Here is a 57,671-nt window from a genome sequence, read left to right on the forward strand (position 1 = left end):
CCGCCTTTTCGGGTCCATGGCCTGGACCGCCGAAGAGGTCCTCCCGGGCGAGGTCCTGGGGGCCGTTATGCAGGCGATGGACCGCGTCCCGAAGATGCACGAGGGCAACATGTCCCACGATGTGCTCGGCGGGGCGTACGAGTACCTGCTCAAGCGGTTCTCCGACGGGTCCGGCACGCGCGCCGGCCAGTTCTTCACCCCGCGCGAGGTCGTCGAACTGATCGTCGAACTCCTCGACCCCAAGGCCTACGAGTCGGTGTACGACCCGACGTGCGGGTCTGGCGGCATGCTCATCGCCTCCGCGAACCTACTGAAGGCTCACGGCGGCCGCGGATACACGCTCAGTCTGCACGGCCAGGAAGCTGTCGCGGACACCGCGGGCGTTGCCCGCATGAACCTGTTCATGCACAACCTCACCCAGTTCCAGGTCGAGGTGGGGGACACCCTCAAGGACCCACGCTTCAGAAAGCCTGATGGATCGGTTGCGCAGTTCGACGTGCTCCTCGCGAACCCGCCCTACAGCCTGAAATGGAAGCCCTGGGCCCAGGACCCGCGCGCCATCGGAGGAGTCGCCCCGCAGTCGACAGCGGATTGGGCGTTCGTACAGCACATGATCGCCAGCATGGGGCCGAAGAAGGGGCGCGCTGGCGTCGTCCTCCCGCACGGCGTCCTCTTCCGCGGCGGCCAGGAAGCAGCCATCCGTCAGCGTGTTCTGGACGACGACCTGCTGGAGGCGGTCATCGGCCTGCCAGTGAACCTCTTCTACAACACCAGCATTCCCACAGCCATCCTCGTGTTCCGTGCCCCTGGTACCAAAGCGCCGGAACGGCAGAATGGCGTGCTGTTCATCGACGCCTCCAGGCGATTCACTAAGGCCAAGAATCGCAACGTTCTCACCACATCCGACATCGCAAACGTCGTGGCCGCCTACAACGCCAAATACGACGCTGACGGCAACCCGCTGGACCCCGGAGAGTCGAGTGGACTCGGGGCACGGTTCGTCCACACTGCGGAGATCGCGGCGAACAAGTACGACCTCAACCTCGGCCGTTACATCAAGCAAATCGCCGCCGAGGAGGAGGACCTCGGTCCCCTCATCGACGCCTACAACCTTGCCCGGGCCGAGCGCCAAATGACGGAGCAGCGCATGCTTGCGGTCCTCTCCGCCGCGGGCATCGAGGGCTTCGATGAGTGACTGGCAGCAGGTCAGCATCGGTGACCTGGAGGCCCCTGTGCACCGCCAGGCAGCCGTTCCGCCGCAGGGATCGAGGACTTCGATGAGTGACGGTTATCCGCTTCGCTCGCTCGGCGAGGTAATGCGCATCGACATCCAACGCACACCCATGAAGCCTGCAACTACCTACCGCCTGGCCGGGGTTCTCAATGCAGGGAAGGGGGTTGTCGCTAAGGGGGAAATCGACGGTGAAGATACCGAGTACGCAGCAATGAACGTGCTGCGCGCCGACCAGGTCGTAATGCGAAAACTGACTGCATGGGAAGGCCCGATCACCGTAGTTCCGGCTGAGTTTGATGGATTCGTCGTCAGCAACGAGTTCCCGACGTTCACGCTTGGCCCAGACCTGACGCCCGACTGGATGAGACACCTCTGCCGCTCGCCGCGACTCTGGGCAGAAATGAAGAGCCGCGTGAGCGGGACGGTTCAACGGCGCAAGCGCCTCAATCCAGAGCAACTATTGCAGATCCAACTCCCGATCCCACCCCGCGAGGTGCAAGCGCGAATCGTCGAGGTGCTGGATGCGGTCGATGACCAGGTCGCCGCGCTCGACACCGAAGCGGATGCGTTGCAAAACGTTCTACGCCGCCGCCGCGCTGACTCGCTGACCGAAATCCCAGCCGTTGAAGTCCGTGCGGACGAGGCATTTAGCATCATGATGGGACGCCAGCGCTCACCCCAACGTGCCACCGGCCCGCATATGACTCCCTACCTACGTTCTGCCAACGTCGGTTATGGAACCCTGGATCTCTCCGACGTACTTGAGATGGACTTCAACCCCGGCGAGCGTGAGACCTTCGGGCTCCGCTATGGGGATGTCCTGGTCTCCGAGGGGAGCGCAAGCGAGACCGCAGTGGGAATGCCCGCCATGTGGCGGGACGAAATCCCCGCTCCGGTCTGCTTCCAGAACACCCTGCTTCGCTATCGCGCCATCCAAGGCGTCAGCATTTCGGCGTTCGTCAATCACTGGTGCCTGTGGGCGTACGAGTCCGGAAAGTTTCGTGACGTCGCTGGCGGAACCAACATCAAGCACATCGGTTCTAGGCGAGCCGTACAGATGCGAGTGCGTCTCCCGAACGTCACCGACCAGGCTCGCATCGTGACAGAGCTCGACTCGATGAGCGAGGTCATCGCGACGACCCGCGCAGAGGCCGCCTGCCTTCGTGAAGTCCGGGCCGCGCTGCTGGCGGGGCTCCTGGACCGCACCATCGACATCGGGTCTGTTGAGTCGGAGGTCTGAGCCGTGGCAAAGGGCGTTCGGGAGCGCGAATTCCAGAACTTGATGATCCAGTGGTCTCTGCCGATGGGGTGGGGCTTCACAGCAGGCAGGTCGCTGCCGCGTGGGACTACGCAGACGGTGGCCGCCGGACAGCTGCGGGACGCCGTCGTCCGGCTCAACTCCGCGGTGATCGACGGGTTCGACGTGGACACCGTGGTGGAGGAGATCATCGCCACGGTCAATGCCGTCGACGGCGGGCTGGTGCGGGCCAACGAGCAGGTGTTGCATCTGCTCCGTGGGCACAAGGAGTTCCGGGCCAACGACGGCTCGTGGCACGCTTTGAAGGTCATCGACTTCGAGAACCCGACCTCCAACACGCTGGTCGTGTCCGACGAGGTGACCATCACCGTACCCGGCAAGACTTCCCGCCGCTTCGACCTCGTCTACTGGGTCAACGGCCTGCCTCTTGTCGTGGTCGAGGTGAAGTCCCCGACGGCGAAGTCCGGTTGGGCCGACGCCGCCCGCGAGATCAACGACGTGTATGCCACCGACTATCCCTGGTTCTTTACGCCCAACGTGTTCTCGGTTGCTTCAGATGGGCTGAAGTTGCGGTTCGGTGCTGCCGGAGCGCCGACGAACCTGTGGCAGACGTTCCGGTCCACGGCCGACGACGAAGCGCTGTCGGGGCGGGCGGACGTGCAGCGTTCCGTCGAGCTGCTGCTGAACCCGGCCACAGTCTTGGACATCCTCGCGAACTTCGCTCTCTTCGGCACCTCGGGCGGCGGGGTGGACCAGAAGTACCTCCCCCGCTATCCGCAGATGGAGGCCGCACACCACATCCATCAGCGGGTCCTAGCGGGCGGTTCGAAGGGCCTGGTCTGGCACCACCAGGGGTCCGGCAAGACATGGGTGATGGTTTTTGCAGCCTCGCTGTTACTGGCTGACCCTCGCACCGAGTCACCGACGATCATCCTGCTGTCGGACCGCACCGACCTCGTCCGGCAGACATCCGGGGTGTTCACCTCCGCGATGGGGCACGCCTATTTCCACCGACCCGCCAGCAGCCAGGCGTTGCGTTCCCTGCTGGCGGATGATGTGCGCGGCGTTATTTCCACGACCGTGCACAAATTCGCCGACGCCGGCAAGAACCTGTCGACCCGCGACAACATCATCGTGCTGGTCGACGAGGCTCACCGCACCCAGTCGTCGAAGAAGACGTCCTTGGCCGGTCAGATGCGGGCGGCGTTGCCGAACGCGAAGTTCTTCGGCATGACTGGCACGCCCGTGCGGAACCTCTCCACGGACACGTTCGCACTCTTCGGCGAGGAGGCCGACCCGGGCAGGGTTCTGCACCGGTATTCAGTGACGCGGTCGCTGCGCGACGAGGCGACGGTCCCGGTGATGCTGGACCCGCGGCCGGTCGTCTTCGAGATGGACGACCAGGCGTTGCAGGCCGAGTTCGACGAGTTCGCTGACACGTTCGACCTTGACGACCCCGACCGTGAGGCCCTGTCCCGGAAGTTCGGGCGCCTCACCTCGGTGTTCGCCAACCCGGACCGCGTTCACGCGGTTTGCCAGGACATCGTGGACCACTACCTGGCCGGCGCCTATCGCAACGGCCTCAAGGCCCAGGTCGTCGCGTATAACCGCGAGCTGGCCGTGGCGTACACCCACAAGATCAATGAGCTGCTTGCTGGCTTCGAGACGTCACAGGTGCTCGCCGAGGTCGGCAAGCACGACCGGATCACCGCCGAGGTGAACATCCACGTCTCGGACGCCAAGGACGAAGATCCGGCCATGCGACCCTTCCGGCTCTCGGAGACCGACGAGGAGGAACAGAAGCGCCGGTTCCTCAGCCCGGACGACCCGCTGTGCTTCCTGGTGGTGACCGCCAAGCTGATGACCGGCTTCGACGCCCCCAACGAAGGCGTCCTCTACCTAGACAAGCCGCTCAGGGCTCACACGCTGTTCCAGACGATCACCCGCCCGAACCGCACCTGGGTATCCCCGACCGGATATGTAAAGACGTCCGGGGTAGTCGTGGACTACATCGGCCTGGCCGAAGAGGTCCAGCGGGCCGTCGTCGACCCCACCGCCGGCGAGGACAGCAAGGGCGGCGGGTTCGTCACTGATCTGTCCGACCTGGTCACCGAGTTCCGTGCTGCGTTCGCCCGCATCGAAGACCTCCTCGTGGATGTGGAGGGCCTGGACCTCACCGTCCACGGCTACGAGTCCGTCCGAGCCGTCAACAGCTTCCTGGACGCCAACCCGGAATCCGCCGCCATGTTCGCCAAGGACTACCGGCTTCTGGCCCGCCTGTACCCGCTCATCAACACCGACAAGCGGGTCGCCAAGTACCGGGACGGCTTCGGCCTGTTCGGGTCCGTTTACACCACCTTGTTCAAGAAGTCCTCCGATGAGGAACGCAAGCAACGGCTCAGCGAGCTGGGCCCGATGGTCTTGGAGATCATCAACGCCCACGTGCACTCGTTCTCCGTGGCCGCGTCCCAGGATGAAGCCCTCGTCCTCGACGCCCAGGGCATCGCCATCCTCAAGGAATTGCTGGCGCTCGTCCGCCCCAAACCCGGCAAAGACAGTGGGGAGCAGAAGCCGCCGTCCGCGGCGGAGATCCTGGACGAGATCAAGGCAGCTCTCGATAAGGGCGTCGAACCGGGTTCAGCGAAGTACACCGCCCTCGCGGAGCGCATCAAGCAGTTGCGGGACCGGATCATCCAGAACGCCCAAGGTGCCCTGGAGTTCCTGTCCGAGGCACTCCGGGTGGCCCGCGCCGTTGTCGACGCGGCGAAGCATCCCGACGAGGCTGTCGTCCTGGACGACGACCGCATAGGCGTGCTGTCCCAGATCATCCACGACCACGCGCCGACCGGCCTGACGATCACCGAGCGGAACCTGGCGGAGGAGATCGACCGCGTGGTCACACACACCCTCGCGAAGTCCTGGGACAACGCCGACGCCCGGAACCGAGGCGTCCGCCGCGCTACTGCCGCAGTCTTCCGCCGGTACACGCTCAAACCGGTGGGCGAGCCGTACGACTCCACTGTCGCCTACATCGAAGCGCATTACCTCGTCGACTGAACCGGACGGTGTTGCGGCCGCCGGGCCTCACGCTTGGGATCAGCGGCCAGGGCGATAGATGCCGTGCGCGGCGTCGAGGTCGTCTGCCCAAGCGTTGGGTGCGTCGGTCGTGCGGCCGCCACCCGCGGTCGCACTGCGGTAGTGCGGGTGCGTGGCGGCCGTCCGCGAGGTGACGCGGGCCTCAATACGGTCAGGATCTCGTGTTGTTGATCGTCGGTGAGCGCCCCGAAACCCTTGGCCTCGGCGCACAGGTCGCTCCAGCGCACCGTGTTCCCGAGTCGGGCGGCGTGTTCGAGGACGTCGCGGATGGCCTCGGCGATGTCGGAGAGGTCCCTGTCGGCCCGAAGGCTGGCCTGCCGGATTGGCGTCTTACGGTGGGGAAGAACAGTGCCTGCGGGTTTCGGTGTGGATGCGGGAACGGATCTCGCTGACGGCTGCGGCGGTTTGGGTTGGGGGACAGGACGTACCGAGAGCGCGCGGTGCTGCCAGGCACGAACCTCGGCGCGTTCCTCATCGGTGAGGAAGCGGTCGGCAATCCGGGCGTGATCGCCGAGTTGGCGGGTCAGTCGCCGGAAGGTGGTGGGGCTCGGGTGGCCGTCGTTGCGCCGCAGCCGCTGGTAGCCGGTCGATGGCAGCGCGGGCCTGGCGTTCGGCACGCGTGACGGGGCGTGGTGCGGTGTGGTCGAACGTGGGAACACCCACGCCGCGGGTCAGGCGCAGCACGGTGTCGTCCGCGGCGCGCAGCAGCGCGTACTCCTCGGGGGTCGCGCCGGAGCGGTGGCTGCCTCGGTGCGGTCGCGGCCGTGGATCAGGTCGGTCAGCCCGGCGCCGTCGTTCAGGGCGGTGCGCAGCGCGGTGATGGCTTCGGCTCGGTCGTCGGCGGGTTGTTCCGCGGCGCGGGGTAGGGCGTTGTGGACGGTGACTGAGGCGGCTTGGGTATCGCGTGGGAGCAGGCCGAGCGGGCGGTGGTCGGTACGTAGACGGCGGATCTTGCGGGTAGTGGGCGTGGTCAGGCCGTCGTGGGCCAGTTCGCATTCGGCCAGCTCGAACCAGTCGGTGCCGTCGTGGTGTTCCGTGCCAAGCTGGACGCGGCGTGCGGTGCCATCGGGCACGCATCGGATGCGGTGGACGTAGCCGGCCCGGAGCAATTCCGCCGGGTCGGCAGTGATGTCCTCTCCGAGGACGAGCAGCCCGGTGTCGGCGGATGCCAGTGATGCTGAGGCGTTGTAGTCGAGCAGGACGCGCAGGCAGCCGCGGCCCTGGGGTTCTAGCAGGACTTCGTCGAGCCGCGGACCGTCGGCGTCGCGGGGGATGGCCGCGCTGGCGGGGATGTCCTGGTCGGCGAGCCAGGCCCGCAACTGCCTCTTGATGTAAAGGTGGTCGGCGCTGCCAGGGCCGAGTGCGCGACGCCGGCACACGGCGGGATGGTCGGAGTCGGGGACATGGGCGAAGTGACAGGCCCGGTCGGTGTAGCGCCTCGGGGTCAGGCGTTGCCCGCAACCGCCCAATCACAGGCCGCACCAGAAGGTCTTGGTGGGCGCTCCGGAACGCGTCGAGCGCAGAGGCGTCGACGGGCACGACCACGAGAGACTCGGAGTCCGGAGTGCTGGTGACCGCGGTCTGGAGGAGGCGTTTGTCGATCACCATCGTGGTTGCTCTCCCGTCGTCCCGGGGACGAGGGTGGCGCCGCGCTCATAGAGATCGCCTTCAAACCGTCCGCTACTTCGGGTGAGCTGGTCCACGAGGACCCACGAGCTGCCGATGCAGCCCTGTGCTTGCGTCACCAGACTTGTCGGTCCAGCCCGGTACGGTGCGCGCGTGCAGCGCCAGAGCTACATCCCGAACAAACCCGAGAATCGGTGCGAAGCCTGCGACAAGCCGTACTCGCCCCTGCGTAATGGCAAGTGCCAGCCCTGCTACAAGCGTCACCAGCGGAACGGGACCACGGAGTACCTAACCGAACAGCTCGAGGAGATCACGGTCGCCTACGTGATCAAGAACTGTGAGGAGCAAGGGGATTGCTTGATCTGGAGTGGAGTAGTCAGCAAGGAAGGACGACCACAAACCTCGGACAGGCAGGCATGGCGCGAGGAACGCAAAACTCGTCAGGTTCTGCTTCACCGTTGGATGTACGAGCAGCACACTAAGGATGTTCTACGCAAAGGCCAGCATGTTCGCCAAACCTGCGGTGTCCTAAGGTGCCTCAGGCCCGCCCACCTAGAAGTCTCTCGGCCACGTCCGGGACGCACCCCTCTCGGCGAGGCTGGCCAGTACAAGGGGAAGCAGCAAAGAGCAGACCACCTTGAACGGTGCGCGAAAGGTCACGAGTGGACCGAGGAAACGCTCTACGTTGACCCAGCGGGTCGACGCGTATGCCGCATCTGTCAGGTCCGATCCCATCTACGGAGTCAAGGACGGGGCCTAAGCGAGCACACTTGGAAGCGCCGCAAGTCCTGGGAGGAAACGCCGGAGTGTGCCAACGGCCACGTCTACGCAGAGGTTGGCTGGTACTTCAACGGCGAGGCGCGTATCTGTCGGGCCTGCTTCGCCAATAAGGAACGGAGACGGTGGCTGCGTGTCACCTACGGGCTCCTCCCCGAGGACTTCGCAGCCAAGCTCATTGCGCAGGACTTCGCCTGCTACACCTGCGCGCGCCCCTTCGATCCAGACGTCCATGAGCTGACTCCATGCGTAGACCACTCACACGCCAGCGGTCGTGTCCGCAAGCTGCTGTGTCACTCTTGCAACCTTGCGCTCGGCCATGCGAAGGATAATCCCGGCATTCTCCGCGCTTTGGCTGATTACCTGGAGCAGCATGCGGACGACGACGCGGCTGGTGAATCCGCCCAAGCAAACCCACGGCGAAGTCCCATGGAAAGGATCGAAGCGGATGTAAGACGACCCCCGCCAGACGGTGCCGACACCCTGTGGTGAACGCTGCGGCCGTAAATGTTGTGGCGGTGCCGTAGTCGAAGCCGCCAGCAGTTGGACCGTCGCCTTCCGAGCTGGGCACGGGCGAAGGCTATTGCTGTGGCGGCTGCCGAGGTTGGTAGACCGGGCTTTGCTGCCGACGTCGGAGCCGTGCACTTGGCAGCGTGCGCCGGCACGCTGCCACATAGGGCTGGCTGTGGTTGTAGGCGAGGAGCGCCTGGTGGACGTCTCGGCGGTCGCGGGCGCCGTCCGTTGCGGAGCCTTTCGGCTGCGGCCCTGGATGGCATTTGCCCGCATCCATATCGACGCTTCTTAACCGTCTGGCAAGACAGTGGAGTTGATGGTGGTGGAACATGCGGCGAGCTCCCCACAGCAGTCCGCGACGGGGCGCGCTTCGGGTTGAAGGCTGGCTTATGGAGATCGTGAACAGTGCATTTGGCCCGGTGCGCGCCTTCATGGGCGAGTACATCGTTGCTGCCTGGCGCGAAGCCCAAGGAGGCCGTCCGGTCCTCGTCGGAGGCCGGAAGGCGGGCCACGACATCATTGACCAGGACATGCTGATCGACGCCAAGGTGCTGGTCCCCACCACAGTGGGGGAGCGTCGCAGATGGCCGGGACACGACTGGAAGGTCGCCCGCGACCTCCACGCTCACTTCAACCCTGAGAAGACCACGCACGTCGCCTTGGTCGCCCTGCCTGAAGAGATGGCCTTCGAACTTGTCGACGACGAAGGGCGAGTGTCGATCAGCACGAACTACAAAGAAGCCGTCATTTATCTCATCAGAGTGGACGATTTCAACGACCTGCTCGCCCCGGAGGCTGGTGCAGCCGAGCGTTGGCGCTACCTGATCCTCAAGACCACATGGCTGGACCAACACCGGGTGCAGTGAGTGAGCTGATGGCGGCTGTGGAATGGCGATTGACCCTACGTCCCTGACTCTCGATGTGATTGCCCGTACAGAGACTGCGGCCACCGCCGTTGCGCACCTGGCGGTCGGGACCAGGATGACGTTCACCGTTGACGACATTGTGGAAGCAGTGGAGCGTGGACTCCCTGTGTTCTACCCCGTGCCGTCTGCGGACGGCGCGACGCGACGGGACGTCATCGTGCAGATCGCAGGGACATCCTGACCGGGAAGATGTATGACGGCATCTGCCGTGCCGTTCGTGGCGCCGTCACTGTGACGGCGCTGCGAACGGAAGCGTGACGGCGGCACGCCCCCTGGCGGGCCGTGGCTTGCGCCGAGCAGTTCCGAGACCAGCTTCTCAGCTTGCCGTTGCCGGTTCGAGCCGTGGCCCGGCTGGGGCGAGATCAGTCCCCTGTTCGAGGCGCTGAAGGTCGCGTGGCAGCACGGCGGAATGGATGAATGGGCACGGGCCGATCAGGACATCGCGGCACAGCAGATGGTGCTCGTTCCCGATGACGGCAGCGAACCGCTCACCGGCATGCTGCTGCGAATCCACGCAGACCGCGCGCGATTCCGCGGGTGACGCGGCCTTGTTCCTGACCGGCCCGCTCACAGGTGGGCAGCTTCTGGCAATCCGCGAGCGCAGGGGCGGCTCCTGGGCCACCCTTGCGGTCATGCCAGTCGACCCCATGAGTGCCGCTCACCTGAGCGAACTCTCATCCTTGCGAGAGGAGTTACATGCGTGCTTCACGCGTCGCGGCGCCGCGTTGTTTGAACTCGCGGACGCGCTGCTCTGCGCGGACGGGCCGGTCAAGACGTCGGACTCTTGCTTGCGCCGAGCACTGGCACGGGCACGGAGCCCTCTACGACGCGCTCAACCACGGCCGGATCGACACCGGTCGGCTGCGGTACACACTCATGTCATGTCTAGATCGCCCCGCTGCGGTCTGGGGGTTCGGGTTCACCTCGAGCCGCCCCCGGAGACCGTCACTCAGGGTGACGCGACCACCCCCTGGGGGTGGGGCGATACGCGGCGCCTTAGGTAACCAAGGTGACCTGGCCCTTCTCGACGCGGTCTTGCCAGGTGTCGAGGAGGAACTCGGTAATGGTGACAGTGGCGTTGAGTGCGAGCCTGGCGTGTCTGGCGAGGGCTGGACTGGGCGTGGTGCGGCCGTGGCCGAGGCCGAGTTCGTTGCGCAGTTCGGTGAGGGACTGCACGGTGGTTGTGAGCGTGCGCAGGATCTTCTGGGCGGTCTCGCTGCCGCGGGCGCTGGAGGGTACCGATTCGGCCTTGAGGGCGAGGAGGTCGGCGACCTTCTTGTAGAGCTTGGGGATGTCGTCGTTGCGGTCGTGCGGAATGGCGCTGCGCTCGAGGATGAGCTTGAACAGGCTTTCGACGAGTTCCTTGCTGGAGGAGATCGCCGCCGCGGGGTCCCGGTCGAGTCCGTCACGGATGCGTGCGAGGTGTTCATGCAGGACACGGGAGTCGGTGAGTACGGGGCGCGTGTCGAGATGCAGTGCCGGTGCGTCGCCGTGGAAGGCCGAGGTCCGCTTGCTGCCGTAGAGAGGACGCCCACTGATGGCGCCGGTCTGCACGAGGGCGTAGCCGTCGGGCGCGAGGGCGTCGTTGTAGATCTGCAGCAGTTTGGCAGTCTCGGCGCGGTCGTTGCGGACGACGGGATGCAAGGTCTCGGCGAGGAAGGCCAGGAAGACCTCGTCGGAGCCGCGGTGGAGTCCGAACCGGGAGTCGCCGAACACCCAGTCGCGTTCCCAGTCGTCGTTGTTGTAGGTGTGCTGGACGATGTCGCCGGCGACGGTACGGAAACGGCTGTCGTGGCTGTCCAGGGACTGCAGGTCGTACAGGCGCCCGAGGAACTCGGCGTCGTCCAGGCGGCCGGCCCAGTTGATGTTCTCCAGCTGGAGGGTGTCGGCGATGTGGCGGCGGGTGATGTCGGTGATGTGCTGGGCGGACACGGTTGGCCCCCGGGCGGATGTTCGAGTCAGGATTCCCATAACTATCCCAGCCGCCTCGGCGCCGGTCCGCGATTTTCCCGGCAGCCGCGACCCGTCTACGCGTTGGCTTGACAGCAAATTCCAGGGCGTCCCGGACTCCCTCGTCGTACCGTCTTCGTATGTCTGTACGCCGTGAACTCCTGTCCCGCCCTGCGCGCAACGCTGTGCGCGGGTGGATGGGTGTTTTGGTGGTGGCGGCGATCAGCGAGTACTGGGAGAACGAGCACTTTGCCCCTGCCGCGGACTTCACTCCGGGCGAAGGCGGGGTGCGCAAGCAGACCTTTGACGCGTACGCCGCCTCGGTGGACTGGACAGACGTGGACCATGTGGCGCGGGCGCTGCGGGTGTTCGAGTCTTTGTTGCGGCGTATCGACCGTGACGGCCGCAAAGGCGGCGGCGACGGGATTGCCGGTGATGACCTGGCCGAACTGCGTGAGGCGTTCGGGCGTGACGGTGTCCGCGTCGGCGACGACCTGCGCCTGCATACCGCTCAAGTGTCCCGACTGGTCCTCCATGCCACCCAGTTGACCGAGCCATCGGGTATCCACGCCGAACTGGAGCGCGTGCGAAGGTTTGGAGCGGAGCACGTAGACGACGCAATCGGCGCAGCCAAGCAGCTCATTGAAGCGACTGCGAAGGTCGTGCTTCTGGAGCGTGGGCTGCCGGTGGACGAACGAGAGGACCTGCCGGCGCTGATCAAGCAGGCGCAGAAGGCACTTCATCTGCATCCGGCCGCGCTGCCGGCTGCGACAACCACGGCCAGCCCGGACAACGCGGAGAGCATTAGGCGGATTCTGGGCGCGTTGACCTCTGCAGCGATCGGCGTCGCCGAACTGCGCAACCGGTACGGAACCGGACACGGCCGCCTTGCAGCCCCGTCAGGGCTCAGGCCGCGGCACGCACGCTTCGCCGTCGGCACAGCAAGCACCTGGTGTGAGCTGATGCTTGACACACTCGCGGACCCTGATGCCCCTTGGCGCAAGGCCCCTGATGCCGCGTCGGCATCCAGCTGACACGCGAGAGTGGAGCACAGGCCACCCTGGTGGCGGACACAGCGGCTTCGGGGGTGGCTCTCGGTTCTCAGCTCACCGGTCTCGTGTGGGAACGATCCAGGTCTGCATCGAGGGCACGGCAGCGATGCCCTGGAGCAGGTTGGCGGTGATCTCGTCTTGGCCCCGGGCGAGCGCGGTCAACTCGTCCCGGCGAGAGCCGAGGCCGCTGTGTTGTTCGACGACGTCTCCGACGAGGTCGGCAGCGCGTTGGAGTGCTGGCGCCAGCTTCCGCAACTCGGCGATGCCGCTGCGAATGCTCTCGGCCACTTCGCCACTGCCGCCTTCGGTGCGGATCATCGGGTAGGTCTCGGCCAAGGTCGCCAGCAGCGTCAGCGCAGCCTGGCGGACCTTGATCAAGTGTTCGCAAGACTGGGCGAGAAACTGCGCCAAGACTCGGAAGGCGACGAAACTGTCATCCGCCGGCATGCCGAGCGGTGTGGGGCCCAGGGACAGGTCGTGCAGTTCCTCGCCGCAGCCGATGTGCGGGAGATTGACGAAGAACTCGGGTCCGCGGCCGTATCCGGGATCGAAGTCTTCGGCGTGGTCTTTGCATAGTCGCTCCAGGGCGCGCACCGCCCGCAGCACGGGCCGAGGTGCCGGGCCTGAGAACTCACGGAGCGCGGCGCGTAGTTCCGCGGTTGCCTGCCCGAGAGAGCGGGCTACGGTCACGGCTCGGGTCGGGTTGAGGTGGTAAAGAGCCTCGGTGACGCGTCCGGCAGGGAGCCCGTGAATGGCGACGCTGTGGACGAGGCGCCGGTCGTGGTGGGAGAAGGCGCGTCGGGAGGAGAGCATCTCAAGGAGGTGCCAGGCACCGCTCGGTGTTGCCAGGTTGTTGGCGTCCTCGGCCCGAGGGAGAACCGGCAGGTCCATACCCGCCGTACCGAGCAGATTCCAGACACGCGTTCGCGTAGCACTTTCTAGCGCGTCCAGTGCGGTGAATGGCAGGACGGTCAGTGAACTCGAACCCTCCGGCAGACCGTGCTCGACGACGACACCGAGGGCGACCGCGTTCCAGTGGCGATCCCGGGTGAAGACCACGGCTCCCGACATGCCCGCCCACGGCGATTCGTCCGGCATGCTCGCGGGGCGGCTCGACACCACGAGCCGAAGGTGTCCGGAAACCAGGCCGGAGCCAGGGGCGATCGTCCCGATCGTCTGTTCGGTGTCCCGCAAGGGAGGTCTGTGTTGGCGGTCCTGGTGTACGAACTGTGGAAAGCCCGTGGCCCAGCAGTCACGCAGTACTTCGGTGCTGGTCCGGTCGATGCGCGCGAAGCCTGTGGTACCGGCGACGGTCAGGCCGTCGACCTGGAGGACGGCAATGTCGAGCCCGTCCGGGCGGCCGTCGTAGGCCACCGTGCACGAGTAGTCGATTTCACCGGCCCGCACCACGCGTTCGCCGGTGCCGAGGTTGTGGGCTGCTGTCACGGCGATCCCCGGACGGATCACAGTCCCAGATCCGACCTGCCACGCCGGTTGGCCGGGACCGCCCCGGGCCAGGGTCATGACGGGCAGTGGCGCGTTCGGTATGGACTTCGCGGTGGGTTCGGCCGTCACGGACGCTCATCGACTCCGTGGCCGACCTTGATCCTCCGGCCTTGCGGGTCGACGGGCGGATCGAGGTTCACGATCACCTTCTGTACTGCTTGATGCGACACCCCGCCTCCGCTGGCAAGGTCGACGACCCACAGCTTCACGCCCGCCTTGCCGTCCTCGCTTCTGGTGACCCCGACCTGCAACTCGATCTGCACCGCGCCTACCGGGAACTGCATGCCTGCCCCGGCTGCGCGTGCTGCGGCATCCCCCAGTTCGTTCCTGATCTGGTCGATCACCTCAGCGAGCGGAATGCGATCGCCCACGGTCTCCCCCTTCACCTCGTCATGTACGACAACCGGGCGTACTGCCTGGAACATCCGATCACACCACCTGTGCGAAGTCGTCAGCCGGGCAAGGACGACGCCGGTGACATGGTCGGTGGCGCTGGTTCCGTGACCTATGACCTTGTTCATGGAAACCGGCTTCTGATGGACAAAGCCAGCCGGACTGAATCCATAGGGGCTGTGTCGCTACGTCGGCCTGCCGGGCGCCTTGGGTGGACGGAGTACGCATTGTCAGAGCCGGTGGATACGCTCCGAGGCCAACTGAACCGTCTATGTGATGGATGTGGGAAGCGTGGCATCGACGACGCGGCTTGAAGAGGTCTTGCTGATTCTGCCCAAATGGGCGGCAGACCGCGGATTGACCAAGGTCTCAGGAGTCCCGAAAGCGCGCTCTTGCGCGGCGTTGGATCTGTCCGGCGCGTATGCCGAGGCCGAGGACGTCGTGAGGTTGGCCGCGGCTGCAGGGGCACGGCTGCTCTATGTGGACGAGGAGCTGTTCTGCACCGACGACCTGGATCCTCTGGAAGGCGACGACGATGTGCCAGCGGAGGTGCGGGGTGCGGTCGAACAGCTGCTGCGACGCGCGGCCGGATTCGCGAACCGGGTCTCGCAATTGAGCGTCACGTTCTCGGCGGACGGAGTGCTGCATGAATGGCGCGCCGTGGCTGCTTGGTACAGCGAGCTTCTCGACGCGCTGGACGCGTTGATGCCCGATGACGAGGTCGGCTATGTCAGCGCGCAGGAGATCGCCGCGCAGAAGAAGGCGATGGTCGACGCCTTGCTGGCGATGCCGGCGTACCGTGCTGCGCCGTCGGAGCCGAAGCGGCGCGCTGTGGCCATGGCCTCTGACCTGGGCTTGGAGGATCTCGAACGTCCCCTCATGTGGGACGTACTGTCCACGGCTTCCCAGCGGGTGATCCTGGCGGCGGGTCGTGCCTACGACGAACTGGAGGCCGATCTCGCGTCTGTTGTCGCCGGCCTGGCCGATTACTCCCCGTATCAGCAGGCGTCCGGCCAAACGGCCAAGCGCGCCCATCTTCGCGATTTCGTGCAGCGCCGGGTGGGTGGCTATGCCCCGCCGTCGCGGACGGTGGCTCTGGTCGAGGACGCCGTGAAGCAGGCCACTCGAAGTGCCTCAGGAGTCGGGCTGTTCGCTCCTGCGTGAGCTGCGGTGCCGCGCAGCCCTACCGGGCTGTGCGGCCCGAAGTTGTCTGGTCGGCTCCCGACTGATCGTCCGGGTGAGTGAATGTGGCGAGCCTCCAGGTTTAAGGTGCTGTAGACATATATTCGGTTGGCCATGGCGGCGGGTGGGCCGCGTTCCGAGTGCGGAGGGGCTGTGCGGGTTGCGGCAGGGGTCTCGGCTTCTTCCTACTCGTTGTCAGCCGACCAGCGATTGGCCCTGGAAGGATGCGTGGCGGCGGCGTCGCTGTTGACGACCGCCGAGGGCGACCCGCGTGCGAAGGTGCGGATGCTCATGGAGTGTCATGGCCGCCTGGTTCGTGCTCACGGACCTGCGCGCCGTGCACCCGGGTTTGCCGAGTTTGTCGATCAGCTCAAGAAGCCGTTGGCCGAGCTGATGCCGCCGGGCGTCGTTCCGGGGCACATCGGAAGCCTGAAGCTCCTCAACGCGGACGGTACCGCGTCCTCCGACCTTGAGCACTTGGCGTTCGAGGGGCCCGTTGCGTGGGATGCCAGCCATGGGTTCGATGTGGACCGCGAGCACTTGCGCAGCGTCGTGCGGGCGGCGTCGAAGTCGCATGCGAAGCAGTCGTTCGCGCGGCTGACGCCCGAGACGGTGCAGAACGTCTTGTTCAAGGCGATGAAGCATGCAGGTGAGAAGGTCTACGTGAGCTGCCGGGACGTGGTGACTGCGGCGCCTGTGCAGAAGGTGCGCGCGATCGGTCATCTTCCTGCGCCTTTGCGCGCGCTGGAGGTCTACACGGACATCCCGGCGGATCGCAGTTTCTGCGACCGGTTCGCCCGGTGCCCGTTCTGCCAGTGGACGATGCGGGTGCATGCCTTGCCGGGCGGCGCTGCCCGGTTCGAATGCGATTGGCCTGACCATCGCGACCGCGGCGCGGTGTTCAGGCTCGTCCGCACCCCCAGCGGCGAAGCGCTCAAGTTTGATGGTGACCTGCGGAAGCCGGAGATGCTGCCGCGGTTGGAGCCGGTCGGCGACTACCGGGCCTTGTCCTATGGGCTCTGGCTGTGGGTCACCATTCCCGGCCGCTTCGAGATGGCGTTGGCGGACGCGCTCCGCTTGCTCGGTGCGGACGTGGAGATGTGGCCGTTCGGGGACATGTACGACCTGCATGTCGAGAAGAACGGGCGGGTGTGGCGTGTGGACGCGAAGACCTGGGCGTCGATGTACGAACTCGCCGACGAAATGTGTGAGGCACCCCCGCCGGGGCGGGACTCCTACATCGTCATCCCGGACAAGCAGGCCCAGTACGCGAGCCTGGTGCGGCGGGCGGTGAAGGCGCAAGGCTGGAAGGTGCTGACCGGGCCGGACCTCATCGCTGCCGTCGAGGCGGCATGAGCGACCGTGCGCTGGTCGCTGCGCTGGCCATCACCGAGCACTACCGTCCGGACAAGGACGACCACGGGAACGTCGTCGTCCGCCTGGAGGACGCCAGCGCGATGATGTCCGGCCGGCAGGCCCGCACCTGGTCCGAATGGAGCACGCTGCCCTACCCCGAGCAGCAGCGCGTCGGGCGGATGATCAACCTCCGCCCCGCCGAGGCCGTGCGGCTCGAACGGCTGCAGGAGAAGGTCACCGAACTGGCTCGGGACCCGGATTCTGCGCTGTCCGCCCACTACCGAGCCGTTTTCACCGGCGACGACGGCCTGGTCGATTCTTTGATGCCACGGCACGGCCGACATCCATTCGACGTCGCGGACAAGGCTATGGACGCAATCGAGGACGCGCGCCGCGAGCCGAAGCTGTCGATCGTCGAGGCAGGGGTGTGGGAGGCAGCAGCCGGCAGCCGCACGGTCGCGCTGGAGGTCTCCGACCGCAGCAAACTCGCCCTCAAGGTCCCGCATTTCCGCACGGCCCCGCACCTGTCCGCAGTGCTGATGGACTTGGACGCGCAGCTGCGGACAGCCGGCAAGCTGGACCGGAAGATGCCCGGCACCCCGTACCGGCGGCGCCAGCTGAAGAAGATGTTCACGGAGGCCTTCGGCTACCGCCACGGACAGAAGAACCTCGTCCCGGTCTCCGCTGGCGTCCTCAAGTGGCTCAGCGCGCCGACCGGCATGGGCAAGAGCGTGTGGGCGGTCGTCCTGTGCGTCCACATGGCCGAACTCGGGGTCCCCATCACGCTCGTCGTAGGGGAGAACGACGATGTGTACTCCATGGTGGCGGAGGTGAGCCAGGCGTTCGAACTCCTGAGGATCCAGCAGACCTGCGTGCCGCTGACATCGCCGAACGGACGCCACGAGTTCGCATACAAGGCCGTCAAGCCGGACATGGCCGGCATCCCCCTGGCGCTGCTTTCGTCCAAGACGCTGTGGCGTATCGGGCAGGCCGGGTACGGTTGCGCGGTCAAGGACCAGCTGGAGCGGCCGCCGGCCGACTGGGACGGCCGAGAAGCGTGCCGCAGCTGGGTCAAGCGCGGCGCCGGGTTCGACGGACCGGTGACCAAGCACTACTGCCGGTTCGTCAACGTCTGTGAGAAATTCGACCAGCTCCGTGCCGCTCAGGACGCACTGGTCGTGATCACCACACACGCGTACTTCCGCCAAGGACGCACGCATCTGCCGGTGTGGATCGACCACACGCTGTACCGGAACACCACCATGGAGAGGCTCCTGCTGGCGCGTTCCGCGGTCGTGTTCCTCGACGAGGTCGACAAGTTCCAGTCCATGGGATTCGACGCGGACACCAGCGAACTGGTCCTGGCCTGCCACGGCCAGCGCACCACGGTGCTCCGCGATCTCGTTTCCGGTCTCGACCACGTGCCACCGCGCGTGTCGCTCAAAGTGCGGCCCCCGGTTACCCGACTGCGCTACCTCGCCGAGCAACTGCTCGACCTTGTCGCCGCCGGTGTGATCCGCCTCAACCCACTCGACGCAGCCCGACTGGCGGCCGGCGAGGACGTGCACGAGATCGCCGCCGCCGCCCGGGGCCGGCAGCACTGGTACCAGGCGTCACGCTGGGACCGCGACCTGCTCGAAGTCCTCATCGGCGTCGAAGAACGAACATCTGCCACACAGGCGCAACTCGACGAGCTCCAAGCCCTGCTCCCGCCGTCCGCTGTCCGTCCCAAGGACCGGGTGGAGGCCAACCGACTGCGACCAGCCCTGCTTCCGGTGCACCGTTTGTTGACCACGATGGTCAGCCTCGACGAGGACCCCGACCAGGGCGTCGGACAGACCATGGAACTGGTCAAGGACCGCCTCCGAGAGGCACTCCGCGTCGTCGTGATGGACAACCGCCCGCGTGACGCGTTCGTCGACGACGACAACGAGCTTCCGGCCGCCGAGTACGAGGACTTCGTGGTTCGGGAGACCGCAGGCATCCTGCATGCGCTGATGCTCAAACTGTGGCTGACCACCCTCGAACGATGCGTCTTCGAACTGGCCAACCGCGCCGACGAACTGCGCGACTCCGGCCTGCGGGCTGCCACTTCGCTCGCCGACGGCATGGGCGTCTACGGATCCAAAAGCGTCATCCCCTTCGGCCCCCTCGGCCGACTCATCATCGGCTTCCGGTTCAGTGGCATCGACGACCCCCAAGGCCAGCCGAAACTCAGACTGGAGACGCTCCGCGGCGACTCCCACGCCTACACCGCCGACCTCGGCGACACCGTCGCCCTCGCTCTGGCCGGACACCAGCGCGTCGTTCTCGGCGTCTCGGCGACCGGCTACTTTCCCGGGGCGGCCCGTACCCACCTCATCGTGGACCCGACCTGGTGGATGTGCGACGACAACGCCGGGAGAGTCGACTTCTACGCCAGTACACCGACCAAGAACGGCAAACCCGTCCAGGTCGGCGGCGGACGATTCGCGGACCGCGACCGCAACACGTACGACCTCGGCCACGCCTGGGCACCAGACCTGTTCGCTGCCCTGGAACGTCTGCGCAAGAACCCGGCCACCCGGCACCGTGCCCGCGCCATCGTTGCCGTCAACTCCTACGTCCAAGTGTTCCTCTTCCTCGCCGGCGTCCTCGCAGGCATCACCGCAGAGGGGGAATTCCTCGAACTCGTCGCCGCCGAACCCGACAGCGACGAGGCGAAGCAGAACCTGCCCCCGCTATCCGACCTCGTACGCCGACTCACCCGCGACCGATTCGTCGAACTGGTCCGCCTCGGCGGCCAAGTCCTGGCCGCTCCGACGTCGCGCATCGCACGCGCCTTGAACCTCCTGGTCGCCGCGCCCAGCGGCAAGCTCGAGTCCGCAGTGGCCCTGATCGCACTGGCCGTACGGCCCGTCATGCCCTTGGACTCCATCGCAGACCTCGCCGCGAACGTCGCCGCCTACGCCTACCGTTGCACCAAACCCAGCGCCGACCCAGCCGCCGAACTGCGCTACGGCCGCACCGTCGCGTTCCAACGGGTCCTGCGCATTCTGTCCGCACCCAAGCGATTCACCGCACTACCGCAGGAACTCAAGAACGACCTCATCGCCTCGATGCTCGTCGAACTCGAGCAACTTGTCGGCCGCGGCCGTCGCGGCCAAACCGACGTCGAAGTGCACTTCCTCGACGGCGCGTTCCACGACACCCGGTGGGGCAGCGACCTGCCCCAACTGATCCGCGACCTGTTCGCCTCCTACACCCCGAACCAACTGCAGATGATGGGCGCCATCCACGGCCGCACCGCCGAGTCGATGCTCGACTACGCCGCCGCTCCTGACCTGCTCCAGAAACTGCAGACCGCCCGCAAGGCCGCGACCAGCGGTCGACCGTGACCGCACCGACGAGAAGAGCAGCCGTGACCTCGGAGCCCTTCGGCCGACCGCCGTTCGACGGCTGGCGCCTGCGCCAACTCGCCTACCGCATCGCCCCCGACGACTGCGGCACCGTCAACGAGCAAGTCCTCGCACCCGCCGCCATCGATCTGTGGGACGACCTCGCCCTTGGCTACAAACAGCGCTGCGGGGACACCCGCGACGTACAACCCCCCATCAAGGCCTTTAACACGGTCCTGCGATCCCTGCACGGAGACTGGGCTCGTCTCGTCATCCAAGACGACAGGCTCCGCCTCCTCGGCCGAACGCCGTTCGACGAAGACGACCTGCGCGACGTCTTCCTCTACTGGGCCGAAGCCGTCCTCCCAGGTTCGCGCGGAACCGACCTCGGAACCCGCCTGGGAGACATGACCGCGGCCGCGGCGCCCCGCACACGCGCCGTCCCCATGCCCCGCCGCAACGGGGAGGTCACCGGCGACTGGTGGGCCGGCGAAATCGCGGCCTGGCACCTCGCCGAGCAACTCGCCGCCCAACCCTGGGACCTCGACGGACACACCATCACCTGGCGGATGGACACCGACGGCCACCTCGTCGCCTGGGACCACACCATCCCCAGCCCCAAACAGCCCAACAGCGACCGTCGCCACCAGATGCCCCGCCTGACCATCACCTCCGCCTCCTACGGCTACCTGCCCGAACCCGTCCTGATCGCCCGCGCCGCCGCCACCCGACTCGCCCACCGCTGGTACGGAGTCAGAACCGTCCTCCTCCACGAGCCCGGCCACCCTCTGCTGCTTACCGCCCGCACCGACGGCCCCGCACACAATCCCCGGCTGAACGTCGCCGCGGTCGCCGTAGCCCGCCGTCTTGCTGGCCGCCCTGACATCCCGCGTCAGGCCACGCTTCCGAGCGTCCCGGACAACCTCGACGCCATCCCCCTGGCGACCCCAGGCGATCAAGCACCAGGACTCATCCGCGCCGTCGCGCCCAAGTCCGAGAGCCACCCGCTCGGCCGCGGCATGGGCATGGAGTTCGGCCGACAGCTCCATGAACGAATCGCCCTGGCGAACGAACCGCTGTCGCAGCGCATGCCCATCGCCATTCCCGTCACCGGCGTCGCACTTCCCGACGTCGTCGGCGACCGCAAACATGCAGGGCCCATCAACGCAGCCGACCTCGCCACCACCCTGGACGCAGCAGGCATCGGCGTCCTGCGCCTCGTCGCCCTGTGGTCCACACCCGAGACCCGACTGCGCATGCAGACTGGGGCGATCGAACAGCTTGGCTTGCCACCCGACTTCGTGGCAACCGACGGGGCAGCCCACCTTGCCTGCGGCGGTCGCGTCGAACTCGTCTTCGCGGCAGACCGTCACCACGTCCTGGAACACGGCACTGCGACTGCCGAGCAACGTCGGCAGCGCATCGCCGACGACCCATGGTGGAAAGCCCGGCGCGGGACCGCGATCGCCGTCCTCGCCGAAACCGACTACGACGCATCCCGCCAGTACTCCAACGCCGGCGAACGCGCCCAGGCCGAAGACCAAGACGGCAAGCACTTGTCGCGCCGCGCATTCGCCGCACTGGGAGCGACCACGCAATACCTGCGGTTTATGACCGCGACCAAACCGGCACCGCCACCTCCGAAGAACCCGCGGTCAGGAAAGCCCAAGACCGCGGCCTCCCACCAAGTCTCCAAACGCGAACAAGAAGCCTGGGAGAGCCAGCGAGCACACGCGGTCACCAGCGCGTACCGCGATCTCCTCCGCGGCCAAGGACTTGTGGACGCACGGCTCAGCCACGCGTTCGGCAAGCGGAAACCCGCCGACCAGTGGCACGTCGGCATCTGGATCCGCCGACACGCCACCCGCCGCCGGCCTGGTCAACCACGGCCCGCAGGACCAGGCGAAGCCACAGTCATCCTCACCGCCATGCGCCCCCACCGTGCCGACGGTCCGTGGCAGACCTGGACCTGGACCCCCGCCCAACACCGCTGGCTCCCACACGGCGAAGCGACCGCCAAACTGCACGCCGCAAACCTCGGTGTCCCCGCCGACGACGCGGCCATCGCAGCGCTCGTCCGGGAAGCTCTCACCGCGATAGGCCATCAACTCCCGGACCGAAGCCCGGCCGTCGTCTACGTCAACGGCGACGCCACCGAGCGCATCTGGCCCGGACTCAAGGACGCCAACCTCGGCCTTCCCACACCCTCCGGCACCCCGCCGGAGCGATGGCTTCCCGGCGCGGGCAATCCCGCCACCCAGCGGCCGCGCGCCGTCATTCGCGTCCTACCACCCAGCGACAGACTCGCCCGCCCAATCGGCACCCACAGATGGACATGGGACGCCGAAACCAACCAATGGACAGAGACACGCCGAAAGACCGTGCGCACCCTGTTCCAGCTCCACACCGAACAGAAAGGTCACGCCGTCGCCGTCGGCACGTTCGTCCTCGCCAACATCCCCCGGAACTTCTCCGAGAGCACCACCCGTCCCGGACGGGACCACACCCGTTGGGCCACTGAAGAAGCAGGCCGCCTCCGCAAGACGGCCTATGCGCACACCAGCGTGCACTTTACGGTCATCCCGCTAGACCCGAACACGGACATCCTGACCCTCGGTCGCGACGCTGCAGTCCTGACCAACCAGGGAGCAGCCTGGGATTACCGCCAAACCCTGCCCGCCCCCCTCCATATGGGACGCAAGGTCGACGAGGACCATCCGCACCATCGGCGGAGCCACACTGACGAAGAGGAAGCGTCGTAGAGAATCCGCGACTTTGGGTGCGGTTGGTCGGCTTCGTTCGAGGCCCCGGAACCATAGCTTGAACTCCAAGCGGTCACGGGTGCACGGGCGAGATCCCGCCTGTCGATCGCGCATTGCCTGCCAGCGGTGTTCGCCTTCGGTCTGGGCCACAAGTCCGAAGACCGAGCAGCGGATCATGTTGTGCCCGAAACGGGCGTCCGCAGTCACCGGATGGCCCGGAAGGAAACGAGCGAAACCGGCAGCGGCCACACCGGATCGATATCACTGCTCATCCACATCACGTACGGCAGCAGCACGATCCCTCCAGCCATTCGGCGGCCACGACAACCGCGTGGCCCGCCGACACCCGATCTCCTTGCCTGGTCGGCTCACGAGTCGTCATCGACTGCGGAGAGGCAGCGTGTGCACGTACCCTCTTGCGCGCCGCAGCGTCCCAGAGCTGCGAGCAGGCGGTGCGCAAACTCATGCGCGTCGATCCCCCCGACAGGCTTGCCGCTCTCCGGGTCGTATGTAGGCAGGTAGAACCCTTCCCGGTTGAGTACTCCCGTCTCACGGAAGACACCGAACAGCGCCGAGTATTCACGATCAGTCATGCAGACCAGGCTGGCATTGCCCGTCGACCGAGGAGTATGAAACGCCTGTCTCGCGCCGCGGTATGCCAGGACGTGCTGGTACGGGAGCATCGTCTGGGGTGGCATTTGGCGTTGAGGTCTGTGCGGCAGGCGGTCGGGCTGCTCGCCGCCCGTAGGGACACGCAGGTAGGCCCGTCTCTGCTGACGTTCGACGCCATCGCTGAGGCCTACGGAATGGAGGAGGTGCGCGAAGCGGCGGCAGACTGGTACTCGTTGGTGGTCGGGACGCCCAGTACCAGATCAACTGGTCGCGACGGAACGGCGTAGCCGGACGCCGTGCCGGGGCGCGCCTTGCGGAGTCATCGCGCTCAGACAGCCTCGTTCACCTGCCAACCTTCTGTCGCAGGCGCCCACGCCGTGCACCATGGCGGCGTGTTCTCGGGATGTCGGGGAGGACACCGGCGTCAGGCGGAGCCTCGGCCTGGTGCGTGTCGGGCAGGCGGAAGATCTCGTTGCGGTCCCAGGCGCGGAGTCCGGGTAGCGGTGCGCTGCAGAACGGCGGTGTAGGGCGGGACTTTGGCGACCGTGTTCAGATCAGTCGCGGGGCCGTAGCGCGGGCGGCACCGGCGGTCGGCTTGGTGGGGGACTTGTCCAGGGTGACAGGGGTGATGCCGCGGACGCGTTTGCGGGGGCGGGGGTACGTGTAGCCGTAATCGGCGGTGGCGTCGCGGAGTTCGACGATGGTGTGGGTGAGGATGCGGTGACTGTGAGCGAGGTGGCGGTGGCGGCGTTCACCGACCGCGACGGAGGGTTGTTCTTGGTGGAACGGGTTATCCGCGGTGGCGTAGTGGGTGCCTGCTTCGGCGAGTGCGGATGACACGTGGCCGAGTGCTTCGGTGGCTTGGGCAGTCGTGCGGGTGAGGATCGCGGTGGTGTGTTGACCATGAGGGCTCAGGCCGGCGAAACCGGAGCGAACCTGTGATTCGTCGGCGGTGGCGGCGATGACTTCGGCGAGTCGGCTGGCGAGGAACCCGAGGTCGAACGCGGTGGGGGCGTCGGGGAACGCTGTGGTTCCGTGGGGGGCTTCGACCTTGTGTTTGCCGAGGCGTCGGCGGATCTGGTCGAGGGCGTCGGCGATGTGCAGGGTCGCGGTGGTAGTGGCGGTGGGGGTACTCGATCACGCGGGGTGGGGCCTCTTCCGGCTGCTGGGTGCGGGGTGCTCGTTGGCGGGTGTGTCAGCGGTGCGCGGTGGGATGGGCGACGGCGGGGATTTTGCTGGGTGGGGCCGTCGGGCTGCGCGGTCGCGCGGAGGCGGGCCGGGTGCAGCCACGCGGGGTTGCGTCTGGGGTGTGGGAGGTGTGCCAGCGCCGCCGTAGGGCATCAGCAGGGTCGAGCGCGCGTGCGGCTGCCGCGGCGAGGTGGTGCGCGGGGAGACGCGCCTGGGCGGCCATGTCGGCAATCTGTGCGGCGCATTGATGCGTGCGGCGCAGCAATGCGTGGCGCAGGACTTGCCGGGCTTCGTAGGCGGCGCTGATGCCGGTGCCGCCGGCCAGCAGTTCCGTGACGCGGTGGGCGTCGAGGCGCAGGCCGGCCAGGTAGCCGGCGGTGTGGGCTTCCCAGAGCAGGGTGACCGGGTCGATGCGTTCGCCGCGGCGGTCGAGGGCGCGCAGGCACGCAAACAGCGCCGCGTGCGTAGGGTGCGCGAAGTCGTCCGGTGTGAGCCAGTCGACGTCGGCGAGCCCTGCGGGGGCGGCGGCCAGCGACCGCAGCACCATCTCCTCTTCCACCGGGGCCTCGTCCGCGCGGGCTCCCACGGGGACGGTTTGCCGGGCGGGAGGTGCTGCCCGTCGCGGTGCGGGGTGGGCCGCCCGGGTCCGGTTGAGGACGTCGTGGAGGGCGTCGAGGTGGCGGAGAGTCTCGGTGACGCCGCCACGCTCCCGGTCGGTGCGAGCGACTTGGACCAGGCGTTCGGCGTGCTCTTGGATGCGGCGGGCGACGGCGGCCTCGGCGACGATCCGGGCGTATACGGGTGCGTGTTCGGGGTGGGGACAGGCGGCCATGAGGGTGTGCGCGTACACCGCTGTCAGCCCGGCGGCCCGTTCTCCGGCGGTGGCGAGCAGGCGGAGGACGTGGTCGGCGGTCGGCTCGGTGTTCGGAAGCGGGTTGTCGGCCAGGGCGCCGAACAGCGCGGCGTGGGCCGGCCGGTAGAAGTCCGCGGCGGCGACGGTGCGACTGATCGCCGGGATGAGATCGGGTTGGAGGAGGAGTGCGCCGAGGAGGGCCTGCTCGGCGGTGATGACGGGCTCGATCGTGGTGCTCCCGCGAGGACGGGCGGGTGGTGAGGAGTCCGCCCGCTGTCCACAGGGTGTGGACAGCGGGCGCGTGGCGTGTGCTGCGGGGGCGGGCGGGGCTCAGCGTCCAGGGGCAGTGCTGCCGGTGGCGCGGCTCGCGCCGGGTGCCGGGGCGGGCGGGGTGCCGGGGCGTGGCCGGGCGGTCGCGGGTGCCCAGTGGTGGCAGGCCGGTGGCAGGCCGGGGGCGTGGTCGTTGAGCCAGGCTGCGGCGGCGTCGAGGTCGGGGAAGCCGTGGTTCTTGCCTGGTAGGTGCCGGTGGGCAGGTGGACGGTGTCCAGGAACACCCGGATCGGGTCGTCCTCGTGGCCGGCGTGAAGGTCTTCGGCGACCGTCCAAGCCTCGCGGTAGGGGTAGCCGGCAAGGGTGTAGGTGCCCTCGACCCGGTATCGGTCGCCGGAGGCGCGGATGTGCGCGTTGACCGCGAGGGACTCGGGGTCGTTGCCACGTAGGTGCGCGTACGCCTCGCTGATCTCGGTCTTGTCGGCGGGGCAGTTGTCGTCGCGGATGAGGGCGAGCTGGGCGAACGCGATGTTGGAGTGCCAGGTCCCCAGGGTGGCGAAGGTCTTGGCGGTGTGGTCGAGGCGGATGTGGAGGGCAAGGAGTTCGTCGTCGCCGGGGTCCCCGAACGGCTCCGGTTCGGCGAGGAGCAGCCAGTGCTGTTCGTCGTTGTGGTGGCTGGCGAGCCGTTCGATCTCCGGGGCGCGGGCGAACAGGTGCTGGGCGCCGAGGGCACTTCCGGGGTCGGCAGCCCGGTAGCCGGGGGGAAGCCCGAACGGGACAAGTTCGGGGTAGACATAGTCGCGCAGGAGCCGGGTTTCGGGGTCTTCGTAGATGTGGACCTGCGCATCGAAGCGGGCTTCGGCGTCAGGGGAGAGGGTGGCGGAGATGGCGGTTGGGCTTCCGTGTGGGGGCGGGGTGGCGGGTTTTAGGCGGCGAGGCCGAGTTGGTCGCGGGTGAGTGGGATGTGCGCGGCGAGCAGGTGGCGGGCCAGCAGCGGGGGGACGGCGTTGCCGATCTGGGAGAAGACCTGGCCCTTGTTGCCCTGCCAGGGGTAGTCGGCGGGAAAGGACTGCAGAACGCCGGCCTCGGACGGGGTCAGGCGCAGGGATGCGCTCCGCGGGCCGTCCTCCCGCGGCGCGTGGGCTTCCGGCTCGGGTTGCGCATCGTTGGTGGTGGTCTCGTTGGTCGGGGGTGGTGTGGTGGGGGTCCAGCGGGCTTCGTTGGCGCGGTTGCCGAACATGAGGGTGGCGGCGGGTTGGTCGAGGCGCCGGACGGCGGCGTGGGCCTGGTTGTTGTGGCGCAGGACCCAGGCGCCTAGGTCCTGGGCGCGCATGAGCGCGGCGCGGGAGCCGGAGGGGAACGGCTCGGGCCCGCCGCCTGGACCTCCTCCGGCGCATACGGTCGGTACGGGCCGGTCGGTGGCGCCCCAGCCGAGCGCTTCGGCCATGGACACCCACCGCTGGCGGCCGGGGCCGAACAGGGAGGCAGGCTGGGGGTGTTCGGCGTGGGTCGGCTCGGGGGGTTGTGCGGTGCGGGTGCGGGAGCCGAGGAGGATCGCCCTGCGTCGTGTCTGCGGTACGCCGTAGTCGGCTGCGTTGAGCAGGCCTGTCCACACGGAGTAGTCCCAGGCGCGGAGGATTTCGGCGATCTGCCGCCACAGCGGCAGGACGTCGGGGACTTCTTCGAAGGCGACCCATTCGGGTCCGCCGTCGTGTGCGCGGAGGGCCTTGAGGTAGCGGACAGGCTCGGCGGCGAGCAGGCTGCGTGGGTCGGCGCACGCGGTGAGGAGGGTGGCGCGGGTGTCGTCGCCGCGGGCGAGGTCGGCGACGGCCTGGTGGACGAGCGGCTGGTCGACGAGTCCGAGGCGTTTCCCCGCCATGGACCAGGCCTGGCACGGCGGTGACGCGATCAGCCCGGTGACGTTGCCGTGGAACGGGGTGGTGTCGAGGGCGGCGACGTCGGCGTGGATGGAGGTGTGGCCGGCGGCGGTTCGGGTGGCGACGGCGTGCCGGTCCCATTCCACGCCGACGTCGCGGGCGCCGAGTGCACGCAGCCCTTGTGACCAGCCGCCGGGGCCGGCGAACAGGTCCAGGATCATGCGCGCCCGCCCGGGCCGGGGGAGGGGGTGGGTCAGCGTCGGCCGCCCAGGGCCGTGGGGTTCGGCCGCGGCAGCGGAGCGGCGATCCGATGGTTTGCGGACAGGGGGACCGGTTCGCGGGTGACCGCGGGAGCGCCGGCGGCGCGGGCGCGGACGGCGGCGCTGTGCCGGGCGGCGAGCATTGCGGTGCTGGGCGGCAGGTCGTGCGGCGTGGGCTCGGTGGGCCTGGTGGCGTCGGCGGCCTCGGCGAGGCGTTCCCACAGCTGGGTGTTGAGCTGGGCGGCGGCCTCGAAGTCGCGGGCGAAATCCTGCAGAGGTGCGCCCACCGCGTGGGCCTTCTCTGCGGCGACTTCGAAGAACTCGGTGAGCCGGGCGAGCGCGCCGTCGTACTCGTCGAGGACGAGCGCGAGCGCGTCGCAGACGGCCGGAAGGTTGTCGGCGCCGGCGACGAGGTCGGTGGCGTCCAGGATCGCGGCCCCGGCGAACTGCAGCCCGTGGGGGTCTGTGACGGTGGTGGTCGGACCTACGTACAGCGGGGGGTCCAGGTCGACCTGGAAGCGGGCGGCGCGCAGCATTTCGGCGGCGTGGCTCGCCGCGCGGATCTCCTCGGAGCGTCCGCAGTGCGGGAGGTTGTAGTAGCGGCGTCCGGGGTCGGCGTCGAGGAGGCCGAGTTCCTGCTCGGTGTGGCTGGAGGCGTGGAAGCCGGCCCTGACCAGCAGGGCGCCGACAAGGGGATCGGCTGTGATGGTGCCGACACCGAGGAATCTGTCGCGGGCGATGACGATCGGGGCAGGGGATTCGGGCATGATCGGGGCTTTCGGTGGTTCGCGGATCGTTGGAGGGACGCGTGGACGGGGCTATGCGGCCTGGTCGAAGTCGTCCTGGGTAAGCGGGTGTTCGATGACTTCGAGGTGGGCGTTGTCGGCGCGGCACGACCACGGGGAACAGCCCGTTTCGAACCCGTCGTCGCCTTCGGCGTCGGACCATAGGGGTGCGGTGGTGTTCAGGACGGCTTGTTCGGCGCGGGTGAGACGGTTGATCGGCGCCTGGTCGAGCGGGACGCGGGAGCGGTGGAGGAACGCCTCGCCGAGCAAGGGATTGCCGGCGGCGTTTGCGCGGGCGTTCCCGGCGCGGATCGCGTGGTCGAACGCGACGACGTCCGCCCACTCGTCGGGCGAGGTGTCGCGCAGTGCTCGCCATTGGGCGTTGGAATGGTAAGTACATCCGAGGCAGGCTGATTTCGGCGTGGTTCCCCAGCCGCGGGACTTCAGGAAGTCGATGCAGTCATCGCGGGTCCAGCGCATTTCCAGGAGCGGGTGGCGGTTGCGCATGTAGGCGACGTCGGAGTCTTTGGCGCGGTGGACTTCATCCAGGGAAATGCCGATCCACTGCTCGACGTAGACGCCCCGTGGAATCCGTATCGGATAAGGCGCGCCGAGGAGTTCGCGGACCTTCTCCTTGATCGGCTTCACCTTGTACTGGCCGGTGCATTGCCGGCGCAGCATCCCGTTTCCCCCGTCCGGGTTCTTCACGTAGAGGGGGATCGTCGCGAACCTGCTGGCCGGGTTGAGGGCGTCGTTGCGAATATTGCCCGAGGAAACCCGGTGGAGCGGAATTCCTACCGGTTTCAGGACTTCGCGTTCGAGACGCTCCAAGTGCGCATAGACGGCGCGGGGTTCCCATCCGGTGTCGGCGAAGACCATGCCGTCTATCCGGCCGAGCGCGCCTTCGGCGGCGAGCAGGGCCAGACTCGTGCTTTGGATTCCGGCACCGAGGGACAGCAGGACCAAGGCGGGTTCGCCGACGGGCTGTTCTTCTCGGATGTGCGTGGTGGTGCGGGCGGTTGGGTTGTGGGGCACGGCGGCCTTTCGGGGAAATCGGTGTGGGAGGCTGTTCGCGGCGCGGCGATGGGTGCTGGAAGTGGGGCGACGCGGAGGCCGCTCAGCGGCGGGTCGGTGCGGCGTGGGTGGCGGGGGTGCTGCGGTGTGCGGGTGTCGCCGAGACCCGGGGCTGTGCTGTGGTGGCTGCGGTGTGGAGGAAGCGGGCGGCGCGCTTGAGGTGGTCCGCGCCATCGGTGAGGGCGTACCGGCACTCACGCTCGTGGTGGTACACCGCGAAGAGGTCGAGTGCGTGGCCGACGCGGTGGGTGCCGTACGTGGCGGCGACCTGGGCGCGGACGAGTGCGGCGACGAGCTTGTTGGGTGCCGCCGCCTCGGGGTCGGTGAGTCGGGCGAGGTCGTGGGCGATGAAGGCGCCGGCGAACTGCAGGTCGACGAGGAGCTGGCGATCGGCCCGGTCCGCAGGGCCTGGCCGGGGCCGGCCAGAGCGAGAACGCGGTTCGCGAGCAGGTCGTAGCAGCGGGCGGTCTCGGTGAGGCTGCGCTGTTGGGCGGCCTGTTCGGCGACGTAAGCGAGGACCGGCTCGGGCCCGGTGGGGTTCGGCATGCGGCTCCGAGAGCGGGTGGACGGTGCGGCCTACGCGGCGACGTTGGCGTCGCCGCGGGGCGTGGCCCGGTGCTTGGCGAGGGCGCGGGCGGTGATGGCGGCCGTGGCCTGGGCTGAGGCGGCGGCGAGGGGTTTGCTGTCGGGTTCGAGGTACCAGGGCTTGAGGTCCAGGAGCCCTGGCCGGATGCCGGTGGCGAACAGCAAGGCCTTGCCCTTGGGCAGGGCGCGGACCTTGTCGGCCGGCAGGATGCGTTCCTGACGCATCGAGGTGGACGTCGACCGGCCAGACTCGCTGGTGGAGTGGGAGACGGTCTCGACGTCGTGTTCCCCGATCATCCGTGAGAGCTTGTCGGCGAAGTCGGCGTCGTCGATACCGGAGCCGATCAGCTTGACCGTGGCCGCGGACCACAGGGCGTCCATGCCGGCCTCGCCCCACACGCGGACGCCTTGGCGGTAGGACTGCAGGATCGTGATGGGGATGACTCCGCGCGATCCCAAGTGCGAGTACAGGTCGGGGAGGTCGCTGATCTTGCAGACGTTGGCGGCCTCGTCGAGGATCGCCAGGAGCGGGGCGTCGAGGCGTCCGCCGTCGCGTTCGGCCTGGGCGACCGCGGCGCGCATGACGGCGTCGGCCGCGGCGGCGATGAGTGCGGAGGCGGAGCCGCCGCCGTCCTTGGACAGCAGGAACAGCGTGTCCTTGCCGGTGGCGAACTCCTCAGGCCGGAACTCGTCCAGGTCGGGCTGGGGGCTGACCCAGGCGGCGATGCCGGGGTCGAGCAGGCAGGCGGCGTACTGGCGGGCGGTCTCGTAGATGCCGTCGCGGGTCTCGACCGCGCCGGAGACCGTGCCCTGCAACTGGGCGGCTACGCTGTCGAATCCGCCGTCGCGGAGCAGGTCGATCGGGGTGCGGTCGGCCGGGGTCGCCAGCCAGCCGAGCACGTCGGTGATCGGCCGTCCGTCGGACGAAGCAGCGAGGAACAGGGCCGTGAGCGTGTTCGCCGCCGCGGTTGACCAGAAGTCCCCGCTGTTGCCTTCGTCGACGGATGCGGACACGAAATGGCCTGCGAGGCGGCGGGCTCCGCCGAGGTCTTTCGCGTCGGCGAGGATGTCCCACCACATGGTGCGCTCCGCGTGGGCGATCTGCTGCGGGTCCAGCGTCCACACACGCCCGAGTTTCACGCGGGCGTCCAGGCATGCGGTGTAGGCGTCGCCGGCTGCTTTGTTGCTGGTGAGCAGGACGGGGCCGGGGGCGCGCAGGACGGCGGGGATCGCGAGACCGGAGGTCTTGCCGGAACGCGGCGCCATGATCGCCAGCAGCACGTCCTCCCAGGAGGATCGGACCTCGGTCGTGCGGGGCGGCAGGGTGCCGAGGAGGATCCCGCGGTCGTCGGGTGCGATGTCCTTGGGCGGGGTCTCGCGCAGACTCGGCCGCAGGGCCTTGGCTTTGGCGGTGATCTCCTTCGGGAGCAGCGCGGCGAGGTCGCGTTCGCTGGCCATGCCGTCCTTGCGCTCGGTGAACCGGGCACGGACCTTGAGGACGGCGACGGCCGCCACGGCGAGGAGGACGGCCGGGGCGATGTAGCAGCTGGCCCACAGCGCCGGTTCGGGGAGCGACGGCCAAAGCGTGGCGGGGAGGGTGAGGGCTTCGATCGGCTGGTACGGCGCCGACGGGCCGTCGCCGAACAGCGTGTTGGCGGTGTTGGCGAAGGCCCAGGCGAGGGAACCGACGCCGAGTCCGGCGGCGAGGACGCCGAACAAGAGGTACAGCATCAGGTCGGTGCCGGGGGTGGCGGACGTGGCGGAGGGACGGACGGGCAGGGCGGGCTTCCTTGCTGAGCGGGACGAGGGAGAACAGCCGCGGCGGGGCGCGGGCACCGGTTGGGGGGTGGCTCACCGGCGTCGGGCGGGTGGTCCTGCGTGCGCCGGTGTGGCGGGCGGCACGGCTGCTGGGGTCGGTGTCACGGGGCGCGGGGCGGGGGTGAGGTCGACGAGGGGCGGGGTGTCGTCGAACAGGTCGAACCGGGCGTCCAACGCGGCGTCACGGGCATCGAGGACGAGGGTGTCGAGGTCGCTGACCTTGTCCCATACGGCCGCGAGTTCGGCATCGAAGCCGGGGAGTCGGCGCAGGCGGTAGGTGACGGCCCGGGTGTAGGAGCGCATTTCGCCCAAGGCCTGGGCGGCGAGGGCGAGTGCGTCGCGGGTCTCGGTGAGGAGTTGGTGGCGGTTGGCTGGGGACAGGCTGCCGCTTTCGACGGCGACGTCGATGTGGTCGGCCGAGGCGTCGGTGTAGGCGGGCAGCCGGGTCAGTGCGTCGTCGGGGGTGGGGCGCAAGTAGGCAGGCAGGAGCACACGGTGTCCAGCCGCGTCGAGTTGCTCCGCGATGTCGGCGGCTTTGGCGCGACGGGCGGCCTGGTCTGGGTGGCGCCAGTAGTGCTCGCGGTGGCCGTCGGCGACCGCGTCGTGGAGGCCGGCTTCGGTAAGGATCGCGGCGGCATGGTCGTCCGCGCCGCGGACACGGAGGCGCCGGCCGTTGTCGGCGATCGTGATCTCGCCGGTTGCCTGGCTGGGAGTGGTCAAGAGTCCTTCGTTCATTGGTGTGGGTACGGGGGTAGTTCACGTCACCGGCTGTGGGCAGGGCCGGGGGAAGGCGGGTACGGCGGCGGTGTTGCCGGCCTTCGGGGAGCGGCCGTGGTGGTGGGCGGCCGTCGGCGACGCGGCGGGACTTCGGGGCTGTCCGGAGCGCGGCCGGACGCTTCGGTGAGGGCGGTGTGGGTGTGATGGGTTGCCGGTGCGGTGCTGGCCGCTGCTGCGTTGAGCAGGCGCCGGTGGGCGCGCAGGGCGGCGTCGAGCACTTTGCGGGCGAGGTCGGCCCGGCCCGCGGCGACGTCGACAGCAGGACCGTCGCTTCCCAGCGCGTAGGCCCGGCCGCTGTGCGTGGCCCGGTCGAGTGCCTGCCGGACCTTGAGGGTCGCCGCGTCGTGGGCCTCGTGGCTGCGGTCGAGGTCGGCGGCGAACTCGATGATCAGCCAAGCGGTTTCGAACAGTGGGCTGTCGCTCGGGTACGCGGAGGCGAGAGACCACGGGGGTGTGCCGAGAGCGGTGCGTACCAGCTTCGTGGCGGGGCTGTCGGGGGCTTCGGTGATGGGGTGTTCGGGTGCGGGGTTGGGGATCGCGTGCTCCTGGGCGGGTCGTCTATCTGTGGCGCGCTGTCGGGGCAACGGCGGGCAGAGACGGGACGGCTGTGGTCCCGGCGGCGGGATGGTGGGTGACGGCTGTCGCGGGGAGCTGGGACGGTGGGCGGGGCGGCGCCGTTGCACGGTGGTGGATCTCGACGTAGTAGCCGGCGTTGTCGAGGACTTCGCGGGTGAGGTCGGCCAGGGCGCGGCAGTAGGCGGGGTCGGCGCCGAACGGTGTGCGGTGCATTTCCTCTTCGCTGATGAGGGTGTGTTGCAGCCCGAGTTCACGCAGCAGGTGGCGTGCGCGCCGGTCGCCGCCGTGGACGGCGAGCGGCCCGTCCTCGACCAGCACCAGGTGGACGTCGTGGTCGGGGGCGAAATCGCGGTCGGTGGGCGTGGCCAGGGCCTGCTGCTCGGCGGTGAGTTGTGCGGCGATCAGCATCGCCTCGGCCTCGGCGCGCCGGGCTGTCGTCCACAGGTCGAGCGGGGCTTCCTCGAAGCCGCGGACGGCCGCGAGGATGACGATGCGGTCGGCGGTGTCGTCGGTGACCGCGATCCAGGAGCGTGCGTCCGTGTCGATGCCTGATGCGGCCGCGATGCGCCACGCGATGCGCGACTGTGCGGCGCTGGTCAGCGCGCCGGCGGCGCGCTCGACACGGCTCGGGGCGATGTCCAGGCGTAGGTATGGCTGTTCGGGCATGCCGGGGTGTGGCGGATCGGTCGGGTAGACGAGGTAGTCGGCGAGCCCGAGCCGGTCGCTGGGCGTTCGGTACCCGGCGCCGTCGGACAGCTCGGGTGCGGCGAGCAGTTCCCCGGCCGGGAGTTGGGGCAGCAGTTCGTGGGCGGAGGCGAATCGGCTGACGGTGATGTCCATGTCCGGATCTCTGTTCAGCGGGCCGGCACGGCGGTGGACCGGTGCGTTGGCATCGTCGGTGCGGCGGCTTGTGCGGTGCGCCGGGTGAGGGCTTGGGGGTCGGGCAGGCGGCGGCTGGCGACGCGGACGCTCGCGAGCGCGGCTTCGAGGTGCCGCACGGCCTCGTGGAGGTCTTCGGCGGCGCGGTAGTGCGGAGCGGGGTGGTAGCCGGCGCATCGGTCCGTGATCCGGCCCAGGACGTCCATCGTCGGGATGAGAGGTCCGTCGTCGCCGGCGAGGTCGTCGAGGAGTTCGCGGACTTCGTCGGGGCGGACCGTCACCTCGACGGCGGTTGCGACGTCGGTGAGGGTCTCGGCGATTGGCGCCAGATCCGGCGCGGACAGCGCGGCTGCGGCATCCGGGATGCTGGAGTCGACCCGCACCGTGTAGCCCGCCTCGTGCAGGGTGCGGGCGAGCGCGGTGACGCGATGCACCGCCTGGCGGGGGAACACCTCGTCGGGGACGCGGTGGGGGCCGGTGACCGGGTTGAGATCGAATCCGGCGTTGATGGCCAGGCGCGAGAGGGTGGTGGAGTAGTCGGCGCCGTCGGCGACGATCCCGTGGGTACGGTCGCGGAAGATGACGACGTCGGCTTCGTCGGGAGGCGTGTAGTGCACAGGCGCTTCCCTCAGTAGGGGTTCTCGTTGGGTCGGTCGCTGCTGGTCGCGGCGGCGAGGAGTTCGGGCAGGTCGCCGGGATCGGACTCGCGGTTGTCGATCCACCAGCCGGCACGTGTGACGGTGCGGGCGGCGTCCTCGATGTCTTCCCACGCGTCGTCGTCGAGGTCGCCGTCGGTGACGAGCGCGGTGTAGGCGTCGGATACGAGCTGGTGGCGGCAGCGCTCCGCCCAGGCGATGGCGCGGGGTGAGCCGTCGAGGGCGGGCATGCGGAACTTGGCGGTCCAGGCGTCGGCTTCGGCCTGTTCCGTGGCGCGGCGTTCGGCGACCCAGGCGCTGGTGTCGCGGGACTCGGCGGTGGACGTGCGCCAGCAGGTGGTGCAGTCGCGGCCGCCGAGCCAGCGGGCGAATCCGGCGCGTTCGTCTGCCTTCTTGTGGGACAGGTCGGCCTGGACGGTGTGGCCGCAGGCGTGGGTGACGTCCCAGTGGGTGGGGATGGCGATGTCGGTACTCCGAATCGGTGGGCAGGGAGAGCGTGCAGCCGGGCCGGTCAGCGGCAGCGGGGCGGGTGCGGGGCCGCCGGTGGCACCGGGGGTTGCGGAGGCGCGGGTCTGCGGTGCCGGGGCGGGGAAGGGAACGGTGAGGCCGGCGGGTGTGCGCGGAGCACGGCGGTGGCGTCCATGAGGACGGTCTCGGCGTCGGCGACGCTTTCGGCGACCTGGTGCAGGCGGACGCGGGCTTCGCGCACGTGCTCGGGGTCGTCGAGGGTGTCGGCGCGTGCGACGGCGGCATCCAGCAGCGCGCCGAGGGCGGCGAGCGGCCCGGTGCGGACCTCGTCGAGGATCGCCGCGGTGTCGAGCGGGTGCGGGGAGACGTTCAGGACACCGAGCGCGTCGTGCAGCGCCGCGGTGGCCGGGCCGAGATCGACGCGGGGCACCGGCGTGGGGATGCCGGGCAGCGTGGCGTCGACGGTGACCGGGAATCCTGCGGCGTACAGGCGGCGCACCAGGTCGCGGGTGGTGCGGCGGACGTGCTCGGGAGGGACTCGGTCGGGCAGCACCATGGCGTCTTGCTCGCGGTGCGTCACGAACCCGGCCTTCTCCGCGAGCTGACGGGCCTGGGCATTGAGGCCGGGTCCGGTAACGGCGATACCGAGGTGGTGGTTGCGGCTGACCAGGATGGGCTTGTCGGGCACCGGGGCTTGGACGGAGGGGCGGTGGGTTGTCATCGCGACCGGGCCGCGGGTGCGGGGCGGGCAGCGGCCGGGACGTTCGCCGCCGCTGCGCGCCGCCCGGCCGCGTCGGTGCCCTCGGGCGGCGGGGTCGCGCGGATCGTGCGGCGGCCGGGAGTGGCTCGGGCGGCTTGGGCCACCGAGGTCGCCGTCTCGGCGGTGTCGGCAGAACGCGTCTTGCTGCTGCGTGCTGTCGCGGCGGGGGCGGCGGGTTCAGCAGCGAGGCTGGTGCCGGCGTCGTTGAGGGATTCGCGGACCGCGCCGACTTCGACGGAGGCGGCGACGAGCGGCTCGGTGACCTCATCGGCGCCATCGTGCGCCGACTCCGCGGACTGCTGCGCGGCGGCCGCGAGCATGAGGCCGAGCTGTGCGAGGGGCCCGTCCGGGGCGGTGGCGCGGGCCAGGACTGCGGCAGCGGCCGGGCCCTCGGGAGCGTTGCGCAATTCGTCGGCGAGAGCGTCGAACACTCCAGCATTGGTCACCTGCGGCCCCTTGTCAGTGGCCACCTTCGGCGCGGGCGCGGTGTGCTCGGCCGCTTCGGGTTGCGCGTCGGTGCCACGCAGGCGGCGGCTGGTTGCGTCCAACGACTGGGAGGCGACGTCGAGACGGGCGGCGGTGCCGGTCAGACGGTCGGCGAGGTAGACGGCGCTGGTGCTGCCGCGTTCCGCGCACCACGCAGTGGCCGTCTGGACGAAGCGCCGCAGCGAGTCGAGCATCGCCCGGGCTCCCCGGGGCCCGTCGAGGACACGGCTGAGCCGAGCGTTGCCCTGCCGGGCCGGCACCGGCGGAGCGAGGGCGCCGGGCATCACCTGAACCGTGGAGCCGGTACGGCGCAGGACGGACGCGGTGTTGCGGGTCAGCGTGCTGGCGGCTTCGTGGCTCAGACCCGCGGGCAGGGTGTAGACGTCGCGCTCCGGGTCACGGGTGAATCCGGCGGCGCGCAGGATCATCGCGGCGTAGGGGCGTTCGCCGGTGATCGCGGCCAAGACACCGGACTCGGGATGCAGCCCGAAAGCGACGTCCGGCTCGGCGGAGCGGCGCGGTGCCGGGGCGGGCTCGGGCTCGTAGGCGATGTCGGCGTCGACGCGGAAATGCGCGCCGCGCAGGACGCTGACGGCGTGGGCGGCACGCAGCGTGCGAGTGTCGGCCTGGCCGGGCTCGTCGCGCGGCAGGATGTACAGGCCACTGTCGTTGTCGCGGACGAAGCCCAACCGGGCGAGGAGGATCTTCGCGGCGGGGACGCCGGGGGCGGTGTTGGCAACGACCCCGAGGGCGGGGTGGTCACCGATGGCGATGTCGGGGCGGGCCAACGAGGGCTCTCCTCACAGGGGATCGGACAAGGAGACAGGGCCGGTCAGCGGGAACGGACTGCCGGCGACGTGACGGCCGGTGCGGCGGGCGTGGCGGTGGCGGGCGGGCGGGCTGTGGCCGGGGTGGTCTGCGCGACCGCGCGCCGGTACGCGGGCAGCAGCCGCCGGACGACACGGTCCGCGGCACGCGCCGGATCGCGGGGGACCGACACCCCGTTCGGTGCGTCATGCGGACCGAGTTCGGGGTCGGCCTTGGGCGGGATCAGCGCACCGACCATGAACGGCTTCCTGCCGTAGATGCGGTGCACGACGATCAGCTCAGTGCTTCGCGGCCCTGTGAGGACGGCGGCGCGGTCGACCGCGAACTCGACGGCCAGCCAATACAGATGGCCCTCGTCCCAAATGCGGTCGGTGAGCTCGATCTGCCGGAACGAGGTGTCCATCGGCGGGAGGCTGACGTTCCAGCGTCCGGGCAGATGTCCGGCCATGGCACGGGCGAAGTCGGCGAGGTCGCCGTGCTGTTCCGAAAGCCGGACCACCGCGTATCGGTGGCGTTCTTGTTCGCGGGTAGGGACGGGTTCGTCGGCGAGGGTGCCGTGGACGCGGTAGCCGGCGCGGGCGGCCGCGTCCCGCAGCGACCGCACCGCGTCGCGCGCTTGCTCGACCGCGACGTGGTCGGGCGCGCGCAGCCCGATCAAGGCGTGGTCGGTCAGGCCGTAGGCGCGGGCGAGTTCGTGCAGCGGCGCATACGTGGGGTCGGCGGTGTGCGGGGCGAGGAGGACGAACGGGCCGCCGGTGTTCGGGTAGTCGTGGACGGTCAGGTCATAGACGGACGGGTGCAGAACGGGTGCCTTCTCGATCAGGGGGACGTCACATCGTGCGGGCGGCACCGGGCTGCGGGGTGCGCGGCAGGTGCATGGCTGGGGATGGAGCCGGTGTTGCGGTGCGGGTGCCGAGGTAGGCGAGGTAGGCCAGCAGATCGCCGTGGTTGATCCACGTGCTGGCGGCGTGCCATCCCTCGGCGTCGCGTTCGGCGACGGCATCCGCGTATGCGGCCTCGTCCCGGGTCTGGCCTTCGGTGTCGAGCAGTGCGGCCAGGGCCCGCTCGCCATCGGCACGAACCTGGCGGCCTTCCTCTAGCGCGGCGGCGAGCACGCCGAGGTAGTGTGCGGCTTCGCGGCTGTCCTGGCCGGTCATCCCGGCGGCGGCGCGGCGCCCCTGCTCCAGCATCACCGCGCCGTGCACGAGGAACACAGACGCGAACTGCTCCCACACGACGCGGTCCAGCTCGGCGCGGCGCGGCCAGTAGGCGTCGTCGTCCAGCGGTCGGCCGTCCTCGCCGCAGAGGTTGTCGGACACCTTGTCCCACGCGTTCAGCGCCGCACGCGAGACGTTCAGGGCATGGACCATCGCCGCCTGGCGTGCCCGCTCGGTCTGCTCAGGACTTGGAGTGAAGCACGCCGGCGCGGCGACGCCGAATCCGGCGATCCGCAGAGCGGCGACCAGCACGCACGCCCGTTCTTGCACCGGGCGGTTCGGTGTGTGCATGACCGCGTTGCCGCGGGCCTCGTCGAGTCGGACACCGTGCAGGCCTAGGTGCTCGACCAGCGCCGGGGTGCGGTGCAGGACCGTGACCAGAGCGGACTCGGCGGTGGACATCGTCACGATGACGTCGGGATACACGGGTAGGTCTCCAAGGAGCGGACAAGGACAGGGACTTCGTCGGCTATGGGCGGCTTCACGTCCGACCGCCTCGTCGCGGACCAGGGACCGAGGCGGGAGGGGGACGTGCGGCTTGGGGGTCTTGGCCGTGGCCTGTGCGGGACCGACGGCCTTTCAGCGCATGCGGGTGTCGGTGTCGAACACTTGGAGTTCGGCGGGGTGGAGGATGTGTTGGACGACGAAGCTGCGTCCGGCCACGCGCCATAGTCCGCGGCCCTTGGTGAGGGCGGATACGGCTTCGGTCTCGACGCCCGTGAGACCGAGCAGGCCTGCGGCAGCCGCGAGTTGATCGGCTTCTTGGCGGTAGACGATGCGGGTGGAGCAGTCGGCGAGGAGGCCTTCGGCGAGGGCCCGGCCGCGGGATCCGGCGTCGCCTGCGGACAACAGGTCGGACAGGCGGTGGATGACCAGCAGGTTGGCGATGCCCAGCCCCCGGGACAGTTTCCATTGCGACTGCATGCGTTCGAGCAGTGCGGTGTGCCGCATGACGCGCCAGGCTTCGTCGTAGATGACCCAGCGGCGTCCTCCGGTGGGGTCGGCGAGGGCTGATTCCATCCACGCGGACGCGCAGGTCATGGCTAGGACGAGTGCGGTGTCGTCACCGGAGCTGCCGAGCCGGGACAGGTCGATGGTGAGCATCGGCGAGGTCGGGTCGAACACGGCTGTGCTGGGTGCGTCGAAGAGGCCGCCCAAGTCGCCGGCGATGAGGCGGCGCAGGGCGTGGGCGAGGTCTTCGGCGGCGGCGCCGAGGCGGCTGGCCGGGTCGCCGTACGCGGCGTCGAGGGCATGGGGGTTGCCCAGGACGCGCGCGACGTCGGGGAGCAGCGGGGTGCGGTGCTCGGCCATGGCGACCGCGTTCGCGTGGTCGAGGGCGACGTCGAGCGCGGTGTGCTCCATCGGGGCGAGGTCGCGGTGCAGGACGGTGCGGGCGAGGGAGCCGAGCAGCAGGAGGCGGCGTTTGCGGACTTCGGAGGCCCAGTCGTCCTCGGGGACGCCGTCGGGGCGGGCGGGCGCGTCGAGGGGGTTGAGGCGTCCGGGTAGCCCGGGGCCGAGCGCGATGGTGGTACCGCCGACTGCTGCAGATACCGCGGACCATTCGCCTTTTGGGTCGCACGGGACGTAGACGCGGTAGCGGAACGAGGTGGCGCGCACGGCAAGGGACTTCGCGAGGGCCGATTTGCCCATGCCGATGATTCCGGCGAGGAGGATGTTGGGGTTGGTGAAGCCGTCGAGCTTGCCGTAGAGCGCGAATGGGTCGAAGCAGTAGGCGCCTTCGGCATGCAGGTCGCGGCCGACGTAGATGCCCTCCGATCCGAGACCTCCCTCGGCGAGGAAGGGGTAGGCGCCGCAGGCGGTGGCGGTGGTGACGCGGTGTGCGGGGAGTTTCAGGTGTCCGCCGCGGCCGGAGGCCGGGCCGGGTCGCCCGACGGCCGGGTATTGCGGCCGGAGTTCGGGATGCATGTCGCCGACTGCCGCGGGGGTGTGGGCTTGGGCGGCGCGGCGGGCGCGGCTGGTGGCGCGGGTGAGCTGGTGGCGTGCGGCCTTGCGTGCGGCGCGGTCTTCGGCGGCCGGGGTGAACAGCGGGGAGGCGGTGGCGCGTCGCAGGCTCATGCGGCGGCCCCCGCTTGGCCAGGGCGGGCGTGGCGGATCAGGCCGGTGGCCGGGGTGCGCAGGTCGGCGGGGGTGGTGCGGCGGCGCATGCGGGCGGCGATCTCGTGGGTGCGGGCGCAGATCCGCAGGTCCGGGTCACCGTGGGGCAGGCCGCGGTGGCAGGCGGCGAGGTCGCGGAGGAGCGGGTGGTCGCCGCCGGCTGCGGGGGACCAGTCGCCGGGGCGGGCGGTGTGGTGGAACGCCTTGTGGACCTCGTTCAGGCACAGCCATAGGTAGACGACGCCGGCGTCCAGGTGCGGGCCACAGTCCGGGGTGATGCGGACCGCGGGGGCCGCCGGCCGGCTGTGCTCGTCGAGGAGCTGATGTGCCTTGGCGAGGACGTCGTGGACGGAGTCCAGAGCGGGGCGGGCCTGGTCGGGGGTCAGGTCGGGGAGGGTGAGGATGCGTGCGGCGTCGATGCCGGTGCCGGCGACGGCGAGGAAGTCGGTGTTGTGCGGGTCGGTCATGGGCGGGCGGGAACCGGCTCTCGGAGGGGGCGGGGCGATCCGCGCGATGGGAAGAGGGACGAAGATGCGGGACGGGCCGGGCTAGGGGAGCGCGAGGGGGAGGGCGGCACGGGTGTAGGCCTCGGCCTGCTGCCAGCTCAGGCGCCGCAGGTCGACGAGCGCGCCGACGGCGGCGGTCTCGACCTGCGCGCAGGCCGCGTTGAGTTCGTCCTCGGTGTCGGCGGACACGGCGATCAGGCCGGTGAGCGCGACGTCGGCGTGTCCGGCGATCAGTTCGCGTTCGCGGGTCCGGATGTCGGCGTACTCGACGGAGTCGGCTTCCTGCTCGACCTGCCCGCGACGGGCGCGCTCGGACGCGTCGGCGAGGACGGCGGCCTTGCGGCGGCGGACGTCGCGGAGCGCGGACTCCAGTCCCTGCGGGGTGTAGGTGAGGGAGAGGGTGCGGCGCACGCCCGAGGTGAACATCATGGTGTGCAGGAATCCTGCGTAGGTCTCGGTGCGCGGCCAGTCCTCGATCCAGTAGGTGGCGTGGTGCGCGGTGTCGGTGCGGATCCGGTCGGCTTGCTCGACCACGACGACCGGCCCTGCGGCGGCGGGTTCGGCTTCGGCTCGGCCGGCGGCGGACCATCGGTCGAGCGCGGTCAGCGCGGCAGGATCGTAGGCGGAGCGGACGACGGCAGCGATCTCCCGCGCGCCTAGCCAACCGTTCGGGGAGAGCCCGGCGTGACGGGCGGACTCGGTGAGCGCGGCGGTCAGTTGGCCCAGGACGGCGAACGCTCCGGCGAGTCCGCCGCCGGCCTGGGCGACCAGGCGCCGTGCTGCTTTGAGGTCGAGGGCGAGCGCGATGTACGCCTCGTGTGGGGCGGCGGCGGGTCCGGCGGCGGCGAGGAGGTCGGTGTAGACGCCCGCGGCGGGGGTGGCGGGGTCGCCGTGGTCGGCCCAGTAGCGGTTGAGGGCGTCGCCGGAGTCCGGCACGGTCCGTTCCAGGACCTGCACGCGGGCGACGTGCCCGGTGCGGGCGAGGGAGGCGAGGACGCGGCCCCATCCGTGGACGTGCGCGTCCTGCGCGGCCGGATCGAGGAGAGCGTACGCGCGGGAGGAGACGCGGAGCACGGCGGTGAGGGTATTGCGGTGCGGGTCGTGAACGGCCCCGAGCTGCCCGTCGGGGGAAGTGGCGACGCGCAAGGACGCGGCTGTGCCGGGCAGATGGAGCAGGCCCTCGCGGCGGGCCCGGCTCGCGGGACGGGCCAGCCACACCAGCTGCCCGCGTACGCGCCGCAGCAGGTAGCGGCTGGCGATCGGTGCCCAGTCGGCGAGGGACCGGCCGCGGCGGCGGATCCCGATCACGGCCGCGAACACAGCCCACAGCGGGGTGAGTTCGAGTGCGGTGACGACGCCGAAGGTGATGATGGTGGCGAGGAGGAGTAGGAGGCCGGTGGCGGCGACCGCGAGCTGCGGCCAGGTCAGGCCGAGCAGGACGCCGCGCCGTGAGCGGTGCGGGAACCGCACGGTCATCGGTTCGGCGGGTTCGGGGGCTGTCACAGGTTCGGAGTCCTCAAAACGTCAGGGGCGGCGTGGGCGGCGCGCGGAGTGTGTACGGGGGGTGGCGCCGTGCCCGGCGCGGGAGTGGCACGCGCCGGGCACGGCGGGGTGGGTGCGGAACGCATTACCGCTCAGGTTCCGGTGAGGTGGTGCCGCGAGGGCGGGGCCTAGCCTCCGGTGGGCGGTGCCGTGGCCGGGCCTGCGGGCGCGCCGGAACGCGGGGTTCCTGCGCTGCCGGTGCGGGTGCCGGCGACGGCAGGGGCAACGGGCCCGCCTGCCGGAGCGGCGGTTGCCAGGTTGGCGGTTGCGGGGATGTTGCGCGGCGGCGGTGCCGCAGCGGCGGGGGTGGCGCCTCCGGCCGGAGGAGGCGTGGTCCCGGCGAGGGTGCTCGGTGCGGTGGTGAGCGTGCCGCCGCCTGGGGCGTTGTCTGGGCCGGTGGGGGAGGTGGCTGCCCCCGGTGGGGTGGCGGTGTCGTGTCCGGAGGTGTCCGGCTTCTCCCATGCGGCGTCGGTGGTGCCGGCGCCCGCGGCGGCGAGTTTCGAGACAGCGTCGGTCGCGAACGTGGCCGTCTTCGGGCCGGACTCGGCAGAGCCGTCAGCCGCGTCGGCTTCCTTGCCCCCGCTGGTTCCACCGCTGCTTCGGCCGCTGTCGGCGGCGGGCGGTGGGCCGAACGGGGCGCGTCCTGCGGGGATGCCGTTGGCGATGCCGTTCGAGGCGCCGGGGACTGCGGCGCCTCCGGCCGGCCGCGCCATCATGGCCTTGGCCTTGCCTGCGGTCTTCTTGGCGGCGCCGTAGGCCGTGGCGGCGCCCGCGCCGGCCGAGGTGGTCAGGTCCGCGCCGTTGGCGGATTCGTCGGCCCAGTGTACGAATTTGAAGGTGATGAGCGGGCACATCAGGACCAGGCACATCACGACGACTCCGGCCAGCGCGTCGGACAGCGCGGACAGCCCGTCGCTGGTGTTGCTCTGGCCCATGGCTGCGACACCGAGTGCGAACACGATCGTCATCAACAGCTTGGAGACGACGAGGGTGGCGGTGGCCTCGACCCAGCCGCGGCGCCAGCGCCGTGCGGCTTCCCAGCCGCCGCCCGCTCCCGCGAAGACCGCGAGCGTCACCAGGATCAAGATGGCGACCTTGCGGAAGACCATCACGCCCCAGTAGATGAACATGCAGATCGCCAAGACGAGGGCGACGAGGGCGGGCACGGCCCAGCCGAGCGGGAACATCGCTCCGAATGCGGAGACTTGGACGATGCGGCGGACCGCGGCTTCGATGTTGGTGCCGCTCGCGGCGAACACCCCGGCGGACAACGCGTCGACGACGGTCAGCGCGACCGAGGTGAACGCGATGGCGCCGAACTGGAACATGACACCGACGACGGTCCCGGCCACGGCTTGTGACAGCGCCTGCTCGTCGCGTCTGATTGCGGCACGTGTCAGCTGGGCGCAGAACGTCGCGACGATCAGGATCAGGCCGATGGGCAGGAGGAGTTCGTAGTTGCTGCGGAACCACGAGGCGTTCAGGTCGACGGCCGTGGTCGTGTCGACGGCGCGGGCGGCCAGGTCGGCGGACGAAGCAGCGAGTTCGCCCATCGACTTGGCGATCCACGCGCCGATGCCGTCGGTGATGGCCTGGCCGGTCGCCTCCACGACCCCGCCGACGACGCCGCAAACTTTGTCGACGAGGGGTACATCACACACCCCCATAAGAGAGGTACCTCCAAGACACGAGTGCGGGCGCTGGAACGACCGCGCGGGACAAAAGGGGTTCGGCGAGCCGTGGGCGCCGAAGCAGAGCGGAACGCACGGGCGTCACGGTGCGATGCCGGGCGTCACGCCGACGAGGGCGCAGTCGCGGTCCGGTCGGCACTGGACGGCGAGGGTGACCGCGCGGGACTCCGCGCCGGATCCTGCGGTGCCGGGGCCGGTGCCGTTCCAGCGGATGGTCTGCTTGCCGGTGACCGTGACCGCGTAGGCGTACGCGGTGGCGATGCGGTCGGGGTTCGCGTTGAGTGCGGCGGTGAACGAGGCAGGGATGTGTGCCTCGGTGACCGTCGCGGTGGCGTACTGGCCACCGTCGCGCATCCGCGACCACAAGACCGGGTCGGGGATCTGCGCGGTGACGCTCGCCGGGTCGGCGTACGCGGCCTCGCTGGTGAGCCAGCCCAGCAGCGCGGATAGGTGACCGGACTGGGTGCCGATGCGGGTGTCGTAGGACCACAACTGCTCGGCGAACGCCTTGGCGTAGACAAGCGCGTCGCGGGTCTTCGGTGGCCCGGCATGGCCGGGAGCGCTCGGATCGGTGGCGGTGCTGTGCGGTGTCGGCATAGCGGGGGCAGCCGTGCTGGTGGTGTCGTCGGGGCGGGCGAGCCAGGTGACGACGACGGCAAGGATGGTGAGCAAGGCGAGCGTGCCAGCCCCGATCGCGAGCCGGACGCGGTTCGCGGGACCGCGCTCGGGTGGCCGGACGGCGGCTTCCAGGCGGGCGTGCAGACCGCGGCGGCGGGTACGGGCCATCAGGAGATCCGGGTGCCCATGGCGGAGAAGAAGCTGACGATTCCATTGGCGCCGCCGAGGAGCAGGGCCGCGCCGGCGGAGATCATGACGCCCTTCTTGCCGTTGGCTTCGGCCTGGTGGTTGCCGGAGTGGGAGCCCCAGGCCCACATCACGCCGGCGACGGCCAGCGCGGCTACGACCGCGATGATGCCGAACAGGTTGATGCTGTTGACGACGTCCTTGAGGACGGCAAGCCCGGGGAGGCCGCCTTCCTTCGGGGTGACGCCGGGGTCGAACGCGAGGACCTGGCCGTCGCGGGAGTTGAACAGGGGGGGTGTGAGGAGCTGGGGCGGGACAGACAGCAACGGGTCTCCGGAACGGGAAGGACGAACAGAACGGATACGGCGGGGTGGGTGAGGGCATGCCTGGATGAGCGCCGGGCGGCGCGAGATGGGGGTGTTGCGGGGCCGGCCGCAGGTCAGGGGACGATGCGGCGGGAGGCGATGATCTCGTTCTTCCAGTCGGCGATGGTGGCGATGCGCACCACGTCGCCGGTCTTGGGCGCGTTGACGATCAGGCCGGAGCCGATGACCATGCCGACGTGCTCGGGCCCCTGGCTGCCGGGGCGGGTGAACACCAGGTCGCCGGGCTTGAGTTGGTCCACGGTGACGGCGGTGCCTTCGGTGACCTGGGTGTAGGTGGTGCGGGTCAGGGTGATGCCTGCGGCGGCGTACGCGCGCTGGGTGAGTGAGGAGCAGTCGCAGCGGCCCATCGGGTCCGGGCCGCGGGGATCGGTGCAAGTACCGCCCCACTGGTACGGGGTGCCGAGCTGCCCGAGAGCCCAGCGGATCGCCGTGCGGACCTGCACGGGCGCGTCCGCGGGGATGGTGTAGCCGTCGGGCAGTGCGCCAGCAGGGATCTCGCCGAAGCCCGAGCCGTCGCCGCCGGGGCCGGACGTGCAGCCCGCCAGTCCGGCGCGGACGATCGTGGACGGCGCCGGCGCGGACGGTGCGGGGCTCGCCGTGGCCCCGGGCGGGGCGGTGGGTGAAGCGGGATCCGTCGACGGCGCACTGGCCGAAGGCGGGGGTGTGCTGGGGGCGGACGCCTGGGCGATGGCCTGTTGGAGCGCGGTGGCCAGAGGAACCCACTTGTCGTAGGCGTCGGGATACCCCGACTGCTGTACGGCCTGGGCGGCCTGGCCGATCCGCAGGCTCTCCCACCCGGTCAGCGAGATCAGCCTCCGGTAGAAGGACGTGGACGCGAAGACCGGGTCCTGGATTTGCGCGGGAGTTCCCCAGCCTTGGCTGGGGCGCTGCTGGAAAAGGCCGAGGGAATCACGGTCCCCGTGGGCGAGATTCCGCAGCCCGGATTCCTGCAATGCGGCTGCCAGCGCGACGGTCTGGCCGCGTGCGGGGATCTTCAGGGCGTCACCGGTGACGACGATGATTTTGGCGTTGGGGAGTTGCTCGGCGGGATTGTCGAGACCTGCGACAGTGGTGGTGCCGGATTGGCCGGCGAGGATCTGCTGAACCTTCTGTGCGATCGCGTCGATGTCGGCGGACCCGGCGGGTCGTGCGCACGAGGCGGCGGCGGTCCCGGACAGCGCCAGGATGACCGGCGCAATCAGGATCACTGGTGAGCAGGCCGCGCTGACAGCAAGCCAGCGGACCGGCTTCATCGCAGGTAAACGTAGCGGGCGCCCGGGGCGGGCGGTGTCGGGGTGCGGCCTGCGGTGCCGTGCGGGGTGGGGCGGTGCGTGAGCAGGACAGTAACTCCAGTGCGTAGGCGGGGGGACAGCGGCCCGCCGTGCCGGGGCACGACGGGCCGGACGCCGCTCAACCACCGAGGAGAAAGCCCCGTTTCGGCGTTGGAGCAGCGACGACGGGAAGAAGTTCGCAGATCCGCGGTGCCGATTCCACCATTTCGTGAACTCCGGCCGCGGAAAATCTTCTTCGGCCCGGAGTTCACGAAATGGTGGAATCGGCACCAGGGTTCCCCTACCGTCCGGCATCTCCCGCGCCTTTCCGCACGGGACCGTCCATGCCCGCGACCGAGAGAACTGCCCATGATCTATGCCGTGCACCACGGTGACGCCCTCGCGATGCTGCCCGGGATACCGAACGCGTCCGTCGACGCCGTGGTCACCGACCCCCCGTACAACTCCGGGGGCCGAACATCCGCGGAGCGGACCGGCCGCACCGCCCGCGCCAAGTACACCAGCGAGACATCCGGCCTCCCGGACTTCGGCGACGAGAACAAAGACCAGCGCAGCTACACCCGCTGGATGGCCGAAGTCCTGCGCGAGGCCCACCGCGTCACCAAGCCCGGCGGTATGGCGGCGGTCTTCATCGACTGGCGCCAGCTCCCGTCGATGACCGACGCGTTGCAGATGGCCGGGTGGACGTGGCGCGGCATTGCCGCCTGGCACAAGCCCGCCTGCCGCCCGCAGAAGGGACGCCTCAAGCAGTCCTGCGAGTTCGTCGTGTGGGGCTCGAAGGGCCCCGTTGACGCCGACCGCAACCCGGTCTACCTGCCCGGGCTGTTCGTCGGTTCGCAGCCGCGCGGCACCGAGCGGCGCCACATCACCCAGAAGCCCGTCGAGGTGATGCGCGAACTCGTCCAGCTGTGCCCGCCCGGCGGAACCATCCTCGACCCGTTCGCCGGATCCGGATCCACCGGCGTCGCCGCGCTGATCGAAGGCCGCCGCTTCGTCGGCATCGAGGCCAGCGCCGAGTACGCGGCCATCGCCGAGGAACGCCTCCGCGAAGCCGCCCAGTACGAACTCGCCGTCTGACCCCGCTGATCCATCCCGCGCCCGGCGCCCGCCGCCGTGCGCGTGTCCCGCCATGCCCGTCGCCCCCGGCCCTGCTCGGGCCGGGGGCCCGACCCGCCAGGACTCCGCCATCACCACCCCCGCCCTCCCCGACGACGAACCCCCGTCGCAGGAAGAAGCCTTCGCAGGAATACCAGCCGATGCCGGTGTCACCGCCGACCGGCGGTGGGCGGCCCTGCCGCAGCGCCGGCGGCGCACCGCCGACCCGTTCGCCGACGAGGAACCCCTTCCCGACGACCCCGCGGAACTTCAGGCCATGGTCCGGTCCCTGCTCGGACTGACCCGGACCCAGGAGATGCTGCTCCACCAGACACCGCCCCCGCCCACTTACCCGGGCGACAGCTTCGGCCCGCCCGGCACCGACGTCGCCGACGTGCGCGGCGGATGGGCACCGTTCATCCTCACCCTCGACGGCGACGCCTACACTGCCGAACTCGGGCGGCTGGTCGGGTGGGTCGACAACTTCCTGCGGCCGACGTTCGCCCGCGAGGTCACCGCCACGCGCCCCTGGTGCTTGTACTGGCCTGAGCACCCCGAAGCGGTTGCGCGCCTGCACGCGTTGTGGCTCGCTTACGGCCAGCACCTGGACGAGGAGGCCGGTCCGGCCGGGATGGCGGTCTGGATCCGCGACATCCTTGACCACGCCGTCTTGCAACTCCGAGCGCCCGATGGACCTTTCGCCGCCTGCGCGACCCGGGCAGGCAGCGACGCCCACCGCCTCCTCCCACCGCCGGAACCGACACTCTGGGCCGCCCCCGAGGCCGCATGACCCGCGTCGGCGGCGTGCGGCACTTCGGCTTCGACCTGCTTCCCGAAGCCGTCACGGACATGGACTCCGTCCCGCGAGAGGTCCGTGCCGAGGCCATGGACGTGCTGTACGAGGTAGCCCGAGGCCGCGTCCGCGGCCGCCCCTTGGAAGGACACCGGGGCCAGGAGGAACTGAACGGCTGTCGCCGCCTGTACCTCGGCGACGCGGACTGGCGTCTGGTCTACGTCGAGACACCGCGCCGCAGCGGTGATCTCGGCGCACGCGGAGTCCTCGTGGTCGCGGTCGGCCCCCGCGCCCGCGGCGACGTCTACACCACCGCCGCCGAACGCCTGCGCACCTTGCGCGCGGCACAGGCCAACGCACGGATCAACCCCCTTGCCGCCGCCGCCCGGCTCCGCCCTGGCACCGCACCGACCGCCAGCGCCGTCCGAGCCGTACCCGCGACCGCCGCACCTGCTGCCCACCCGACCCGCACCCGAACACACCGCTAGGAGACCGCATGCACGCCGTATCCCGGCAGCCCGTCACACCCAAGGAACTCCCCACCGCCCCACTCGCACAAGGGGAGCGCCGCCTGCGGCGGCGCGTGCAAGGGGCCGGTACTCGGCTCGCGGGGGAGCTCCTCGGGTCCCGCGATCCGATCGCCGAACTGTGCGCTGCCGCCGACGGCTCCACGCCGACCGGGGCGCTCGCTTCGCTGGTGTCCTGGTCGCGGTTCGTGACCTCGACACCCACGCCCTCGCCCACGACACCGCCCTCCGCGAGTCCTTCGGTGCTGCCGAGGACGGGCGGGAGCTGGCGGTGCTTGCCGAGCACCGATCCGCCGCCGTCGCCTGGCTCGCCCGCCTGATCACCGCCTACCGCTCCACCACCGGCACACCGCCGCGCGCCATGGCCCTGGCGCCTGTCCCACGGCCGGCAGTCGCCTGACGCCCCTACTCCCGCGCACGAGCCCCGTCCGTCAATCCGACGGGCACCACGATCCCCAAAAGGCCTTCCATGCCCGTCTCGAACCGCCTCTCCACCACACCGACCGCCGCCGCAAATGACACAGTCGTGCGGCACGTCGGGCACGCCCTTGCCCTCCTGGCCCCGCGCTGGCGCACCTGGGTCCTGCAGACTCTCGCCCAGAACGAACAGGGCATGCCGCGCAAGGAAGTAATCGCTGCGCTGCCCTTCATACCCAGCGGCTCCCAGCATCACGTCCTCACAGGCCTGACCAAGGCCAGCCTCATCGAGCGCCCCACGAACCCGGAAGGCGGCCGCATCTACCGGCTCACCACCGCCGGACGCAGGGCCCTGCCTATCCACCAGGACATCGCCGACTGGGCGCGCCGCCACGTCTGCCCCGGCGAAACCCTGCCGCTGGCCGAAGCCGCCGAGATCGGCTTCGTCCAGATCATGGGTGTCAACACCATCGACACCCTCGCCGCCGTACAGGCCGTGGGCCAGGCCGCCGCCGCCGACCTGACTGGCCTGCGCCCCCACGTCACCCGAGCCGAGCACGCGTCCTACCTCCATGACGCCTACCATCTCGGCCTCCTCGATCGCGTCGAACGCGGCCGGTACGAGCTCAGCCCCGCAGCACACGACCTGGAACCCGTCCTGTCCCGGCTTGCCGAGTTCGCAGCCCACCACCGCACCACCACACCGGCTGCACTGCCGACGCGACCTGTCTCGCGCACCGCCACTGCCGAGGCGCAGGGCGCCGCACCGCGTACCACCGGCTCCGCCAGGGCTGCCTCGGCCGCAGCGGTTCCCACCCGGGCCACACCGCCGCGGTCCGTCCCTGCCACTGCCGCGAGGGCACCGGGCCCGCGGCAGGCGCCGGCCGTGCCGCAGGTCGCCTTCTCCCACCCGGTGGGCCCGTTCGGAACCGGCAACGGCCCAGCGCGCGGCCGATGGTGACCGCGGAGCAACTCGATGCCTACGCCCGCGAGGACGAGCTACGGGAACTGCTGGTGTCCCCGCGCTATCTCGCTGGGACCGGTCTCGACCTCGACATGGTCATCCGGCCGCTCGCCGACGCCGGGTTCGCGCAGCTGCGCGGTCCGGACGGTGAGGTGTTCATGCACAGCCGCTGCCACCGGATCCGCGCTGCGTTCCTCCCCGAAGGCGACGACCTGGGTCTGTGGCAGGTCGTGGTTGCCGCCGGCAGCATGCCGATGCACCTGCCGCTGTGGAAAGCCGTCTTCGACGATGGCATCCCCGCCGAAGCCGTCGCCGCCTTCACCACCGCCCTCGCCGCCGACCTGGCAGCCGAGCACGACGGCCCCGAAGGCAGACCGTTCCTGTACGCCCCGTTCGGCGCCACCCCCGGCTGGTATCCCCTCGGCGAAGCCGGCTGGCACAGCACCGCCGACACCCACCAGGCCCAGTTCCGCTCACCGGACGGACAAGCCGAACTGGTCTGCAACCGCGGCGCCCTCACCTACGCCGGCGAGATGGGCGCAGGCCCGTACGCCTGGGAACTGAACGTCGGCAGCGGGCGCATCGTCGAGACCGCGACGTTCACCTCCGGCACCCCCACCCACCTGATCGCCGCGTTCACCAGCGCACTGACCAACCCCACGCCCGTGATCCGCAACCGCGCCTCACTCGCCCGCCGCCACCTGGCCCACCTGACCGTCCGACCGGTTGAGCCTGCCGCCGCGCTTCCCGCACCGCCAAGGCGCGGGCCCGCGGCGGCGGTCGCCCTCCCTCCGGGGCGCTTCCCCACGCCGACCTCAGGTCCGCCGCTTCCGCCCGCCCCCGCCGCAACCCCGGCTCCGCGCCGCTGAACCACCCACGCACCACCCGCACGCCGAACGGACCCGAGTTGCAGCTCCACGACCTCGCACACTGGCTCGAAGAGCAGCCTGAACGCGAACTCCTCATCGCCCCGGTCTTGTTCGCCGGTCCCCGCGACCACGCGCTGCTGGCCAAGGCCTTCGCCTTGGAACCCGGGTGGATCTGGGAGTCCGACCCCCACGGCGGCACCTACACCGCCAGCGCCTCCCGGCAGCTCCTCCTCACCCACCGCCCCGACCACGACGTCCATTTCACCTGGACCGCCAGCTGGGCACCGACACCGCTCGGCCGTCCCGAGTGGGAGATCGCGATGACCGGCACGGTTCCCGACGAGCTCGTCGCTGCCGTCACTGCCGCCCTGCGCACACTCCCCGAAGCCGACCCCCGCAACCCCGGCCGCTCCGCCGCGACCCCACCCCTCCCACACGGACCAGACCGACAACCGGAGCACGGCGCGGACACCGTCGTGGCCGTGCTGGAGTCCGCCGGCTGGACCAGCGCGCTTGCGGTGCCGCCCGGGGACGACCGACAGGCGTTCCGCGACCCGACCGGACACGCACGCCTCGTCCACCGCCCCCACCAGGACTGGCCTGTGCCCGCGCGCGGCGGCCACTACGCCTGGGAACTCGCCGCCGGCGACCCGCACACCTTCGCCCCCGCCCTGCGCGGCGACGACATGTGGCAGCTCATGCTCACCGCACACGCCCCGGCCGCACTCCGCCTCGCCGCCGTCCGCGCCGCAACCGACCCGACCCCGGTCCGCCGCCGCGCCGGCGAAGCATTCGACCTGCCCACCCACCTCGTCCGCGCGTTCCCCGCCGACTGGGCCGCCACCCCGGGTCCCGCGATCACCACACCACAAGCTCCCGCCCACCGCACTGCGCGAACCCATCCGGCCACCGCCGCGCCCCACAGCATCCGCCCCCCGGTCCCAGCAGCCGCACCCGCCGCCGGCCAACCCCCACGGCGACGGTAGGCGCCCGAATTCCAAGATCGCTCACAGCAGACACCGACGACTGGATACCTCCCGCCCACCGATGGGAACGTACTCACGTCGGCAAGGTCACCGACGAAACCCCAATCAGACCAAGGGAGTTCGTGATGTCTGCTGTCGAAACCCGTGCCCGCGCGACCTGCTCCGCCGTACGCGCCCCGGCCTCGTCGGCACCGGCCGCACCCGTCGCGACCGACCGGTGGATCCGCGGCGCCGGCACCCCCTACCCGGTGTTCGACCTCCTCGTCGTCGACGGCTGGACGCTCGTCCTGGACGACCTCGCCGACATGCACTGCGCGTCCCCCGACGGCCGCGTCTACGTCGGATACCTCGCCGCATCCCCCCGCCCCCGCCCCGGGGACGTGTGGCACGTGAGCGTCGAGGCCGCCGACGGCCTGCCCGGCTGGGAGCAGACCTTCCACCGCGACGTCCCCGCCGAAGTCATCGCCGGACTCGTCCACGCCCTCCTCACCACCGCCCCCCGCCCCGACGTCGAAGCGTTCTGACCCAGGCCTGCGGAGCAACACCCGCATCTTGCGTCATCCGGACCTCCCACATCCCGTACGGACGCGCAGTCCCCTCGACATCGCCCCTGACGGCGAACCCTGCCGCACCGTTGAACCGGCGCTCGCACCCCGCCCCCCGCGGTGCGAGCGCCTTCGCCGCGCCCCCCACAAGGAATCCCAGCCATGACCGCAACAGCCCACCGCGCAGGACTGCACCAGGGCAACCGCCCGGTGGACAGCGTGCGCACCGTCATCGAGACCCTCGCCCGCCACCGGTGGCACGCCTCGGAGGAGGACGGAACGTTCTTCTTTGCCAGCCCGTGCCTGCGTGTGACCGTGGGCTTGGCCCTCGGCCACGAAGGCGAGCGGGAGCGAGAGTTCGCGGTATGGAGCGTCTGCGGCTTCGACCCCGACGCAGTCGACAGCCCCGCGTGGGTCGTCGAGTTCGGCCCCGCCACGCCCGTACGCGTGGTCCTGGGCTGCATTGAGTACACGGGTGGAGCGCTCGCCTCCGGCTGGCAGCTATCCCTCTCTCCTGGGGGTTTCTACGACAAGGCCGTGTCTGTCCTCGAACGCGGCTGGCAGCGTCGGGTTCACTCCACTCCCCAGGCCTACAAGGGCGCATCCCTGTTCCACATGGCGGTGACCGACCCCGGCCAGACGATGTGCGTCGAGCACCTGCGTGACGGCTGGGAGATGTCGCTCGGCGACCGCGGGACCTGGCGCATGACCGGCCCCGACCCCGGCACCGACCTCCGGTGGGAGGCGCTCGCCTACGCCACGACACCCCTCCCTGTGATCGCCGCGTGCACCCAGGCGATGGCCGAACTTGCCCCCCGACTCGCCTGCCGCTCACACGCGACACCACAACGTGAGCGGCCCCGCCGCGCGAACGGCCAAAGGCACGGCGGCTGCGTCAGCCCCACACGGTCGCTGACCCGGACCTCCCCGGTCCCAAGCCCTGCCCGCAGCATGCCTGCCGCCCAGCCCCGCCCCGCTGTGCAACAGCTGCTGACCACACTGGAAGGACTCCGCCACGCACTCCGAACCCTCTCCCCGCACCGACGGCGCTCCCGAGCCGGACAGCGTGCTCGTAAGGCCTCTCTACCTGGCCGCTGAACCACCTACCAACCCGCGCATCGACGAGCTGCTCGCCGACACCTACCACTGGGCCCGCGCCGCCGAACCCGCCCACGGCTACGCCCGGTACGCCATCAACCCCGACCTCACCGCACGCTACGGGTACGTCATCGACGAATACGACGACAGCGACGACCCGATCGTCCACACCTTCCAAGCCGCCCCCCCGGGCGGCATCCCGCGAACTGCCCTGGCAGCTCGAATGCACCGAGCGGACACCCCACGAACTCGTCGAAGCCCTCGCCCACGCCATCGGCAAGCACGAACGCGGATTCCACGACTTCGACGCCGTGACGGCGCCACTGCGCGCGGCCGGTTGGCGCGAGGACGGACCCGGCCAGTCCGGCCACGCCTCCAAGTTCATCGCCCGCCGGATCGCCTCGCCGGACGGATACGCCGCCTTCACCGAGATGGACATGGCCGAGGTCCGCCACCTGGCCGGGCCGATGACGTACCGGTGGCGCCTCGAAGCAAGCAGCGCCTGGAGCAACGCCTGGTGCATCGACGCCACCCGCGACGTACCCACCTCGGTGCTGCTCGCTGCGAACCTCGCCGTCACCGACCCTTCCCCCGTACGACGGCCCGCCTGGGCACAGTCATTTCCCGGCATCACCGTGACCCGGCCGGCCGCACCACCTCCGACCTCCGGGCCTTCGACCGTCATACCGCCGACGTGCGCAGAACTGCCGAAGCCGCGCGGCCGCTGATCCCTGCCACATCCCTCTACCGACTTGGTCATGCGAAGGGGCGCTCGCACCGAAACCACGGTGCGAGCGCCTTCTGTATCGCCGGGAACGGGGAGGCGGAGGACGGACAGTGATGCCTTGGTGGCGAGGCGCCGGAGATCTGCGCCGCGTCGGTTGTCAGGCCCGGGTGGCCTTGAGGACGAAGTCCTCGTCACGGGGGTCGGTGGCGCGTCTGCGGGCGGTCAGGGTCGTGCCGTCCCAGGTGACCTCCACCGGGAACGTGTCCTTGTCCCTGTAGACCCAGGTGAGTGTGGCCTTGGCAGAGTCGGCGACCTGCCCGGGGATGCCCGTGGCGCGGACGTCCGTGTCCGATTGACCGCCTTTGGTGACGGTGAGCGACCCCCCGTCGAGCGAGTAGGTACCGGACTCCTCGTGAATCTCCCCTTTGGTGTACCCCTCCTCGGGGTCCGGTGGGGTCGTCATCCTCCAGCGGCCGTCGCCCACCGTGAGCGTGGTGTAGTCGTAGTTCGGCTTCGGTGTGATGGCCAGCGTCCAGGTGCCGCGGACGAACGCGTCGACGGCGTGTCCGGCCAGCGTCGTCGGCGGCGCGCCCTTCGGCCCGGCCGAGCCGTCGGCCGCCTTGTCGGACTTACCCCCACCCGAGCCGCACGCGGCCGCGGCCATGCCGAGCAGCCCGACCATGCCGTACCGCACCACGGTCCGGCGGCCGACCGCCTGTTCCAGCTTCTTCCAGTCGTCGAACAAGAGCGTGTCCTTCCCCACCCCACGACGCCGCGGGACCAGCGGCGTGCCACAGCATCGCAGCCGTCCCCCGCGCGGCGGGCCGAAACAGTCGAGTCCACCACCGCAGGCCACGCCCTGCGCAGGCAGGTCGAAGAACTCTGGGTCCGCCTGGAGGGCTCCGCCGCAGGGACTTCACCGACGCCGAACCCGACCAACCTCGCCGCCCCCGCCGGCTGCCCCACGACACAACCCCACGCCCACGCCCGACCAGACGCACGCGTGACGAGGCGGGCCGACGCCTGCGCCGGACCAGGTCACGTGATCCGGGCGACCCTCGAGGAACGGCGACGGGCCCGCGGCCGCGGAAGACACGGCCGTCAGGCGCGCGGCCGCTCGGTCAAAGAACGGACGGTGTTGGGGCCGGTCGGCGGTCCCGGCCGCCGCACTGCGCGGCCGGCCTTCGCGCGCAGTGCGGCCAGGCATCGCCCGTGAAGCACGAGTGCTCTACGGGCGCCTTGGTTCGCCCTAGTTGAAGTAGCTGCCGGCGAGGAGTCCGTCGTAGCCCATGCTGACGATGGCGCTGTCGAGGGTGTCCCAGTAGCGGTCGGGCGGTTCGGGTTCGTCGTCGGGGGCGGCCAGGGGGGTGGACGGGGTCCATTCGTGGGCGCAGCGGCAGCGGATCCAGGTGTCGCTGGCGTAGGTGATGAGGAGCCAGTCGCGCAGGGCGTGACAGCCGGGGCAGACGACCGGGGTGCCGTCGGTGGTGGTGAGCGGGCCGGGGTGCTCGGTGAGCTGGGCGCCGGCCGCGGGGTTGAAGTCTTCGGGCACGTCCTGCGGATGAGGGTGTGCGTCGGCGCGAGGGATGGGCGACGGGTCCGGACCGCGGCCTTCCGACGGCTCCTGGGCGGGGCCGGAGGGGTCGAACGGGTCATCGTGCATGGGCGGGTCCTCGCTGTCGACGATGGGGGGACGGACACCATGCCGCGCCGCGGTGCACACAGTCCAGGCGGAATCCGGCAGTCCCCGAGTCCTTTGCGAACACACAAGGACGCATGCCAGATCAGGCCGCGGACGCGCTCGGCCGCGGATGGAACTTCGGTTTCGGCGCTGCAAAACCGGGGCCTCGTTGGGTGCCCGGGAAGGACGGCGCGTAGAACTTCGTGCACACCGGTGGATCTCGTACCTGGGTGCCGGTCACGCTGGAGCAGCAAGAACGGGAGCAGGTGCTCTGCGTCGTGCATCGGGCTTGCAGGCTCGGTTTCCCCCACGGCCCGGGCTGGACAGGGCAGCCGGTGCTGGCGGCGCCGGCTGCCTACGACTTCGCCAGCTGGAGGACTTCAGGTATGACCGACTCCAAGCGCCCCGTGCCGCAGCGTGAGGTGCCCCCGAATCCCGCAATCAGGCGCGATGCTCGGACGGGCCCGAGCACCAGGCAGCAGCCGACCTGGTTCTCCTATTTGATGTGCGGTGGTTACGGCTGGGTTAAGCGGCACGGGAGTTGACCGGACCCGCGAGCGGGGAATTCCGACTCAAACGGCTCCGTGCCGTTTCAGGACGGCATGCCGAGTCGGCCATGTGCGGGAAGGACGCCGAAAGGGCGGTCAGTCTGGATG

The 57,671-nt window shown here is 69.9% G+C and carries 53 protein-coding genes and 1 pseudogene (2 of these 54 running past the window's edge); 23 read left to right on the forward strand and 31 right to left on the reverse strand.

Translation table 11 applies throughout. The features are described from left to right. The 3 genes in view from ABEA93_RS01955 to ABEA93_RS01965 are tightly spaced (at most 3 nt apart) and all read left to right on the forward strand, a layout consistent with a single transcriptional unit that may run on beyond the window. Positions 1–1,195, forward strand: the 3' portion of a protein-coding gene (locus ABEA93_RS01955) for a type I restriction-modification system subunit M (RefSeq protein ID WP_345673440.1). The gene continues 380 nt to the left of window position 1, outside the view; only the last 1,195 of its 1,575 coding nucleotides appear in the window; its start codon lies off the left edge, out of view; its stop codon occupies positions 1,193–1,195. After that, on the forward strand, positions 1,188–2,474 hold the full coding sequence (locus tag ABEA93_RS01960; protein ID WP_345673441.1) for a restriction endonuclease subunit S: 1,287 nt from the start codon (positions 1,188–1,190) through the stop codon (positions 2,472–2,474). The genes ABEA93_RS01955 and ABEA93_RS01960 overlap by 8 nt, the downstream gene beginning before the upstream one ends. 3 nt (positions 2,475–2,477) lie before the next feature. Beyond that, the gene (locus ABEA93_RS01965) at positions 2,478–5,549 is read left to right on the forward strand and encodes a type I restriction endonuclease subunit R (RefSeq protein WP_345673442.1); all 3,072 of its coding nucleotides are present in this window, start codon (positions 2,478–2,480) and stop codon (positions 5,547–5,549) included. Positions 5,550–6,259: 710 nt separating this feature from the next. Here ABEA93_RS01965 and ABEA93_RS01970 read toward each other — a convergent pair. Continuing rightward, complete coding sequence (locus tag ABEA93_RS01970) at positions 6,260–6,967, reverse strand: hypothetical protein (RefSeq protein ID WP_345673443.1); 708 nt, start codon at positions 6,965–6,967, stop codon at positions 6,260–6,262. 709 nt (positions 6,968–7,676) lie between these two features. Here ABEA93_RS01970 and ABEA93_RS42060 point away from each other — a divergent pair. The 3 genes from ABEA93_RS42060 to ABEA93_RS01980 all read left to right on the forward strand — a co-directional run bounded on the left by ABEA93_RS42060 (position 7,677) and on the right by ABEA93_RS01980 (position 9,971). Beyond that, positions 7,677–8,483: an endonuclease domain-containing protein gene (locus tag ABEA93_RS42060; RefSeq protein WP_425584779.1), complete on the forward strand. Its 807-nt coding sequence runs from the start codon at positions 7,677–7,679 to the stop codon at positions 8,481–8,483. A 410-nt stretch (positions 8,484–8,893) separates the two neighbouring features. Next, entirely contained in the window at positions 8,894–9,370 is a 477-nt protein-coding gene (locus ABEA93_RS01975; protein WP_345673444.1) for a hypothetical protein, read from the forward strand. A gap of 469 nt (positions 9,371–9,839) precedes the next feature. Next, positions 9,840–9,971 (forward strand): hypothetical protein, encoded by a 132-nt coding sequence (locus tag ABEA93_RS01980; protein ID WP_345673445.1) that lies wholly within the window; start codon positions 9,840–9,842, stop codon positions 9,969–9,971. A 455-nt stretch (positions 9,972–10,426) separates the two neighbouring features. On the opposite strand, the gene ABEA93_RS01990 is transcribed toward ABEA93_RS01980, so the two are convergent. Beyond that, positions 10,427–11,362, reverse strand: coding sequence for an abortive infection family protein (locus ABEA93_RS01990; protein WP_345673446.1), 936 nt, complete (start codon positions 11,360–11,362; stop codon positions 10,427–10,429). A gap of 158 nt (positions 11,363–11,520) precedes the next feature. Here ABEA93_RS01990 and ABEA93_RS01995 point away from each other — a divergent pair, with 158 nt between their 5' ends. Further along, on the forward strand, positions 11,521–12,414 hold the full coding sequence (locus ABEA93_RS01995) for an abortive infection family protein (RefSeq protein WP_345673447.1): 894 nt from the start codon (positions 11,521–11,523) through the stop codon (positions 12,412–12,414). A gap of 72 nt (positions 12,415–12,486) precedes the next feature. Here the strand turns inward: ABEA93_RS01995 and ABEA93_RS02000 are convergent, their stop codons facing one another. Both ABEA93_RS02000 and ABEA93_RS02005 read right to left on the reverse strand, forming a co-directional pair. Further along, positions 12,487–13,806 carry a hypothetical protein gene (locus ABEA93_RS02000; protein WP_345673448.1) on the reverse strand — a complete coding sequence of 440 codons (1,320 nt, stop codon included), beginning with the start codon at positions 13,804–13,806 and terminating at the stop codon, positions 12,487–12,489. 197 nt (positions 13,807–14,003) lie between these two features. Next, positions 14,004–14,459, reverse strand: a complete 456-nt coding sequence (locus ABEA93_RS02005) for a trypco2 family protein (RefSeq protein ID WP_345673449.1) — start codon at positions 14,457–14,459, stop codon at positions 14,004–14,006. Positions 14,460–14,622: 163 nt separating this feature from the next. Here ABEA93_RS02005 and ABEA93_RS02010 point away from each other — a divergent pair, with 163 nt between their 5' ends. The 4 genes from ABEA93_RS02010 to ABEA93_RS02025 all read left to right on the forward strand — a co-directional run bounded on the left by ABEA93_RS02010 (position 14,623) and on the right by ABEA93_RS02025 (position 23,008). Then, entirely contained in the window at positions 14,623–15,495 is an 873-nt protein-coding gene (locus ABEA93_RS02010) for a hypothetical protein (RefSeq protein ID WP_345673450.1), read from the forward strand. Between the two features lie 246 nt (positions 15,496–15,741). Then, entirely contained in the window at positions 15,742–16,869 is a 1,128-nt protein-coding gene (locus ABEA93_RS02015) for a restriction endonuclease-related protein (protein ID WP_345673451.1), read from the forward strand. Continuing rightward, the gene (locus tag ABEA93_RS02020; protein ID WP_345673452.1) at positions 16,866–20,246 is read left to right on the forward strand and encodes a hypothetical protein; all 3,381 of its coding nucleotides are present in this window, start codon (positions 16,866–16,868) and stop codon (positions 20,244–20,246) included. Before ABEA93_RS02015 ends, ABEA93_RS02020 begins: the two co-directional genes overlap by 4 nt. 23 nt (positions 20,247–20,269) lie before the next feature. Then, positions 20,270–23,008 carry an RNaseH domain-containing protein gene (locus ABEA93_RS02025; RefSeq protein ID WP_345673453.1) on the forward strand — a complete coding sequence of 913 codons (2,739 nt, stop codon included), beginning with the start codon at positions 20,270–20,272 and terminating at the stop codon, positions 23,006–23,008. A 368-nt stretch (positions 23,009–23,376) separates the two neighbouring features. Here ABEA93_RS02025 and ABEA93_RS02030 read toward each other — a convergent pair whose 3' ends face one another. From ABEA93_RS02030 to ABEA93_RS42065, 4 genes and pseudogenes are all read right to left on the reverse strand, one after another. Further along, entirely contained in the window at positions 23,377–23,601 is a 225-nt protein-coding gene (locus ABEA93_RS02030; RefSeq protein WP_345673454.1) for a hypothetical protein, read from the reverse strand. A gap of 568 nt (positions 23,602–24,169) precedes the next feature. After that, complete coding sequence (locus ABEA93_RS02035) at positions 24,170–24,460, reverse strand: hypothetical protein (protein WP_345673455.1); 291 nt, start codon at positions 24,458–24,460, stop codon at positions 24,170–24,172. 355 nt (positions 24,461–24,815) lie between these two features. Then, a complete protein-coding gene (locus tag ABEA93_RS02040; protein WP_345673456.1) occupies positions 24,816–25,394 on the reverse strand; it encodes a DnaB-like helicase N-terminal domain-containing protein in 579 nt (192 codons plus the stop codon). A gap of 249 nt (positions 25,395–25,643) precedes the next feature. Beyond that, positions 25,644–25,955: pseudogene (locus ABEA93_RS42065) on the reverse strand (DnaB-like helicase N-terminal domain-containing protein); the annotation flags it as partial. Positions 25,956–26,503: 548 nt separating this feature from the next. Here ABEA93_RS42065 and ABEA93_RS02050 point away from each other — a divergent pair. Further along, positions 26,504–26,860, forward strand: a complete 357-nt coding sequence (locus tag ABEA93_RS02050; protein WP_345673458.1) for a hypothetical protein — start codon at positions 26,504–26,506, stop codon at positions 26,858–26,860. Here ABEA93_RS02050 and ABEA93_RS02055 read toward each other — a convergent pair. Genes ABEA93_RS02055 through ABEA93_RS02065 form a run of 3 tightly spaced genes read right to left on the reverse strand, consistent with a single transcriptional unit; the run spans position 26,857 to position 29,777 of the window. After that, positions 26,857–28,029 (reverse strand): DNA cytosine methyltransferase, encoded by a 1,173-nt coding sequence (locus ABEA93_RS02055; RefSeq protein WP_345673459.1) that lies wholly within the window; start codon positions 28,027–28,029, stop codon positions 26,857–26,859. The two genes, ABEA93_RS02050 and ABEA93_RS02055, sit on opposite strands and share 4 nt — an antisense overlap. Before the next feature lie 32 nt (positions 28,030–28,061). Continuing rightward, entirely contained in the window at positions 28,062–28,835 is a 774-nt protein-coding gene (locus tag ABEA93_RS02060) for a hypothetical protein (protein ID WP_345673460.1), read from the reverse strand. Positions 28,836–28,886: 51 nt separating this feature from the next. Next, positions 28,887–29,777: a hypothetical protein gene (locus ABEA93_RS02065; RefSeq protein WP_345673553.1), complete on the reverse strand. Its 891-nt coding sequence runs from the start codon at positions 29,775–29,777 to the stop codon at positions 28,887–28,889. A gap of 283 nt (positions 29,778–30,060) precedes the next feature. On the opposite strand from ABEA93_RS02065, the gene ABEA93_RS02070 reads away from it, so the two are divergent. Further along, the gene (locus tag ABEA93_RS02070; protein WP_345673461.1) at positions 30,061–30,384 is read left to right on the forward strand and encodes a hypothetical protein; all 324 of its coding nucleotides are present in this window, start codon (positions 30,061–30,063) and stop codon (positions 30,382–30,384) included. 119 nt (positions 30,385–30,503) lie between these two features. Here the strand turns inward: ABEA93_RS02070 and ABEA93_RS02075 are convergent, their stop codons facing one another. The 17 genes from ABEA93_RS02075 to ABEA93_RS02155 form a co-directional block, all read right to left on the reverse strand. Beyond that, complete coding sequence (locus tag ABEA93_RS02075; protein ID WP_345673462.1) at positions 30,504–32,243, reverse strand: type IV secretory system conjugative DNA transfer family protein; 1,740 nt, start codon at positions 32,241–32,243, stop codon at positions 30,504–30,506. Positions 32,244–32,363: 120 nt separating this feature from the next. Beyond that, a complete protein-coding gene (locus ABEA93_RS02080) occupies positions 32,364–33,050 on the reverse strand; it encodes a hypothetical protein (protein WP_345673463.1) in 687 nt (228 codons plus the stop codon). A 41-nt stretch (positions 33,051–33,091) separates the two neighbouring features. Beyond that, positions 33,092–33,691, reverse strand: a complete 600-nt coding sequence (locus ABEA93_RS02085; RefSeq protein ID WP_345673464.1) for a hypothetical protein — start codon at positions 33,689–33,691, stop codon at positions 33,092–33,094. Further along, complete coding sequence (locus ABEA93_RS02090; RefSeq protein ID WP_345673465.1) at positions 33,666–34,523, reverse strand: hypothetical protein; 858 nt, start codon at positions 34,521–34,523, stop codon at positions 33,666–33,668. Before ABEA93_RS02090 ends, ABEA93_RS02085 begins: the two co-directional genes overlap by 26 nt. 14 nt (positions 34,524–34,537) lie before the next feature. After that, the gene (locus tag ABEA93_RS02095; protein WP_345673466.1) at positions 34,538–35,179 is read right to left on the reverse strand and encodes a hypothetical protein; all 642 of its coding nucleotides are present in this window, start codon (positions 35,177–35,179) and stop codon (positions 34,538–34,540) included. Positions 35,180–35,190: 11 nt separating this feature from the next. Beyond that, positions 35,191–35,448, reverse strand: coding sequence for a hypothetical protein (locus ABEA93_RS02100; RefSeq protein ID WP_345673467.1), 258 nt, complete (start codon positions 35,446–35,448; stop codon positions 35,191–35,193). A gap of 281 nt (positions 35,449–35,729) precedes the next feature. Beyond that, positions 35,730–36,374 carry a hypothetical protein gene (locus tag ABEA93_RS02105; protein WP_345673468.1) on the reverse strand — a complete coding sequence of 215 codons (645 nt, stop codon included), beginning with the start codon at positions 36,372–36,374 and terminating at the stop codon, positions 35,730–35,732. 29 nt (positions 36,375–36,403) lie between these two features. Beyond that, on the reverse strand, positions 36,404–37,720 hold the full coding sequence (locus ABEA93_RS02110) for a hypothetical protein (RefSeq protein WP_345673469.1): 1,317 nt from the start codon (positions 37,718–37,720) through the stop codon (positions 36,404–36,406). A gap of 44 nt (positions 37,721–37,764) precedes the next feature. Then, entirely contained in the window at positions 37,765–38,610 is an 846-nt protein-coding gene (locus ABEA93_RS02115) for a hypothetical protein (RefSeq protein ID WP_345673470.1), read from the reverse strand. Next, on the reverse strand, positions 38,591–39,403 hold the full coding sequence (locus ABEA93_RS02120) for a hypothetical protein (protein ID WP_345673471.1): 813 nt from the start codon (positions 39,401–39,403) through the stop codon (positions 38,591–38,593). Before ABEA93_RS02120 ends, ABEA93_RS02115 begins: the two co-directional genes overlap by 20 nt. 153 nt (positions 39,404–39,556) lie before the next feature. Further along, entirely contained in the window at positions 39,557–41,053 is a 1,497-nt protein-coding gene (locus ABEA93_RS02125) for an ATP-binding protein (protein WP_345673472.1), read from the reverse strand. After that, positions 41,050–41,559 carry a DUF6238 family protein gene (locus ABEA93_RS02130; RefSeq protein WP_345673473.1) on the reverse strand — a complete coding sequence of 170 codons (510 nt, stop codon included), beginning with the start codon at positions 41,557–41,559 and terminating at the stop codon, positions 41,050–41,052. The genes ABEA93_RS02125 and ABEA93_RS02130 overlap by 4 nt, the downstream gene beginning before the upstream one ends. Before the next feature lie 81 nt (positions 41,560–41,640). Beyond that, complete coding sequence (locus tag ABEA93_RS02135; protein ID WP_345673554.1) at positions 41,641–43,074, reverse strand: SCO6880 family protein; 1,434 nt, start codon at positions 43,072–43,074, stop codon at positions 41,641–41,643. Positions 43,075–43,268: 194 nt separating this feature from the next. Beyond that, positions 43,269–44,807 (reverse strand): SCO6881 family protein, encoded by a 1,539-nt coding sequence (locus ABEA93_RS02140; RefSeq protein ID WP_345673474.1) that lies wholly within the window; start codon positions 44,805–44,807, stop codon positions 43,269–43,271. Positions 44,808–44,912: 105 nt separating this feature from the next. Further along, complete coding sequence (locus ABEA93_RS02145; protein WP_345673475.1) at positions 44,913–45,617, reverse strand: hypothetical protein; 705 nt, start codon at positions 45,615–45,617, stop codon at positions 44,913–44,915. Then, on the reverse strand, positions 45,617–45,958 hold the full coding sequence (locus ABEA93_RS02150; RefSeq protein WP_425584780.1) for a DUF6112 family protein: 342 nt from the start codon (positions 45,956–45,958) through the stop codon (positions 45,617–45,619). Before ABEA93_RS02150 ends, ABEA93_RS02145 begins: the two co-directional genes overlap by 1 nt. Before the next feature lie 116 nt (positions 45,959–46,074). Further along, entirely contained in the window at positions 46,075–47,274 is a 1,200-nt protein-coding gene (locus ABEA93_RS02155) for a C40 family peptidase (protein WP_345673477.1), read from the reverse strand. A gap of 387 nt (positions 47,275–47,661) precedes the next feature. Here ABEA93_RS02155 and ABEA93_RS02160 point away from each other — a divergent pair, with 387 nt between their 5' ends. The 10 genes from ABEA93_RS02160 to ABEA93_RS02205 all read left to right on the forward strand — a co-directional run bounded on the left by ABEA93_RS02160 (position 47,662) and on the right by ABEA93_RS02205 (position 55,335). Next, positions 47,662–48,390, forward strand: coding sequence for a DNA-methyltransferase (locus tag ABEA93_RS02160; protein ID WP_345673479.1), 729 nt, complete (start codon positions 47,662–47,664; stop codon positions 48,388–48,390). Between the two features lie 52 nt (positions 48,391–48,442). After that, positions 48,443–49,198, forward strand: a complete 756-nt coding sequence (locus ABEA93_RS02165) for a DUF4913 domain-containing protein (RefSeq protein ID WP_345673480.1) — start codon at positions 48,443–48,445, stop codon at positions 49,196–49,198. Next, complete coding sequence (locus tag ABEA93_RS02170) at positions 49,195–49,689, forward strand: type II toxin-antitoxin system RelE family toxin (protein WP_345673481.1); 495 nt, start codon at positions 49,195–49,197, stop codon at positions 49,687–49,689. Before ABEA93_RS02165 ends, ABEA93_RS02170 begins: the two co-directional genes overlap by 4 nt. Before the next feature lie 160 nt (positions 49,690–49,849). Then, positions 49,850–50,128, forward strand: a complete 279-nt coding sequence (locus ABEA93_RS02175; RefSeq protein ID WP_345673482.1) for a hypothetical protein — start codon at positions 49,850–49,852, stop codon at positions 50,126–50,128. A 69-nt stretch (positions 50,129–50,197) separates the two neighbouring features. After that, on the forward strand, positions 50,198–51,106 hold the full coding sequence (locus ABEA93_RS02180; RefSeq protein WP_345673483.1) for a winged helix-turn-helix transcriptional regulator: 909 nt from the start codon (positions 50,198–50,200) through the stop codon (positions 51,104–51,106). Beyond that, positions 51,100–51,978 carry an SPDY domain-containing protein gene (locus tag ABEA93_RS02185; RefSeq protein WP_345673484.1) on the forward strand — a complete coding sequence of 293 codons (879 nt, stop codon included), beginning with the start codon at positions 51,100–51,102 and terminating at the stop codon, positions 51,976–51,978. The genes ABEA93_RS02180 and ABEA93_RS02185 overlap by 7 nt, the downstream gene beginning before the upstream one ends. Positions 51,979–52,016: 38 nt before the next feature. Then, entirely contained in the window at positions 52,017–52,964 is a 948-nt protein-coding gene (locus ABEA93_RS02190) for a DUF317 domain-containing protein (protein ID WP_345673485.1), read from the forward strand. 125 nt (positions 52,965–53,089) lie between these two features. Then, entirely contained in the window at positions 53,090–53,488 is a 399-nt protein-coding gene (locus tag ABEA93_RS02195) for an SPDY domain-containing protein (protein WP_345673486.1), read from the forward strand. 183 nt (positions 53,489–53,671) lie between these two features. Further along, positions 53,672–54,607 (forward strand): hypothetical protein, encoded by a 936-nt coding sequence (locus ABEA93_RS02200; protein ID WP_345673487.1) that lies wholly within the window; start codon positions 53,672–53,674, stop codon positions 54,605–54,607. A 311-nt stretch (positions 54,608–54,918) separates the two neighbouring features. After that, a complete protein-coding gene (locus tag ABEA93_RS02205) occupies positions 54,919–55,335 on the forward strand; it encodes a hypothetical protein (RefSeq protein ID WP_345673488.1) in 417 nt (138 codons plus the stop codon). Between the two features lie 156 nt (positions 55,336–55,491). On the opposite strand, the gene ABEA93_RS02210 is transcribed toward ABEA93_RS02205, so the two are convergent. The 3 genes from ABEA93_RS02210 to ABEA93_RS02220 all read right to left on the reverse strand — a co-directional run. Next, positions 55,492–56,079: a hypothetical protein gene (locus tag ABEA93_RS02210; protein ID WP_345673489.1), complete on the reverse strand. Its 588-nt coding sequence runs from the start codon at positions 56,077–56,079 to the stop codon at positions 55,492–55,494. Between the two features lie 504 nt (positions 56,080–56,583). Beyond that, positions 56,584–56,997 carry a hypothetical protein gene (locus ABEA93_RS02215; protein ID WP_345673490.1) on the reverse strand — a complete coding sequence of 138 codons (414 nt, stop codon included), beginning with the start codon at positions 56,995–56,997 and terminating at the stop codon, positions 56,584–56,586. 610 nt (positions 56,998–57,607) lie between these two features. Continuing rightward, positions 57,608–57,671 carry the end of a hypothetical protein gene (locus ABEA93_RS02220; protein WP_345673491.1) on the reverse strand. Its footprint extends 287 nt past the window's final position, so only the last 64 of its 351 coding nucleotides appear in the window; the start codon falls outside the window, past its right edge; it ends in the stop codon at positions 57,608–57,610.

This window comes from Yinghuangia aomiensis, from assembly GCF_039542225.1.
Taxonomy (GTDB): Bacteria; Actinomycetota; Actinomycetes; order Streptomycetales; family Streptomycetaceae; genus Yinghuangia; species Yinghuangia aomiensis.

Bases quoted from the DNA above. Each gene is read 5' to 3' on its own strand.
- ABEA93_RS01960 (WP_345673441.1), top strand. From the start codon at position 1,188: ATGAGTGACTGGCAGCAGGTCAGCATCGGTGACCTGGAGGCCCCTGTG.
- ABEA93_RS42060 (WP_425584779.1), top strand. From the start codon at position 7,677: ATGTACGAGCAGCACACTAAGGATGTTCTACGCAAAGGCCAGCATGTT.
- ABEA93_RS01975 (WP_345673444.1), top strand. From the start codon at position 8,894: ATGGAGATCGTGAACAGTGCATTTGGCCCGGTGCGCGCCTTCATGGGC.
- ABEA93_RS01980 (WP_345673445.1), top strand. From the start codon at position 9,840: ATGGATGAATGGGCACGGGCCGATCAGGACATCGCGGCACAGCAGATG.
- ABEA93_RS01995 (WP_345673447.1), top strand. From the start codon at position 11,521: ATGTCTGTACGCCGTGAACTCCTGTCCCGCCCTGCGCGCAACGCTGTG.
- ABEA93_RS02005 (WP_345673449.1), bottom strand. From the start codon at position 14,459: ATGAACAAGGTCATAGGTCACGGAACCAGCGCCACCGACCATGTCACC.
- ABEA93_RS02020 (WP_345673452.1), top strand. From the start codon at position 16,866: ATGAGCGACCGTGCGCTGGTCGCTGCGCTGGCCATCACCGAGCACTAC.
- ABEA93_RS02030 (WP_345673454.1), bottom strand. From the start codon at position 23,601: ATGACTGATCGTGAATACTCGGCGCTGTTCGGTGTCTTCCGTGAGACG.
- ABEA93_RS02055 (WP_345673459.1), bottom strand. From the start codon at position 28,029: ATGATCCTGGACCTGTTCGCCGGCCCCGGCGGCTGGTCACAAGGGCTG.
- ABEA93_RS02060 (WP_345673460.1), bottom strand. From the start codon at position 28,835: ATGCCCGAATCCCCTGCCCCGATCGTCATCGCCCGCGACAGATTCCTC.
- ABEA93_RS02075 (WP_345673462.1), bottom strand. From the start codon at position 32,243: ATGCTGTACCTCTTGTTCGGCGTCCTCGCCGCCGGACTCGGCGTCGGT.
- ABEA93_RS02090 (WP_345673465.1), bottom strand. From the start codon at position 34,523: ATGGACATCACCGTCAGCCGATTCGCCTCCGCCCACGAACTGCTGCCC.
- ABEA93_RS02100 (WP_345673467.1), bottom strand. From the start codon at position 35,448: ATGCCCGCCCTCGACGGCTCACCCCGCGCCATCGCCTGGGCGGAGCGC.
- ABEA93_RS02125 (WP_345673472.1), bottom strand. From the start codon at position 41,053: ATGAGCCTGCGACGCGCCACCGCCTCCCCGCTGTTCACCCCGGCCGCC.
- ABEA93_RS02130 (WP_345673473.1), bottom strand. From the start codon at position 41,559: ATGACCGACCCGCACAACACCGACTTCCTCGCCGTCGCCGGCACCGGC.
- ABEA93_RS02135 (WP_345673554.1), bottom strand. From the start codon at position 43,074: ATGACCGTGCGGTTCCCGCACCGCTCACGGCGCGGCGTCCTGCTCGGC.
- ABEA93_RS02140 (WP_345673474.1), bottom strand. From the start codon at position 44,807: ATGGGGGTGTGTGATGTACCCCTCGTCGACAAAGTTTGCGGCGTCGTC.
- ABEA93_RS02145 (WP_345673475.1), bottom strand. From the start codon at position 45,617: ATGGCCCGTACCCGCCGCCGCGGTCTGCACGCCCGCCTGGAAGCCGCC.
- ABEA93_RS02155 (WP_345673477.1), bottom strand. From the start codon at position 47,274: ATGAAGCCGGTCCGCTGGCTTGCTGTCAGCGCGGCCTGCTCACCAGTG.
- ABEA93_RS02160 (WP_345673479.1), top strand. From the start codon at position 47,662: ATGATCTATGCCGTGCACCACGGTGACGCCCTCGCGATGCTGCCCGGG.
- ABEA93_RS02165 (WP_345673480.1), top strand. From the start codon at position 48,443: ATGCCCGTCGCCCCCGGCCCTGCTCGGGCCGGGGGCCCGACCCGCCAG.
- ABEA93_RS02170 (WP_345673481.1), top strand. From the start codon at position 49,195: ATGACCCGCGTCGGCGGCGTGCGGCACTTCGGCTTCGACCTGCTTCCC.
- ABEA93_RS02180 (WP_345673483.1), top strand. From the start codon at position 50,198: ATGCCCGTCTCGAACCGCCTCTCCACCACACCGACCGCCGCCGCAAAT.
- ABEA93_RS02185 (WP_345673484.1), top strand. From the start codon at position 51,100: ATGGTGACCGCGGAGCAACTCGATGCCTACGCCCGCGAGGACGAGCTA.
- ABEA93_RS02195 (WP_345673486.1), top strand. From the start codon at position 53,090: ATGTCTGCTGTCGAAACCCGTGCCCGCGCGACCTGCTCCGCCGTACGC.
- ABEA93_RS02200 (WP_345673487.1), top strand. From the start codon at position 53,672: ATGACCGCAACAGCCCACCGCGCAGGACTGCACCAGGGCAACCGCCCG.
- ABEA93_RS02215 (WP_345673490.1), bottom strand. From the start codon at position 56,997: ATGCACGATGACCCGTTCGACCCCTCCGGCCCCGCCCAGGAGCCGTCG.